55 protein-coding genes and 1 other RNA gene (1 of these 56 running past the window's edge) are annotated in these 53,302 nt (G+C 68.8%); 41 read left to right on the top strand and 15 right to left on the bottom strand.

All coding sequences use genetic code 11. From position 1 onward, the window contains the following. On the top strand, nucleotides 1-465 hold the final stretch of the coding sequence (locus BFN01_RS05420; protein ID WP_071642302.1) for an ATP-dependent 6-phosphofructokinase. 564 nt of this gene lie to the left of the window's left edge; only the last 465 of its 1,029 coding nucleotides appear in the window; the start codon falls outside the window, past its left edge; it ends in the stop codon at nucleotides 463-465. A 52-nt stretch (nucleotides 466-517) separates the two neighbouring features. Here the strand turns inward: BFN01_RS05420 and BFN01_RS05425 are convergent, their stop codons facing one another. Continuing rightward, the gene (locus BFN01_RS05425) at nucleotides 518-2,638 is read right to left on the bottom strand and encodes a S9 family peptidase (protein ID WP_256221036.1); all 2,121 of its coding nucleotides are present in this window, start codon (nucleotides 2,636-2,638) and stop codon (nucleotides 518-520) included. A 150-nt stretch (nucleotides 2,639-2,788) separates the two neighbouring features. Here BFN01_RS05425 and BFN01_RS05430 point away from each other — a divergent pair, with 150 nt between their 5' ends. The 4 genes from BFN01_RS05430 to BFN01_RS05445 all read left to right on the top strand — a co-directional run bounded on the left by BFN01_RS05430 (nucleotide 2,789) and on the right by BFN01_RS05445 (nucleotide 7,059). Next, entirely contained in the window at nucleotides 2,789-4,264 is a 1,476-nt protein-coding gene (locus BFN01_RS05430; protein ID WP_083428659.1) for an inorganic phosphate transporter, read from the top strand. Further along, on the top strand, nucleotides 4,261-4,590 hold the full coding sequence (locus tag BFN01_RS05435; RefSeq protein ID WP_071642304.1) for a peptidase: 330 nt from the start codon (nucleotides 4,261-4,263) through the stop codon (nucleotides 4,588-4,590). Before BFN01_RS05430 ends, BFN01_RS05435 begins: the two co-directional genes overlap by 4 nt. Before the next feature lie 38 nt (nucleotides 4,591-4,628). Continuing rightward, nucleotides 4,629-5,537, top strand: a complete 909-nt coding sequence (locus tag BFN01_RS05440; RefSeq protein WP_071642306.1) for a phosphodiesterase — start codon at nucleotides 4,629-4,631, stop codon at nucleotides 5,535-5,537. Between the two features lie 61 nt (nucleotides 5,538-5,598). Further along, on the top strand, nucleotides 5,599-7,059 hold the full coding sequence (locus BFN01_RS05445; protein WP_071642308.1) for an aspartate ammonia-lyase: 1,461 nt from the start codon (nucleotides 5,599-5,601) through the stop codon (nucleotides 7,057-7,059). A 67-nt stretch (nucleotides 7,060-7,126) separates the two neighbouring features. On the opposite strand, the gene BFN01_RS05450 is transcribed toward BFN01_RS05445, so the two are convergent. Next, nucleotides 7,127-7,996, bottom strand: coding sequence for a fumarylacetoacetate hydrolase family protein (locus tag BFN01_RS05450; protein ID WP_071642310.1), 870 nt, complete (start codon nucleotides 7,994-7,996; stop codon nucleotides 7,127-7,129). 59 nt (nucleotides 7,997-8,055) lie between these two features. On the opposite strand from BFN01_RS05450, the gene BFN01_RS05455 reads away from it, so the two are divergent. Next, on the top strand, nucleotides 8,056-9,258 hold the full coding sequence (locus tag BFN01_RS05455; protein ID WP_071642312.1) for a PrsW family intramembrane metalloprotease: 1,203 nt from the start codon (nucleotides 8,056-8,058) through the stop codon (nucleotides 9,256-9,258). A gap of 138 nt (nucleotides 9,259-9,396) precedes the next feature. Here the strand turns inward: BFN01_RS05455 and BFN01_RS05460 are convergent, their stop codons facing one another. Both BFN01_RS05460 and BFN01_RS05465 read right to left on the bottom strand, forming a co-directional pair. Further along, nucleotides 9,397-10,134, bottom strand: coding sequence for a cache domain-containing protein (locus BFN01_RS05460; protein ID WP_256221037.1), 738 nt, complete (start codon nucleotides 10,132-10,134; stop codon nucleotides 9,397-9,399). 32 nt (nucleotides 10,135-10,166) lie between these two features. Next, the gene (locus BFN01_RS05465) at nucleotides 10,167-10,958 is read right to left on the bottom strand and encodes a FadR/GntR family transcriptional regulator (RefSeq protein WP_071642314.1); all 792 of its coding nucleotides are present in this window, start codon (nucleotides 10,956-10,958) and stop codon (nucleotides 10,167-10,169) included. A 107-nt stretch (nucleotides 10,959-11,065) separates the two neighbouring features. Here BFN01_RS05465 and BFN01_RS05470 point away from each other — a divergent pair, with 107 nt between their 5' ends. From BFN01_RS05470 to BFN01_RS05495, 6 genes are all read left to right on the top strand, one after another. Beyond that, the gene (locus BFN01_RS05470) at nucleotides 11,066-12,133 is read left to right on the top strand and encodes an ABC transporter ATP-binding protein (protein ID WP_071642318.1); all 1,068 of its coding nucleotides are present in this window, start codon (nucleotides 11,066-11,068) and stop codon (nucleotides 12,131-12,133) included. Between the two features lie 48 nt (nucleotides 12,134-12,181). Further along, complete coding sequence (locus BFN01_RS05475; RefSeq protein ID WP_071642321.1) at nucleotides 12,182-13,363, top strand: extracellular solute-binding protein; 1,182 nt, start codon at nucleotides 12,182-12,184, stop codon at nucleotides 13,361-13,363. A 73-nt stretch (nucleotides 13,364-13,436) separates the two neighbouring features. Next, nucleotides 13,437-14,264 (top strand): ABC transporter permease, encoded by an 828-nt coding sequence (locus tag BFN01_RS05480; protein WP_071642324.1) that lies wholly within the window; start codon nucleotides 13,437-13,439, stop codon nucleotides 14,262-14,264. Nucleotides 14,265-14,271: 7 nt separating this feature from the next. After that, nucleotides 14,272-15,084: an ABC transporter permease gene (locus BFN01_RS05485; RefSeq protein ID WP_071642326.1), complete on the top strand. Its 813-nt coding sequence runs from the start codon at nucleotides 14,272-14,274 to the stop codon at nucleotides 15,082-15,084. Nucleotides 15,085-15,159: 75 nt separating this feature from the next. Continuing rightward, entirely contained in the window at nucleotides 15,160-15,528 is a 369-nt protein-coding gene (locus tag BFN01_RS05490) for an FKBP-type peptidyl-prolyl cis-trans isomerase (protein ID WP_071642328.1), read from the top strand. A gap of 144 nt (nucleotides 15,529-15,672) precedes the next feature. Beyond that, nucleotides 15,673-16,221, top strand: coding sequence for a YceI family protein (locus BFN01_RS05495; RefSeq protein ID WP_071642330.1), 549 nt, complete (start codon nucleotides 15,673-15,675; stop codon nucleotides 16,219-16,221). Nucleotides 16,222-16,264: 43 nt separating this feature from the next. On the opposite strand, the gene BFN01_RS05500 is transcribed toward BFN01_RS05495, so the two are convergent. Next, a complete protein-coding gene (locus BFN01_RS05500; protein ID WP_083428664.1) occupies nucleotides 16,265-17,491 on the bottom strand; it encodes an MFS transporter in 1,227 nt (408 codons plus the stop codon). Nucleotides 17,492-17,696: 205 nt separating this feature from the next. On the opposite strand from BFN01_RS05500, the gene rpsO reads away from it, so the two are divergent. Beyond that, nucleotides 17,697-17,966, top strand: coding sequence for a 30S ribosomal protein S15 (gene rpsO / locus BFN01_RS05505; RefSeq protein ID WP_071642334.1), 270 nt, complete (start codon nucleotides 17,697-17,699; stop codon nucleotides 17,964-17,966). A gap of 86 nt (nucleotides 17,967-18,052) precedes the next feature. Here the strand turns inward: rpsO and BFN01_RS05510 are convergent, their stop codons facing one another. Beyond that, nucleotides 18,053-19,051 carry an isopenicillin N synthase family oxygenase gene (locus tag BFN01_RS05510; protein WP_071642336.1) on the bottom strand — a complete coding sequence of 333 codons (999 nt, stop codon included), beginning with the start codon at nucleotides 19,049-19,051 and terminating at the stop codon, nucleotides 18,053-18,055. A 142-nt stretch (nucleotides 19,052-19,193) separates the two neighbouring features. Here BFN01_RS05510 and efeU point away from each other — a divergent pair, with 142 nt between their 5' ends. From efeU to efeB, 3 genes are read left to right on the top strand one after another with little or no spacing between them, the layout of a single operon-like run. Next, nucleotides 19,194-20,150, top strand: a complete 957-nt coding sequence (efeU, locus tag BFN01_RS05515) for an iron uptake transporter permease EfeU (RefSeq protein WP_071642338.1) — start codon at nucleotides 19,194-19,196, stop codon at nucleotides 20,148-20,150. Next, nucleotides 20,147-21,379, top strand: a complete 1,233-nt coding sequence (gene efeO, locus BFN01_RS05520; protein WP_071642341.1) for an iron uptake system protein EfeO — start codon at nucleotides 20,147-20,149, stop codon at nucleotides 21,377-21,379. The genes efeU and efeO overlap by 4 nt, the downstream gene beginning before the upstream one ends. A gap of 14 nt (nucleotides 21,380-21,393) precedes the next feature. Then, complete coding sequence (gene efeB / locus BFN01_RS05525) at nucleotides 21,394-22,641, top strand: iron uptake transporter deferrochelatase/peroxidase subunit (RefSeq protein WP_071642343.1); 1,248 nt, start codon at nucleotides 21,394-21,396, stop codon at nucleotides 22,639-22,641. A 7-nt stretch (nucleotides 22,642-22,648) separates the two neighbouring features. Here the strand turns inward: efeB and BFN01_RS05530 are convergent, their stop codons facing one another. Beyond that, on the bottom strand, nucleotides 22,649-23,782 hold the full coding sequence (locus BFN01_RS05530; RefSeq protein ID WP_083428660.1) for an acyltransferase family protein: 1,134 nt from the start codon (nucleotides 23,780-23,782) through the stop codon (nucleotides 22,649-22,651). A 136-nt stretch (nucleotides 23,783-23,918) separates the two neighbouring features. Here BFN01_RS05530 and BFN01_RS05535 point away from each other — a divergent pair, with 136 nt between their 5' ends. Beyond that, nucleotides 23,919-25,118 (top strand): LLM class flavin-dependent oxidoreductase, encoded by a 1,200-nt coding sequence (locus BFN01_RS05535; RefSeq protein ID WP_371260991.1) that lies wholly within the window; start codon nucleotides 23,919-23,921, stop codon nucleotides 25,116-25,118. 1 nt (nucleotide 25,119) lies between these two features. Continuing rightward, on the top strand, nucleotides 25,120-25,764 hold the full coding sequence (locus BFN01_RS05540; RefSeq protein ID WP_071642347.1) for an FMN reductase: 645 nt from the start codon (nucleotides 25,120-25,122) through the stop codon (nucleotides 25,762-25,764). A 49-nt stretch (nucleotides 25,765-25,813) separates the two neighbouring features. On the opposite strand, the gene BFN01_RS15430 is transcribed toward BFN01_RS05540, so the two are convergent. Further along, complete coding sequence (locus tag BFN01_RS15430) at nucleotides 25,814-25,987, bottom strand: DUF5302 domain-containing protein (RefSeq protein WP_177243808.1); 174 nt, start codon at nucleotides 25,985-25,987, stop codon at nucleotides 25,814-25,816. 334 nt (nucleotides 25,988-26,321) lie between these two features. On the opposite strand from BFN01_RS15430, the gene BFN01_RS05545 reads away from it, so the two are divergent. The 5 genes from BFN01_RS05545 to BFN01_RS15150 all read left to right on the top strand — a co-directional run bounded on the left by BFN01_RS05545 (nucleotide 26,322) and on the right by BFN01_RS15150 (nucleotide 31,785). Further along, the gene (locus BFN01_RS05545; protein ID WP_071642349.1) at nucleotides 26,322-28,589 is read left to right on the top strand and encodes a polyribonucleotide nucleotidyltransferase; all 2,268 of its coding nucleotides are present in this window, start codon (nucleotides 26,322-26,324) and stop codon (nucleotides 28,587-28,589) included. A gap of 183 nt (nucleotides 28,590-28,772) precedes the next feature. Then, entirely contained in the window at nucleotides 28,773-29,831 is a 1,059-nt protein-coding gene (locus BFN01_RS05550) for an aldo/keto reductase (RefSeq protein WP_256221038.1), read from the top strand. Nucleotides 29,832-29,934: 103 nt separating this feature from the next. Continuing rightward, complete coding sequence (locus BFN01_RS05555) at nucleotides 29,935-30,537, top strand: histidine phosphatase family protein (protein WP_071642352.1); 603 nt, start codon at nucleotides 29,935-29,937, stop codon at nucleotides 30,535-30,537. 61 nt (nucleotides 30,538-30,598) lie between these two features. Then, a complete protein-coding gene (dapB, locus tag BFN01_RS15145; RefSeq protein WP_071642354.1) occupies nucleotides 30,599-31,345 on the top strand; it encodes a 4-hydroxy-tetrahydrodipicolinate reductase in 747 nt (248 codons plus the stop codon). Then, complete coding sequence (locus BFN01_RS15150; protein WP_071642356.1) at nucleotides 31,342-31,785, top strand: hypothetical protein; 444 nt, start codon at nucleotides 31,342-31,344, stop codon at nucleotides 31,783-31,785. Before dapB ends, BFN01_RS15150 begins: the two co-directional genes overlap by 4 nt. Nucleotides 31,786-31,794: 9 nt before the next feature. Here BFN01_RS15150 and BFN01_RS05570 read toward each other — a convergent pair whose 3' ends face one another. From BFN01_RS05570 to BFN01_RS05580, 3 genes are all read right to left on the bottom strand, one after another. Beyond that, nucleotides 31,795-32,220, bottom strand: a complete 426-nt coding sequence (locus BFN01_RS05570; protein ID WP_071642358.1) for an OsmC family peroxiredoxin — start codon at nucleotides 32,218-32,220, stop codon at nucleotides 31,795-31,797. A gap of 86 nt (nucleotides 32,221-32,306) precedes the next feature. After that, nucleotides 32,307-32,882, bottom strand: coding sequence for a DUF4395 domain-containing protein (locus BFN01_RS05575; protein ID WP_071642360.1), 576 nt, complete (start codon nucleotides 32,880-32,882; stop codon nucleotides 32,307-32,309). After that, nucleotides 32,879-33,304 carry a thioredoxin family protein gene (locus BFN01_RS05580; RefSeq protein ID WP_071642362.1) on the bottom strand — a complete coding sequence of 142 codons (426 nt, stop codon included), beginning with the start codon at nucleotides 33,302-33,304 and terminating at the stop codon, nucleotides 32,879-32,881. Before BFN01_RS05580 ends, BFN01_RS05575 begins: the two co-directional genes overlap by 4 nt. A 68-nt stretch (nucleotides 33,305-33,372) precedes the next feature. On the opposite strand from BFN01_RS05580, the gene BFN01_RS05585 reads away from it, so the two are divergent. The 15 genes from BFN01_RS05585 (at nucleotide 33,373) to dapF (ending at nucleotide 48,256) form a co-directional block, all read left to right on the top strand. Next, on the top strand, nucleotides 33,373-34,182 hold the full coding sequence (locus tag BFN01_RS05585; RefSeq protein ID WP_071642364.1) for a thymidylate synthase: 810 nt from the start codon (nucleotides 33,373-33,375) through the stop codon (nucleotides 34,180-34,182). Between the two features lie 80 nt (nucleotides 34,183-34,262). Beyond that, nucleotides 34,263-34,676: a dihydrofolate reductase gene (locus tag BFN01_RS05590; protein ID WP_371260992.1), complete on the top strand. Its 414-nt coding sequence runs from the start codon at nucleotides 34,263-34,265 to the stop codon at nucleotides 34,674-34,676. Then, the gene (locus BFN01_RS05595; RefSeq protein WP_071642366.1) at nucleotides 34,676-35,437 is read left to right on the top strand and encodes an SDR family oxidoreductase; all 762 of its coding nucleotides are present in this window, start codon (nucleotides 34,676-34,678) and stop codon (nucleotides 35,435-35,437) included. The genes BFN01_RS05590 and BFN01_RS05595 overlap by 1 nt, the downstream gene beginning before the upstream one ends. Before the next feature lie 43 nt (nucleotides 35,438-35,480). Then, complete coding sequence (dapA, locus tag BFN01_RS05600; protein ID WP_071642370.1) at nucleotides 35,481-36,458, top strand: 4-hydroxy-tetrahydrodipicolinate synthase; 978 nt, start codon at nucleotides 35,481-35,483, stop codon at nucleotides 36,456-36,458. Nucleotides 36,459-36,518: 60 nt separating this feature from the next. Continuing rightward, complete coding sequence (locus BFN01_RS05605; protein WP_071642372.1) at nucleotides 36,519-38,195, top strand: ribonuclease J; 1,677 nt, start codon at nucleotides 36,519-36,521, stop codon at nucleotides 38,193-38,195. A gap of 60 nt (nucleotides 38,196-38,255) precedes the next feature. Next, nucleotides 38,256-41,024, top strand: coding sequence for a DNA translocase FtsK (locus BFN01_RS05610; RefSeq protein ID WP_071642374.1), 2,769 nt, complete (start codon nucleotides 38,256-38,258; stop codon nucleotides 41,022-41,024). Next, nucleotides 41,024-41,599 (top strand): CDP-diacylglycerol--glycerol-3-phosphate 3-phosphatidyltransferase, encoded by a 576-nt coding sequence (gene pgsA, locus BFN01_RS05615; protein WP_071642376.1) that lies wholly within the window; start codon nucleotides 41,024-41,026, stop codon nucleotides 41,597-41,599. Before BFN01_RS05610 ends, pgsA begins: the two co-directional genes overlap by 1 nt. Next, nucleotides 41,596-42,078: a CinA family protein gene (locus BFN01_RS05620; RefSeq protein ID WP_071642378.1), complete on the top strand. Its 483-nt coding sequence runs from the start codon at nucleotides 41,596-41,598 to the stop codon at nucleotides 42,076-42,078. The genes pgsA and BFN01_RS05620 overlap by 4 nt, the downstream gene beginning before the upstream one ends. 153 nt (nucleotides 42,079-42,231) lie before the next feature. Beyond that, nucleotides 42,232-42,540, top strand: coding sequence for a helix-turn-helix domain-containing protein (locus BFN01_RS05625; protein ID WP_071642381.1), 309 nt, complete (start codon nucleotides 42,232-42,234; stop codon nucleotides 42,538-42,540). Nucleotides 42,541-42,560: 20 nt separating this feature from the next. Then, nucleotides 42,561-42,782, top strand: a complete 222-nt coding sequence (locus tag BFN01_RS05630; RefSeq protein ID WP_071642383.1) for a DUF3046 domain-containing protein — start codon at nucleotides 42,561-42,563, stop codon at nucleotides 42,780-42,782. A gap of 247 nt (nucleotides 42,783-43,029) precedes the next feature. Continuing rightward, the gene (recA, locus tag BFN01_RS05635) at nucleotides 43,030-44,073 is read left to right on the top strand and encodes a recombinase RecA (protein WP_071642386.1); all 1,044 of its coding nucleotides are present in this window, start codon (nucleotides 43,030-43,032) and stop codon (nucleotides 44,071-44,073) included. 137 nt (nucleotides 44,074-44,210) lie between these two features. Beyond that, nucleotides 44,211-44,768 (top strand): regulatory protein RecX, encoded by a 558-nt coding sequence (locus BFN01_RS05640; RefSeq protein WP_256221039.1) that lies wholly within the window; start codon nucleotides 44,211-44,213, stop codon nucleotides 44,766-44,768. Between the two features lie 59 nt (nucleotides 44,769-44,827). Beyond that, nucleotides 44,828-46,381: a tRNA (N6-isopentenyl adenosine(37)-C2)-methylthiotransferase MiaB gene (miaB, locus tag BFN01_RS05645; RefSeq protein ID WP_071642390.1), complete on the top strand. Its 1,554-nt coding sequence runs from the start codon at nucleotides 44,828-44,830 to the stop codon at nucleotides 46,379-46,381. Continuing rightward, nucleotides 46,378-47,310 carry a tRNA (adenosine(37)-N6)-dimethylallyltransferase MiaA gene (gene miaA, locus BFN01_RS05650; protein ID WP_071642392.1) on the top strand — a complete coding sequence of 311 codons (933 nt, stop codon included), beginning with the start codon at nucleotides 46,378-46,380 and terminating at the stop codon, nucleotides 47,308-47,310. The genes miaB and miaA overlap by 4 nt, the downstream gene beginning before the upstream one ends. A 73-nt stretch (nucleotides 47,311-47,383) precedes the next feature. Further along, entirely contained in the window at nucleotides 47,384-48,256 is an 873-nt protein-coding gene (dapF, locus tag BFN01_RS05655) for a diaminopimelate epimerase (protein WP_071642394.1), read from the top strand. 10 nt (nucleotides 48,257-48,266) lie between these two features. Here the strand turns inward: dapF and BFN01_RS05660 are convergent, their stop codons facing one another. Beyond that, entirely contained in the window at nucleotides 48,267-48,914 is a 648-nt protein-coding gene (locus BFN01_RS05660; protein ID WP_071642396.1) for a class I SAM-dependent methyltransferase, read from the bottom strand. Between the two features lie 70 nt (nucleotides 48,915-48,984). Here BFN01_RS05660 and hflX point away from each other — a divergent pair, with 70 nt between their 5' ends. Beyond that, nucleotides 48,985-50,493: a GTPase HflX gene (hflX, locus tag BFN01_RS05665; protein WP_071642398.1), complete on the top strand. Its 1,509-nt coding sequence runs from the start codon at nucleotides 48,985-48,987 to the stop codon at nucleotides 50,491-50,493. Between the two features lie 44 nt (nucleotides 50,494-50,537). On the opposite strand, the gene BFN01_RS05670 is transcribed toward hflX, so the two are convergent. Beyond that, nucleotides 50,538-51,191 carry an SIMPL domain-containing protein gene (locus BFN01_RS05670; protein WP_071642400.1) on the bottom strand — a complete coding sequence of 218 codons (654 nt, stop codon included), beginning with the start codon at nucleotides 51,189-51,191 and terminating at the stop codon, nucleotides 50,538-50,540. A gap of 145 nt (nucleotides 51,192-51,336) precedes the next feature. Between BFN01_RS05670 and ssrA the strand changes: the two genes are divergently transcribed. Continuing rightward, nucleotides 51,337-51,706, top strand: a transfer-messenger RNA (tmRNA) gene (gene ssrA, locus BFN01_RS05675). A 47-nt stretch (nucleotides 51,707-51,753) separates the two neighbouring features. Here the strand turns inward: ssrA and BFN01_RS05680 are convergent. Further along, the gene (locus tag BFN01_RS05680; protein ID WP_071642402.1) at nucleotides 51,754-52,359 is read right to left on the bottom strand and encodes a TetR/AcrR family transcriptional regulator; all 606 of its coding nucleotides are present in this window, start codon (nucleotides 52,357-52,359) and stop codon (nucleotides 51,754-51,756) included. Between the two features lie 117 nt (nucleotides 52,360-52,476). Here BFN01_RS05680 and BFN01_RS05685 point away from each other — a divergent pair, with 117 nt between their 5' ends. Next, entirely contained in the window at nucleotides 52,477-52,674 is a 198-nt protein-coding gene (locus BFN01_RS05685) for a hypothetical protein (RefSeq protein WP_071642404.1), read from the top strand. Nucleotides 52,675-52,722: 48 nt separating this feature from the next. Here the strand turns inward: BFN01_RS05685 and BFN01_RS05690 are convergent, their stop codons facing one another. Then, nucleotides 52,723-52,995: a hypothetical protein gene (locus BFN01_RS05690; RefSeq protein WP_071642406.1), complete on the bottom strand. Its 273-nt coding sequence runs from the start codon at nucleotides 52,993-52,995 to the stop codon at nucleotides 52,723-52,725. Nucleotides 52,996-53,302: the final 307 nt, after the last annotated feature.

Genomic DNA, 53,302 nt, shown 5'->3' on the forward strand with positions numbered 1-53,302 from the left:
GTCATCTGCATCCCCGAGGTGCCGATGTCGATGGACGAGATCTGCTCGCTGGTCAGCAGCGCCGCCGCCCGCGGTCGCGCACCGCTCGTCGTCGTGTCGGAGGGCTTCACGCTCAAGGGCATGGACGAGGCGTACAGCGACAAGGGCCTCGACGCGTTCAACCGCCCCCGCCTGGGCGGGATCAGCGAGATCCTCGCCCCGGAGATCGAGCGGATCACCGGCATCGAGACGCGATCGACTGTGCTGGGGCACATCCAGCGCGGCGGATCCCCGTCGGGGTTCGACCGGGTCCTCGCGACCCGACTCGGCCTGCACGCCGCCGACGCCCTCGTCGACGGAGCCTGGGGGCAGATGGTGGCCATGCGCGGCACCGACATCGTCCGGGTGCCGTTCGCCGAGGCGCTGGGCGAGCTGAACACCGTGCCGCGCAGCCGCTACGACGAAGCGGCCGCGCTGTTCGGCTGAACCCTGCAGACGACGCTCGGGCACCCGGTCGGATGCCCGAGCGACCGGTCCGTCAGGCGGCCAGGCCGAGCACGTCCAGCATCCACGCGATCTCGAACGCGCGCTCGCGCCAGGAGTTGTAGCGTCCGCTGACGCCGCCGTGACCCGCCGACATCTCGCACTTCATTATCACGTCCTGCGCGCCCGCGTAACGCAGAGCCGCAACCCACTTGGCCGGCTCGACGTACAGCACGCGGGTGTCGTTGAGCGATGTCATCGCCAGGATCCGCGGATAGCCGAGACCCTCGCGGATGTTCTCGTACGGCGTGTACGACTTCATGTACGCGTACACCTCGGGGTCGTGAAGCGGGTCGCCCCACTCGTCCCACTCGACCACGGTGAGCGGCAGCGAGGGGTCGAGGATGGAGGTGAGCGCGTCGACGAAGGGCACGCCGGCGAGGATGCCGGCGAACAGGTCGGGGGCGAGGTTGGCGACGGCGCCCATGAGCAGTCCACCCGCGCTGCCGCCTTCGGCGACGAGCCGTTCGGGGGCGGTCACGCCGGTGTCGACGAGGTGCTGTGCGCACGCGACGAAGTCGGTGAAGGTGTTGCGCTTGTGCAGCTCCTTGCCCTGCTCGTACCAGTGTCGGCCCATCTCGCCGCCGCCGCGCACGTGAGCGACCGCGAAGATCACACCGCGATCGAGCATCGACAGGCGCATGGTCGAGAACCCCGGATCGATCGAGTGCTCGTACGATCCGTAGCCGTAGAGGTGGAGGGGGCGCGGCTCGACACCGGGCTCGCCGAACGAGCGCTTCCACACGAGCGAGATCGGCACCAGGGTGCCGTCGGGCGCCGTCGCCCAGACCCGCTGCTGACTGTAGTCGGCCGGGTCGTACCCGCCGAGGACGGCCATCTGCTTGCGCAGGTGCTTCTCGCCGGTCGCGACATCGAGGTCGAGCACCTGGGGCGGCGTCACGAACGATGTGTACGTCATGCGCAGGAAGGGCGAGTGCCACTCGGGGTTGGCGCTGAAGTAGGCGTCGAACAGGGGTTCGTCGAAGTCCACCTCGTCGAGCTCACCCGTCGCGAGATCCATGATCGCCGACCGCACCAGGCCCTCGCTGCGGTACTCGACGGTGGCGAAGTCGCGGAAGCAGTCCACGTCGATGATCCGCCTGCCCTGACGGTGCGGGATCAGCACCCGTCGCTCTCCCTGCGGCTCGGATGCCGCCACCGAGACGAGCTCGAAGTCCAGGGCGTCGGCGTTGTGCAGGATCAGCAGGCGATCCTGCCCGTCGACCACCGCGTGATCGACCGAGTACTCCACGCCGTCTCGGCGCGGCCACACGACCCGCGCCTGGGCGCTCAGCGGATCGGAGCTCAGTTCAGCGATGTCGATGAGCAGCTCCTCGCTGGTGATCTTCGAGCCCAGGCCGATCACGAGGTACCGGCGGCTGCGGGTGATGCCCGCGCCCATCCAGAATCGCTCGTCCGGCTCATGGAACAGCTGCACGTCGTCGTGCACCGGGGTTCCGATCCGGTGCAGCCACAGGGTGTCCGGGCGCCACGCCTCATCGCGGGTCGTGTAGAGCACGGCCGTGCCGTCCGGCGTGAAGAACGCCTGCCCGGTGTTCGGGATCACGTCGTCGAGCATCTCGCCGGATGCCAGGTCGCGCACATGCACGGTGTACAGCTCCGAGCCCTCGGCATCCACGGACCAGAGCAGTCGGGTGCCGTCATCGGAGGCATCGAAGGCGCCGAGGGAGAAGAACTCGTGTCCGGCTGCTTCGAGGTTGCCGTCCAGCAGCACCTCCTCACCCGGCACCGGCACTCCGGGCTCGAGCACCGGAGGCGTCCAGTCGTCGTCCTGTGCGGCGGTGCGGCAGTGGATGCCGTACTGCGCGCCTTCCTCCGTGCGGCTGTAGAACCACCAGTCGCCGCGTCGCGTGGGGACGGACAGGTCGGTCTCCTGCACCCGTGAGCGGACCTCCTCGAACAGGGTCTCGCGGAGCCCCGCGAGATGAGCGGTTCTCGCGTCGGTGTAGGCGTTCTCCGCCTCCAGGTGCGAGATCACTTCGGGATCGTCCTTGCCCCCGAGCCACTCGTAGGCGTCGTCGAAGCGGTCGCCGTGGTGGGAGCGCGTGGTGATGCGGCGGGCCGCCGCGGGCGGCTGGATGCGGGAATCGGTCACCCTGCCACGCTACCCGGCGAGTTGACCGCGACCGGGCAGGGTGGGAGGATTCATCCGGGTCCTTAACGGATGACAAACCCACGGTGAACTCTTCGTTCGTCACACGCCGATCTCTCGGCCCCTCCCTGGCAGTCCCAACGAAAGAGTCCGGTGGAAACCGCAGCCCTCATCGTCGTGCTGGTCATCGCGCTGGCGCTCTTCTTCGACTTCACCAACGGATTCCACGACACCGCGAACGCGATGGCCACACCCATCGCCACCGGTGCGCTGAAGCCGAAGACCGCGGTGCTCCTCGCCGCGGTGCTGAACCTCGTCGGAGCGTTCCTCTCGACCGAGGTCGCGAAGACCGTGTCCGGTGGCATCATCCGCGAGGACGCGATCAGCCAGATGGGAGCGCAGGTCTTCCTCCCGCTGATCTTCGCCGGACTCATCGGCGCGATCACCTGGAACATGCTCACCTGGCTGCTGGGTCTTCCGTCCAGCTCGTCGCACGCGCTGTTCGGCGGCCTCATCGGCGCGACCCTCGTCGGGGTCGGGGCCACGGGCATCGACTTCGGGATGGTGCTGTCGAAGATCATCCTCCCCGCCGTGATCGCCCCGCTCACCGCCGGCATCATCGCGTTCATCGCCACCAAGGTGGCCTACGGGGTGACGCGCCGGTACGACGGCAAGCCCGACGGACGCTCCGGGTTCCGCTGGGGCCAGATCTTCACCTCGTCACTGGTCGCGCTCTCGCACGGCACAAACGACGCGCAGAAGACGATGGGCGTGATCACCCTGGCGCTGATCACGATCGGCTGGCAGACCGGAGACCCGAACAGCTCCGACTACCACAACCCCGAGTTCTGGGTCATCGTCGCCTGCGCGTTCACGATCGCCCTCGGCACGTACCTCGGCGGATGGCGCATCATCCGCACCCTCGGCAAGGGCCTCACCGAGGTCAAGCCCGCACAGGGCTTCGCCGCCGAGAGCTCCACCGCGGCGACGATCCTCGCCTCCAGCGCCCTGGGCTTCGCGCTCTCCACGACGCAGGTCGCCTCGGGATCGGTGATCGGCTCCGGCCTCGGCCGGCGCGGCGCCTCGGTGCGCTGGGCCACGGCCGGTCGGATCGCGATCGGCTGGCTGCTCACGCTTCCTGCGGCGGGCGGTGTCGGCGCCCTCGCCGCCCTGCTGGTCATCTGGTTCGGCAACTGGGGTGTCGCGATCGACGCGGTGCTCGCGCTCGTGATCATCGTGGGCCTGTTCATGTACTCCCGTCGCAACGCGGTGACGTCCGCGAACGCCATGAGCGACGTCGCGGAGTCCGGACTCGCGGTGGACCACCCCGAGGTGCCGGCGCCCACGCGCCGTGCCAGCCGCATGGAGCTCGTGCGCGCCCTCGAGCGCGCCGAGCGCAAGGCCGATGAGGCCGAGCGTGCCGCGCGTCGGGCGAAGAAGCTCAAGAAGGCGGGCGCATCGCCTGCCGAGGTCAAGGCGGCGAAGCGCGCGGCCGACAAGGCCGCGCTGAAGTTCGCCGATGCCGAGAAGGCCGCCCAGGAGTGGGAGAGCGCGATCGCCAGCCGCAAGGCGCGGGCCAAGCTCGCCGAGTGGGATCTCGCCGTCGACGAGCAGGAGGACGCACGATGAGCATCGACTGGGGCGCCTTCGTCAGCGTGTTCCTCGCGGCGCTGCTGGGCGCGGGCACGATCGTCCTCTTCTACGCGCTGGGTCTGCGGATGCTCGTGCGGGCAGGGCGCGTCCCTGTGGTCACCCCCGCGGAGTTCACGGATGCCATCACCGTGCTCTCCGAGAAGGAGATCAGACGCGCCGCCAAGCAGGCCGCCAAGGCGGCGCGCAAGAGCCCGCTCAGCGAAGGACAGAAGACGCTCGCCTTCGCGGCCGCGATCGGCTGCTTCGTCGTGTGCGGCGCGGCCGTCCTCGGCGGCATCCTGCTCATCGTCGTCGGCCACTGACACGCGTCCGCCCGAGAGGGCGGTTCTAGGCTGGTGGCATGTCAGCCTCGTTCGCCTTCGGCAGCCACGCCCCGGCGTCGCACGTCATCGTGCACATCAGCGATCCGCACCTGCTCGCCGGCGGTGCGCGGCTGGGAGGCCGGTTCGACGTCGACGGCACCCTCCATCGCACGCTCGACGCCATCCGCGCGACGAGCAGCGATCCGGCGGCGATCGTCGTCACCGGCGACCTCGCCGATCTCGGCGAGCCCGACGCGTATCGCCGCCTGCGAGCCGCGGTCGAACCGCTCGCGGCCGACCTCGACTGCCCGGTCGTATGGGTGGCGGGCAACCACGACGAGCGCCCGGCGCTGCGGCAGCACCTGCTCGGTCTCCAGCCCAGCGAGCAGCCGATCACCGGGGCGTGGGACCTCGGCGGGCTGAGACTGGTGGCCCTGGACACGAGCGTTCCCGGCTGGCACCATGGCGACCTCGACGCCGCCCAGCTCTACTGGCTGCGCGACGTGCTGGATGAGCCCGCACCGCACGGCACGATCGTGGCCATGCATCATCCTCCGATTCCGAGCCACATCCCGCTGTTCGACATCCTCGAGCTGCGCCACCAGGACGAGCTCGCCGACGTGCTGCGGGGCAGCGACGTGCGTGCCGTCCTCGCCGGTCATCTGCACTATTCCTCGCATGGCCTGTTCGCGGGCATCCCGGTCAGCGTCGCGTCCGCCACGTGCTACACGATGAACGTCGCGCGTCCCGCCGTCGAGGTGAACGGGATGGATGGCGCGCAGTCGTTCCAGCTGGTGCACGTGTACCCCGACACGATCACGCACACCGTGGTGCCGGTGGCCGAGGCGCCAACCGGTGATCACTTCACCCGCGAGTGGGCGCAGCGCATGGCATCCCTCACGCCGGAGCAGCGACTCGAGGCGTTCTCCCGCAAGCCCCCGCGCTGAAGCGTCGTAGACTGGGGCCATCCCCCGAATCCCTGATCGCCACTACCCACAAGGATGTGACATGGCCTCGTCTGAGCCTGTTGTTACCCGCACAGAGACCGATTCGATCGGAAGCATCGAGATCCCGGGTGACGCCTACTACGGCGTGCACACGCTGCGTGCCGAGCAGAACTTCCCCATCACCAAGCGCCCCATCTCGGTGTATCCCGATCTGGTGCGCGCACTCGCGATGGTCAAGCAGGCCAGCGCTCGCGCGAACAAGGAGATCGGGGTCCTCGACGCCGAGAAGGCCGACCTGATCGACGCCGCGTCTCAGCGGGTCATCGACGGCGAGTTCCACGACCAGTTCATCGTCGGCGTGATCCAGGGCGGGGCCGGCACCTCGACCAACATGAACGCCAACGAGGTCATCACCAACGTCGCCCTCGAGATGGCGGGTCGGGAGAAGGGCGATTACGCCTTCCTCTCGCCGATCGACCACACCAACCGCAGCCAGTCCACGAACGACGTGTACCCGACCGCGGTGAAGATCGGCCTCTCGCTGAACCTCGTCTCGCTGCTCGACGAGCTCGACCTGCTGCGCACGTCCTTCCTCGGCAAGGCGAACGAGTTCCACGACGTGCTCAAGGTCGGCCGCACCCAGCTGCAGGATGCCGTGCCGATGACCCTCGGCCAGGAGTTCCACGGCTTCGCGACGACCCTGGGCGAGGATCACAGCCGCCTCACCGAGAACGCGTCGCTGCTGACCGAAATCAACATGGGGGCCACCGCGATCGGCACCGGGATCACCACCCATCCCGACTACGCGCCGACCGTGCTGAAGCACCTGCGCGAGATCAGCGGGCTCGACCTCAGCACCGCGACCGACCTCGTCGAGGCCACCAGCGACACCGGCGCGTTCATGTCGTTCTCGTCGTCGCTGAAGCGCAACGCGATCAAGCTCTCGAAGATCTGCAACGACCTGCGCCTGCTCTCGTCCGGCCCGCAGGCCGGTATCGGCGAGATCAACCTGCCGGCCATGCAGGCCGGCTCCAGCATCATGCCGGGCAAGGTCAACCCCGTCATCCCCGAAGCCGTCAACCAGGTCGCGTTCGCCGTCGCGGGTGCCGACGTCACGGTGACGATGGCGGTCGAGGGCGGCCAGCTGCAGCTCAACGCCTTCGAGCCGGTCATCGCGCACTCGATCTTCCAGTCGATCACGTGGATGCGTCAGGCGATGTGGACGCTGCGGGTGAACTGCGTCGACGGGATCACCGCGAACCGCGAGCGTCTCGGCGCGATGGTGGGCGCATCGGTCGGCGTCGTCACGGCGCTGACGCCGTTCATCGGCTACGCGGCATCCGCGGCGCTCGCCAAGACCGCACTGCTCACCAACCGCAACGTCGCCGACCTCGTCGTCGAGGCAGGGCTGATGTCGCGCGAAGAGGTCATGAAGCAGATCTCGCCGGCGCGCCTGTCCGGGCTCGAGACCGTCACCGCGGCGATTCCCGTGATCGCGGCGGAAGACCTCCCGCAGTCGTAGCGCCGGAGATCGAGAAGAGGCGGGTGCCCTGGGGCATCCGCCTCTTCTCGCGTTCGACCGACGCGGATCAGCCCAGGGTGCGGCAGTGCGTCGTGAGCTCGCCGATCCCGTCGACACCCACCGTGACCGTGGAGCCGTCCCGCAGGAAGATCTGCGGATCGCGCGAGTAGCCGGCGCCGCCGGGGCTGCCGGTGGAGATCAGGGTTCCCGGCTGCAGGGTGGCCGACGACGACAGGTGCGCGATCAGCGTCGCGACGCTGCGCACCATCTGCCCCGTGCTGGCGTCCTGCACGGTCTGCCCGTTGACGACGGCCCAGATGTGCAGGTCCTGCGGGTCGGGGATCTCATCAGCCGTGACGACCACGGGACCGGTCGGGGTGAAGCCGTCGAACGACTTGCATCGCGACCACTGCGCCTCCGCGAACTGGATGTCACGCGCTGTGATGTCGTTGACGACCGTGTAGCCCCAGACCGCGTCGAGCGCCTCGTCGACCGTGAGGTCTTTGGCGGGACGGCCGATGATCACGCCGAGCTCGGCCTCGTAGTCGACGGATTCGCTCAGGGCGCGCGGCCACGACGTCGTCTCGTCGTGCGCGCCGAGCGAGTTGGGCCACAGGGTGAACACCGTGGGGGCGGTGTCGGTCTTGAGGCCCAGCTCGCTCGAATGAGCGGCGTAGTTCAGGCCGACGGCGAGGATGACCGGCGGCGCGACGACGGCGGGGCCGAAGCGCATGCCCGACACCGGATGCCGTGGCGCATCGCCCGAGGCGAAGGCGGCTCGCAGCTGCGCGAGCAGCTCGTCGCCGCCCTCGATCAGCTGCTGCAGGGTCGGCGGAGCGGGGGAGAGGAGGTCGCTGACGAGGATGGCCTCCGCGCCGTCGATGACGGCGAGCTGCAGGTCCTCGGAATCGCGAGCGCGCAGATGGGCGAAACGCATGCCTCTACGCTACCCGTCGCGATGCCGCCCGTGGCAGAGGCGGCCTCTAGGCTTTGCTCATGAGCTTTGGAGCACGGCCCCCGGCCGCGCAGTCGTCGGACCCGTTCCCCACGCTGCTCGCCGGCCGTTCCCGGTACACGCCACCGGCGCCGTCCGCACCCGCACCCGCACCCGCCATGCCGGCCCTGCCGATGCCCGCGCGGTGCGGGCGGAGCGCGTCGGTGTGGGCGTTCGGCGTGCTCGCCTTCCTGATGATCGCGCTGATCGCGTACTTCGCGCTGTTCCTCGGCGTGGGGGCGTCGATCGTCGGGCTCGTCCTCGCGTTCGTGCCGCTCGCGATCGTGCTCACCGGCGTGCGGATGATCGATCGGTGGGAACCCGAGCCGAAGAACCTGGTCGTCTTCGCGCTCGCCTGGGGCGCCGTGGCGGCCGTCGGCATCACCCTGCTGGTCGATCTGGCGTTCGCGCTGGCTGTCGGGCAGCGCAACGAGTTCTTCGCCGCGGTCATCCAGGCGCCCGTGATCGAGGAGCTCGCGAAGGGCCTCGGGGTGCTGCTGGTGTTCGTCATCGGCCGTCGAGCCTTCGACGGGCCGGTCGACGGCGTGGTCTACGGAGCGCTGGTCGGTGCCGGGTTCGCGTTCACCGAGAACATCCAGTACTTCGGCACCAGCCTCACCTCCGGCGGTGCCGCTGACCTCACGGTCACGTTCATCCTCCGCGGGCTGGTCTCGCCGTTCGCGCACGCCATGTTCACCGCTCTGACCGGATTCGCCATCGGCCTGGCCGCACGTCGGGGTGCGAGCACAGCGTCCGCCGTGGGGTCGGGTGCGGTCGGCCTGGTCGGCGCCGTCGGCCTTCACGCGTACTGGAACGGCTCGTCTCTGCTGGGCGACTTCCTCGCGCTGTACATCACCACGCAGGTTCCGCTGTTCATCGGGTTCATCATCGCGATCCTCGCGCTGCGCCGGGAGGAGACGCGTCTGACGCGCCTGCGCCTGAGCGAGTACGCCGCCGCCGGATGGTTCACCCCGCAGGAGGTCGAGATGCTGGCGACCCCGGCGGGCCGGCGGACGGGCCTGCGCTGGGCATCCGGTCTGCGCGGCGACCGCCGAACGGTGATGCAGTCGTTCATCCACGATGCCGCGGCGCTCGCCGCCGTGCGGCAGCGGGCGATCACCGGTCGCGACCCGCTCGCCGCGGCGGACGAGCACGCGCTGCTGATGCGTACCAGGGATGCCAGGGCGCGTCTGCTCGCGTACTGACGGCTCCGCACCGGGCGAAGACAGACTCAGCGCCCGGTGCTGCGGCGATGCCTGCAAGACTCCCGGGCGCTGAGTTGATCTACAGACAGGGTGCCTCGACCTCGGTACGAAGTCAAGACCTCCGGATGGATCGCGACCTCAGACGCTCTCCACGATGACGTCGAGCGCGACGCCGTCGCAGGACAGTCGGGGAAGGTCGGCGAGCCTGCTGCCGCGCACCGAGTCACCCGTCGCGCAGCGCGGATCGGTGGAGACCACGACCCGGCCGACACCGTTGACGAGGGTCACCTGCTGGCCCAGCGAGGCGAAGCGCGGAATGATCTCTCGCTCGACCTCGGCGACGAGCAGGTCGAGCCCTGCCACACCCAGCAGGCGCCCGCCGTCACTGGCGGGAACGGCCACGGTGATCGTGTACTCGTCGCTGCACAGGTAGTCGACGTACGGGCCCGCCACGTGCGGTCCTCCCGTGCTCATCGGCACGCGGTACCACTCGAGTTCGCTGTAGTCGATGTACTCCTTGTTCACGGTCTGCGAGGCGAGCACCAGCTGCCGGCCGCCTTCGCCCTGCCACCAGGCGAGGTGGCTGCGGGCGTCGGCGAGAAGATCGATCGCCGCGATGAAGCCGGCGCCGTAGACCGGCACGGCGTCCAGCGCCAGGGTGCGCGCGGCATACGGCTCGACGATCGCGTCGAACCGGGGCCGGGTCAGCGAACCCTCGTCGAGCGCGACCGAGAGCTCCGCGGCACAGGAGGCGACCCAGCTGTCGAGCATGCGGATCGGAGCGCCGAAGTACTCCTCGACCATCCGGACCGCATCCGCAGGTTCGGCTGTCATGGGGGCGGGTGTGGTGGTGGCGGGTGTCGTGGGGGTGTTCATCGCGTCCTCCAGTGCACGTCGATGGGCGGGACTCATGAGGTGCTCGCGGGCGAGCTCTGCAGGTGGATGAGAGCGTCGATGACGCCGACGACCAGACCTTCGGTGCGCGCTCCCGCCGTGTCGGGATCGCCCTCCTCCACCGCTCTGATGATGGCGGCGAGCGTCGCCGACTGACTGCGCAGTCCCGCGCCGTCCGGTGCGGCGAGACGGAGGTAGGGCGAGAACTCGGCCTGCAGCTTCATCTGCTCGCGGGTCAGACGGGCCGACTGACTCAGCGAGACGAGCTCGACGAGCACATCATCGAGCAGGCGGCGCTGCTGGTCGACGTCGAGATCGTCGACCAGCTCGAGGCGACGGCGCACCCGGCCGGCTTCGCTGACATCCGCGCGCCGTGCGGCGAGGCGGACGGCGGCGGCCGTGATCGCACTGTAGTGCGCGCCCATGTCACGCAGCGCGAGCCGCGACATGCGCATGAGCGCATCGTGCGCGAAGGCGAGCGGATCGGCGTCGTCGACGACGAAGCTGCCTCCGTTGCGTCCACGACGCGTGACGATCAGCCCCTGGCCGCGCAGCGTGAGCAGAGCCTCCCGCACGGTGACCGGTGCGACACCGAAGCTGCGCGCGAGGTCGGATTCGGATGGGAGCCGCTCACCGGCCCGCAGGTGACCGCGGTGGATGGCGTCCACGAGCCGGCGCACGACGAGCTCCGCACGGCCTTCATCCCCGATCGACTGGAAGAGGGCGCCCTGCAGCCGGTGCGGGTGACGGCCCCGCTGACGATCCGGATCGGTGCGCGCACCGGCGGGGGAGGTCAGCGAGTCCATCTCTGGATTCTTCCACGTCGTCGATCCGCGGAGAAGAGTTGAAATATGACCTACGGTCTTATATGTTTAACCGACCTTCCGTATCGATGAGGATCGAGGAGCACGAGATGACGACTGCCGCGCTGGCCACCGATGCCGACAGCGACGCCGCAGCTCCCGGCAGCGTGTCACTGTCGGGCCTGACCAAGTCCTTCGGCGACTTCACCGCGGTGCGCGATCTCGATCTGCACGTCGCGCCGGGGGAGTTCCTCTCCATGCTCGGCCCGTCGGGATCCGGCAAGACCACCGTGCTGCGCATCATCGCCGGGTTCGAGGAGGCGACCTCCGGCACCGTCCGTCTCTCCGGCGTGGATGTCACTCGCACCCCGCCGCACGCCCGTGACGTCAACACGGTATTCCAGGACTACGCGCTCTTCCCCCACATGACCATCGCCGAGAACGTCGGCTACGGACTGCGCGTGAAGGGGACCAGCAGGAGCGGACGCGTCGAGCAGGTCGCCGAGTCGCTGCGGCGCGTGCGTCTCGACCACGTCGCCGACCGCCTGCCCCATCAGCTCTCGGGCGGCCAGCGCCAGCGCATCGCCCTGGCCCGCGCGCTGATCCTGCGGCCGCAGGTGTTGCTGCTCGACGAACCCCTCGGAGCCCTCGACAAGCAGCTGCGCGAGCAGATGCAGATCGAGCTGAAGCAGATCCAGCGGGAGGTCGGCATCACCTTCGTCTTCGTCACGCACGATCAGGAGGAGGCGCTGACGCTGAGCGATCGCGTCGCCGTGTTCAACAACGGTCGCATCGAGCAGGTCGGCACCGCCCGCGAGGTCTACGAGGAGCCGCAGACGGAGTTCGTCGCGCGCTTCCTCGGGCTGTCGAACCTCATCGGCGCTCAGCTCGCGCAGGAGCTCACCGGCACCCGCCGCACCATGAGCATCCGTCCGGAGCGGGTGCGGATGCTCGGTGCTTCCGACGCGCTCGCCGACGGCGACGTGGGGCTGACCGGCACGATCGCCGAGATCGTCTACACCGGACCGGCCACCCGCTACCTGATCACCTCCGATGCCGGCGTCGACATCATCGCCGAGCGACCGAACGCCCATCACATCGCCGGTCTGGACGTACCGCGGCGAGGCGATCGGGTGCGTGCCGCCTGGAACCCGGCGCACGCAGCACGACTTCCCTGAGCACCACCCTGTTCCCACCCGCGCACCGCGATCACAAAGGAGAGATCCATGCGAAAGAAGATCCTGGCCGTCTCGGCCCTCACCACAGCCGCAGCCCTGGCGCTGTCTGGCTGCTCGAGCACCACGGAATCGACGGACGGCTCCGGCGGCCTGTCGATCGACGTCCCCGATGTTCCGATGATGGACAAGCTCGGCGAGAACGAGAAGGAGGTGAACATCATCGCCTGGTCGGGCTTCGTGGAGCCCGCGTGGACCGACGCGTTCACCGAGGAGACCGGATGCACGGTCAACCGACGCGTCGCCGGAACGAGCGACGAGATGGTGCAGCTGATGCGCACGGGCGACTACGACCTCGTCTCGGCGTCGGGCGACGCGAGTCTGCGCCTGATCGCCGGCGGCGACGTGCAGCCGCTGAACCTCGAGCACATCCCGAACTTCGGCGACGACATCGTGGAGGGCATGAAGGGTCAGATCTACGACACCATCAACGGCAAGTCCTATGGCATTCCGATCGGTCGCGGCGCGAACATCCTGCAGTACAACAGCGAGATCGTCAGCGAAGAGCCCACCAGCTGGGACGTGGCGTGGGAGAAGGACAGCCCGTACGCCGGCAAGGTCATCGCGTACGACGCCCCGATCTACATCGCCGACGCCGCCGTGTACCTGATGGCGCACGAACCCGACCTGGGCATCGAGAACCCGTATGCGCTCGATGAGAAGCAGCTCAAGGCCGCTGTCGACCTCCTCAAGCAGCAGAACGGCATCGTCTCGGAGTACTGGTCGGACCCCGCGGCTCAGATCACCTCGTTCGCCGGTGGCACCACCGTGCTCGGCACCTCGTGGGAGGTGCTGCGCAAGCTCACCGAGGATGACAAGTACAAGAGCGTGCTGCCCGAGGAGGGCTCGACCGGATGGTCGGACGCCTGGATGCTGGCCGCGAAGTCGAAGAACCCGAACTGCGCGTACGCGTGGATGGACTACGCCTCCTCGCCCGAGGTCAACGGCGCCATCGCGATGAACTTCGGCATGGCGCCCGCCAACGCCGCCTTCTGCGACACCAGCGAAGAGGCGAAGGCGCACTGCGAGTACTACAACGCCACGAACGAGGAGTACTTCAAGAAGGTGTGGTTCTGGACCACCCCGATCGAGCAGTGCATCGACGGCCGCACGGACGTGAAGTGCACGAACTTCCAGCAGTGGACGGACGCCTGGACCAGCGTCAAGGGCTGACCCGGCCCGCCCGGGGCGGGGGAGACGACTCCTCCGCCCCGGATCGCACCCTCTCGACTCCGACAGGAACGACATGAAGCGCCGCGCACGCATCGCCGGTCTGCTGGCCCTGCCGATGGCCTGGCTGATCGGCATCTACATCTTCTCGCTCGTCATGCTCCTGGTGACGGCGTTCTGGATCACCGATCCATTCACCTCGAAGGTGAAGCCGGGCTTCACCTTCGGCAACTTCCAGCAGCTCGTCGCGAATCCGGCATACGCCTCCACGGCTCTGCGCACCCTGGGGATCGCGCTCGCCGTCACCGCTCTCGCGATCCTCATCTCGGTCCCGCTGGGCATCTTCATGGCGAAGGTCGCCTCGCCCTGGCTGCGAGCCGTGCTGGCCGTCTCGATCACCCTGCCCCTCTGGGCCGGCTACCTGGTGAAGGTCATCGCGATGCGCATCACCTTCACCGAGCAGGGATTCTTCAACTGGATGCTCGCTCCGCTCGGCATCAGGGGGCCCGGCTTCACCGTCTTCACCGTCGTGCTGACTCTCACCTACCTCTGGCTGCCGTACATGGCCGTGCCGGTGTACACGGCCATCCGCCAGCTGCCGGCCAACCTGTTCGACGCCTCCGCCGATCTGGGGGCAGGGTCGTGGCGCACGATCCGCACGGTCGTGCTGCCGCTGATCAAGCCGGCCATCATCGCCGGCTCGGTGTTCACCTTCTCGCTCAGCCTCGGCGACTACCTCGTGGCGAAGTTCGTCGGCGGCGACACGCAGATGATCGGAAGCGTCATCGCCTCGAACATCAACCTCAACCCGCCCCTGGCGGCGGCGTTCTCGGTCGTCCCGATCGCGTTCGTCGTCATCTACCTGGTGAGCGTGCAGCGCACCGGCGCTCTGGAAAGGATGTGAGCCGACCATGCTGAGACTGTCGCGCACCTCCAAGATCGTGCTCGGTGCCATCGTCGCGATCATCCTCGCGTTCATGTACGTCCCGCTCATGCTCGTCGTGCTGAACTCGTTCAACTCGGCCCGCATCGCCAGCTGGCCGGTCACGGGGTTCAGCCTCGAATGGTGGGGCAGGGCGTTCACCAGCCAGCCCGTCCGCGACGCGGTGCTCAACTCCGTGCTGGTGGCCACCGGCGCCACGGCGATCGCCCTCGTCCTCGGGACGCTGGTGGCCTTTGCGCTGCAGCGCTACCGGTTCTTCGGGCAGCGCTCGGTGAACCTGCTCGTCGTGCTGCCGATCGCGCTGCCCGGCATCGTCACCGGTGTCGCCCTGAACAACACCTACAACCAGATGCTCGAGCCGATCGGCATCCAGGTCGGCTTCTGGGGGATGATCATCGCACACGGCACCTTCTGCATCGTGATGGTGTTCAACAACGTGCTGGCGCGACTGCGGCGCATGAACCCGAGTCTCGAGGAGGCATCTCAGGATCTCGGCGCGACGCCGTGGCAGACCTTCCGGATGGTGACCTTCCCCCAGTTCCGCAGCGCCCTGGTGGCCGGGGCGATCCTCGCCTTCGCGCTGAGCTTCGACGAGGTGTACGTCACGATCTTCACCGCCCCGCCCGGAGTCGACACGCTGCCGCTGTGGATCATGAATCAGATGGCGCGGCCGAACGAGGCGAACGTGGTGAACGTCGTCGCGACCGTCGTGATCCTGGCATCCTTCATCCCGGTGTGGGTGTCTCAGCGCCTCTCCCGCGACATCACCGACCGGGACTGACGCGGCGGATCGCATTACGCGGTCAGCGGACGCACCGCATTGACCGGGGCACGCGCGCCGAGGTTGGATGGAGTCATGACTGAACGCACGAAGCCCGAGTTCGACGCCCCCACCGGACCCGCCCCCGCAGAGCTCGTCATCCGCGACATCGTCGAGGGCGACGGCGCCGAGGCGCGCCCCGGCGACACCGTCACCGTGCACTACGCCGGTGTCGAGTACGACTCCGGTGAGGAGTTCGACTCCTCGTGGGGTCGCGGCGAGACCATTCAGTTCCCCCTGCGGGGGCTCATCCAGGGCTGGCAGGACGGCATCCCGGGCATGAAGGTCGGCGGGCGCCGTGAGCTGGTCATCCCGCCGCACCTCGCGTACGGCCCGGCCGGATCCGGCCACTTCCTCTCCGGGAAGACCCTGATCTTCATCATCGACCTCGTCGCCGTCGGCTGAGTCGATCCAATCCGAAGAACCCCCATCCACCTCGGTGGATGGGGGTTCTTCATGTGATGGGCCCAACCGGGAATATATGCAGACGCATGTAAGTTATCCTCGGTACGGCGTGAGTGCGCCGACGAACCTCAAGGAGAAACACACATGTCGATCGAGATCCCCGGCTACCGTCCCGGCACTTGGGTCCTGGACCCCAGCCACAGCGAGGTCACCTTCAGCGTGCGCCACATGATGATCTCGAAGGTGCGCGGCTCCTTCGCCATCAAGAACGCCACGCTCACCGCTCCCGAGAACCCGCTCGAGGCCGCCGTCGAGGCGAGCGTCGACGTGGCCTCCGTCGACACCAAGGACGAGGGACGCGACACCCACCTGCGCTCGGCGGACTTCTTCGACGTCGAGAACTTCCCGACCATGGAGTTCGTCTCCACCGGAGCACGCGTCGAGGACGGCGACTTCTTCGTCGACGGCGACCTCACCATCCGCGGCATCACCAAGCCGGTCAGCTTCGAGTTCGACTTCGGCGGCTTCGGCACCGACCCGTGGGGCAACTACAAGGCGGGCGCCTCGGCGACGACCGTCATCAACCGCGAGGACTTCGGCCTCACCTGGAACGCTGCCCTTGAGACCGGTGGTGTGCTCGTCGGCAAGGACATCACGATCAACCTCGACCTGCAGGGCGCCCTGCAGGCCTGAATCCGACCGCGTTCCCGGGCCCGGGGGCCGAGCCGCCGACGGCTCAGGCCTCCGGGCTCAGTGCGTCGTACGCGCGGAAGCGCGGGGTGAGCCGCGCGATCGTCACGGCCAGGCCGATCACGAGCATTCCGCCCAGCAGCGGTGGGAGCCACAGTGCGGTGAGTGTGGCCAGAGTGCCGGCGTACAGCGCCCCGAGCCGGGGGCCGCCGGCGACGACGATGATGAACACACCCTGCAGACGTCCGCGCATCGCGTCGGGCACCGCCGCCTGCATCATCGTGTTGCGGTAGATCGAGCTGATGTTGTCGGCCGCTCCCGAGAGGGCGAGCGCGACGCAGGCGACGGCGATGAGCGGGACGGCGGGGGAGTGCTCGGATGCCGGCGGCAGGAACACCCCGATGAGCAGAATCGCCCCGAACAGCGCGACCGTGGCGCCGTAGGCCTGCACCGCCCTGGCGATGCCGACGCCGTGCCAGCGGTACTGCACGATCCTGCCCGAGAACAGGCTCGATGCGAAGGTGCCGACCGCGACCGACGCCGTCAGCAGTCCCGTCGTCACGGCGCCGCCGCCGAGCAGCACCGTGCCGAGGGCCGGGTAGAGGGCGAGCGGGTTGCCGAAGGTCATCGCGGCGATGTCGAGCAGGTACTGCGCGCGGATGTTGCCCGCCCGGCGCAGGAAGCGCCATCCGTCGACGATGGATGCCAGCCCCGGGCGGACGATCATGCCCTCGGGCAGCAGCGTCGGCAGCGTCCACAGCCCGAGGAACATGCACAGCATGAGGACGACATCGATCGTGTACGTCCACCCGAAGCCGGTGAGGGCGACGAGCACACCCGCCACAGCGGGGCCGACCATCACGGTCAGGCCGAAGGCGACGCCGTTCAGCGCCGATGCCGCCGCGAGTTGGTTCAGCGGGATCAGGCGCGGCACGATCGCCGTGCGGGTCGCCGTGCCCACCGAGTTGGCCGCCGCGATGACCATGCTGAGCCCGTACAGCCACCAGATCGTCTCCGCGCCCGTCCACGTCAGCCCCGTGAGCAGTGCCGTCGCCACGAAGGCGATGGTCGCAGCGATCAGAGCCACGCGCCGCCGGTCGAAGGCGTCGGCCAGCATCCCGCCGTAGAGCCCGGCGAGGACCATCGGCACGAGGCCGGCGACCGCGATCATCGAGACCGCGAAGGTGCTGGCGGTCAGCTCGAACACGTGCAGCATCACGGTCACGATCGTGAGCTGGCCGCCGATCCCGGCGAGGGCCGAGCCGATCCACATGCGCGCGAAGGCCGGGCTGGATCTCAGCGGGCTGAGATCGATCAGATGGGCGCGGGAGAACGGCACCCGTCGAGGTTACCGGTGCGCATCCGGCCGTCCGGATGCTGGTAGACTGTCGAGGTTGCCGTTTGATCGGCCGCGGATAAAGAGAGCCCACGCATTCGGCGTCGGGCACCGCGCAGCAAGCAGAGAGGGGATCGAATCTATGGCACTGGAAGCAGACGTCAAGAAGGCGATCATCGAAGAGTACGCGACGCACCCCGGTGACACCGGATCCCCCGAGGTGCAGGTCGCAATGCTGACGCAGCGCATCAAGGACCTCACCGAGCACCTCAAGGCACACAAGCACGACCACCACTCGCGCCGTGGCCTGTTCCTGCTCGTCGGTCAGCGCCGTCGCCTGCTGGGTTACCTGCAGGACGTCGACATCAACCGCTACCGCTCGCTCATCGAGCGTCTCGGTCTTCGTCGATAAGGCATATCGACCAGCGTTCAATCGCGCAGAACATTCTTGGAGAGCCGCCCCACGGTGTGGGGCGGCTCTCGTCGTACGCCCCCGCGTCACGCCCCGATCAGGTCGGCGTGATGGATCGCGGCGACGTCGGGGTGCGCGCGCAGGCGCGACTTCAGCGCGTTCTCGCCGTACAGGCTGTGGATGGGATTGGCGGGATCCTGCGTCACCCCGCGCGCGTGCGCGGCGAGATCGGCCGGCAGATCGATCAGCGGCAGCTTGGTGTCGAGAGCGGGGTTGAAGAAGAACGGGATCGAGAGCCGGTCGTGGGGCGCTCGCGGTGAGACGACGCGGTGATTCGTCGCCTTGAGGTACCCGTTCGTGGCGTACTCGAGCAGCTCGCCGATGTTCACCACGAAGGCGCCGTCGACGGGCGGCGCGTCCACCCACTCGCCGTCGCGCTCGACCTGAAGCCCGCCCCGCCCCGGCTCCACCCACAGCAGGGTGAGCACGCCGCTGTCCTTGTGGGCGCCGACGCCCTGCTGCGGCTCGGGATCGGTCGTGCCCGGATAGCGGACGATCTTGATGAGCGTCGACGGCTCGCCGAAGTGGTCGTCGAAGTACGACTCGTCCGCGCCCAGCGCGAGCGCCCACGCGCGCAGCAGCTTCCGCGCGATGCCGGACAGCGCGGCGTGCCACTCGCCGACCACGGCGCGCAGCTCGGGCTGCGCCTCCGGCCAGAGGTTCGGTCCGATCAGGCGGTTGAACGCCGGGCCGCCCACGACGGCAGCCCGTTCCGGGCCGATGTCGATCTGCTCGCGCCAGTCGACGGCGCCCTTCGTCCGCTCTCCGCCGACGCGCGTGTACCCGCGGAAGTGCGGACTCTTCACGTTCTCGATGGCGAGCTTGTCGGCATCGGGAAGGGCGAAGAAGTCCCTCGCGGCGCGGTGCAGCCGCTGCTCGAGATCGGCAGGGATGCCCGTGCCGGTGAGGTAGAAGAAGCCGACGTCCCTCGTCGCCGCGCGCAGGTCGGCGCGGAACCGCGCGGCCGCGTCGTCGCCGGCGTCCAGCTGGGACAGGTCGAGGATGGGAAGGGAGAGATCGCTCATGCGTCGACGGTAGGACCCGATCCGGTCGTGCGCACGTATGTTGCCTTCTCTTACCGGTCGACGCGCGATCGGCCGGTAAGCCGGATGCTAAAGTTGCTTAGGTAAGGCACTCCTTACCGATCCGCCGGCAGAATCGAATCCCGTGTTCGCAGCGCTCCTCATCGGCCTCCGCGAAGGCCTCGAAGCCGCTCTCGTCGTAGGCATCCTCGTCGCGTACATCCGCCGACTCGGCCGTGCCGACGTGCTGGGACGGATGTGTGTCGGCATCGGTCTCGCCATCGCCCTGGCGCTCGGGATCGGCGCCGTGCTCACCTTCGGTGCCTACGCGCTCACCACCGAGGCGCAGGAGATCATCGGCGGCTCGCTCTCGCTCGTGGCGGTGGGCATGGTCACCTGGATGATCTTCTGGATGCAGAAGGCCGGCCGGACGATGAAGTCGACCCTGCAGGGCGGCGTCGATCGCGCCCTCGCGCACGGCAGCCTCTGGGCGCTCGTCACCGTCGGGTTCGTGTCGGTGGCGCGCGAGGGGATCGAGACGACCCTGCTGCTGTGGTCGATGGTGCAGTCGTTCGGCGACGCGCCGCAGTCTCTGCTCGGCGCGCTGCTCGGTCTGCTCATCGCCGTCGTCGTCGGCTGGCTGCTCGCGCGCGGTGCCGTGCGGCTCGATCTCCGGCGGTTCTTCGCCTGGACGGGCGGCTTCCTCGTCATCGTCGCCGCCGGTGTGCTGGCCTACGCCGTGATGGACCTGCAGGAGGCCGGCGTGCTCGGCGGCCCCTTCACCGCCGTCGCCCCGACCGATGCGGTGACCGGCGCTGTGCTCACCGGGCTCGCCGGCTTCCCGTTCGGCTGGGCGTTCGACGTCACGTCCGTGATCGCACCGGGTGGCGCCTGGGCGACCATCCTGCAGGCGACGGTCGGTTTCATGCCGCACATGACCTGGCTGCAGGTCATCGCGTGGGCGCTGTACATGGCCGTCGTCGGCACCTTCTTCGTTCGCGGGCTGACCCGCTCGCGTGCTGCTCGACCTGTCCCGGCTGCCGCCTCGGCACCGCAGGCCGAGCGCGCAGACCTCGTCACCAACTCTTCTGGAGCAGCATGACCCTCCCCTCCCGCACGCTGAGCGCGCTCGCGCTCGGCGCCGTCGCCGTGACAGCACTCAGCGGCTGCGTGGCCAAGCAGGCAGCCGATCCGGCGGCGTCGTTCACGGTGTCCTCGACCGACAGCGAATGTGCGGTCTCGTCCGGCACGGCCAAGAGCGGCACGCTCACGTTCGACGTGACCAACGCGGGAGACCAGGTCACCGAGTTCTACCTGCTGGCCGAAGACGGCCTGCGCATCGTCGGCGAGGTCGAGAACATCGCCCCGGCCGCGTCGCGCACCCTCACGGTCGTCGCGCAGCCCGGAGACTACTTCACCGTCTGCAAGCCGGGGATGATCGGCGACGGCGTGGGGAAGGCCGCGTTCACGGTGACAGGCGACAAGGTGAGCATCGACGGACCGGACGCCCAGCAGAAGCAGCAGGCGGTCGACCTGTACGCCGCGTTCGTGAAGGACCAGGTCGGCGCCCTCGTCCCCGACGTCGCAGAGCTGGTGGCGGCGTACACCGCCGGCGACGACGAGAAGGCGCGTGAGCTCTTCCCGCCGGCGCGGGCATCCTACGAGCGCATCGAGCCCGTCGCCGAGGCGCTGGGCGATCTCGACCCGCGCATCGACTACCGAGAGGTGGATGCGCTCGCCGAGGGGCTGGAGTGGACCGGTTTCCACCGCATCGAGAAGGATCTGTGGGTTCCTGCGCGGGACGCACTCAACTCCGACGGCGAGACGCCCGCCTGGCAGGACTGGGCCCCGTCGACGCCCGAGGAGCGCGGCGAGTACGGCGATCTGCTGATCGCCGACGTGCAGGAGCTGTTCGACTACGTGCACTCGGACGAGTTCACCACGGCGCTGGCCGATCAGGGCATCGCGGGCATCTCGAACGGCGCCGTCGCGCTGCTCGACGAGGTCGCGACGGGGAAGATCACCGGCGAGGAGGACTGGTGGTCGCACACCGACCTCTACGACTTCGCCGCCAACGTCGAGGGGTCGAAGATGGCCTTCTCGCTGGTGCAGGACCTCGCGGCATCCAAGGGTGCCGATGGCGAGAGCCTCGTCGACGAGATCGCCGCGGGCTACGCGGACCTCGAGAGCGGCCTCGCCCAGCACGGATCCCTGGAGAGCGGCTTCGTGCCGTTCACGGAACTCACCGATGATCACAAGCGCGAGCTCATCGATCTCATCAACGCCCTGGCCGAGCCGCTGTCGCGGTTGACCGCCACCACCCTGTCCTGACGGGGAGCACACGCATGCCGCATGACGACGATCAGCCCCGCGCGGGCCTCAGCCGGCGAGGCCTGCTGGGCTTGGCCGCGGGCGGGGGAGCCGCTCTCGCGCTGGCCGGCGGCGGCGTCGGGTTCGCTCTCGGCGCCTCGCGGACCGAACCGGACGCCCAGGGCGCGCACGCGTTCTTCGGTGCGCATCAGGCGGGTATCACCACCGAGGTCCAGGAGCACCTGCACTTCGCGGCTTTCGACATGATGCCGCGCAGCGACCGCCGCGATCTGATCGAGCTGCTCGAGGACTGGAGCTACGCCGCGTCGCGGCTCACGCAGGGGCTCGAGGTGAGCGCGTCGGGTGCCGTCGGCGGCGGGCCCGATGCTCCTCCGGACGACACGGGAGAGGCGCTGGGGCTGCACGCCGCGAACCTCACGATCACCTTCGGGTTCGGGCCGAGCCTGTTCCTGAACGAGGACGGCGACCGATACGGCATCGCCGACCGACGTCCGGCCAAGCTCGAGCGACTGCCCGCGTTCCTCGGCGACGATCTGGATCCGGCACAGTCCGACGGCGACCTGTGCATCCAGGTCTGCGCGGACGATCCTCAGGTGGCCGTGCACGCGATCCGCAATCTGAGCAGGATCGCCTTCGGGCGCGCCAAGCTGCGCTGGTCGCAGCTCGGCTTCGGCAAGACATCCCGCACGAGCGCACAGCAGCAGACGCCTCGCAACCTCTTCGGCTTCAAGGACGGCACCGCGAACATCCTCGCCGACGATCAGGACGCGCTCGCGTCCCATGTGTGGGCCGGCGACGGGGATCCGGGCTGGATGGCTGGCGGGTCGTATCTCGTCGCGCGCAAGATCGCGATGCTCATCGAGACGTGGGACCGTGTGCGCCTCGGCGAGCAGGAGCGGATCTTCGGGCGCGACAAGGTGGAGGGCGCACCGCTCAGCGGCGGCACCGAGATGACGCCGCCGAAGCTCAGCGGTCTCGATCCGCACAGCCACGTGCGACTGGCGCACCCGGACGCGAACGGCGGGGCGCGGATCCTGCGCCGCGGCTTCAACTACGTCGGCGGCAACAACGCGCTGGGCCGCCTCGACGCCGGGCTGTTCTTCCTCTCGTATCAGCGCGATCCCGCGCAGTTCATCACGCTGCAGAAGCGGATGTCGACGGATCTGCTCATCGAGTACATCCGCCACGTCGGGTCGGGCGTGTGGGCCGTACCGCCGGGAGCGACCTCCGGATCGTACGTGGGCGCGGCGCTGTTCGCCTGAGCCCGGCTCAGCGACTGCGTCGGGAGCCCGTCGGATCGCTGCGGTGGTCACTCCCCGATGACAGCTCGGAGTCGCGGAACATCCAGCGCGGGCGCGGTTCGACCAGCGGACGGAACAGCGAGCGCACAGGCTTCGAGGAGAGCGCGAACGCGATGCCGACCGACAGCGCGATGATCAGCGGCAGCCAGATCCAGGTGGGGTTCAGGCCGCGCAGCACCCCGGATTCGCGGAACGGGTAGAGCACGAACGAGTGCAGCAGGTACACGTACATCGTGTACTGTCCGAGCGTCGTCCAGCGCTGCTGTCGTCGCGGCAGCAGAGCGAAGAAGCACGCGCTGAGCACGACGGCGAGCAGGATGAGGCCGAGGCGGATGGCACCGGCCCACCACTGATCGCCGGCGAGGTCGGCGTACGAGTCGTCGTAGAACAGCCAGTGCCTGAGGTCGATCGCCTCCCAGACATTCAGCCACAGCCAGCACGCCGCACCCCATGCGACCAGCACGGCGGCAGCGCCGGCTCGCACCCACCACGGGCGGTACTCGATGAGGTGCAGCCGACGCACCACGTCGCGCTCCCTGAGCCACCAGCCCAGGGTGAAGAAGAACATCAGGCCCAGCGTGCGCGAGAGTGAGAACGTGCTGTCGACGTTTGTCACGTACCCGACGCCGATCGAGATCACCAGGGCCCAGGCGAGCGGCCACCGCAGCAGGGCGAGGTAGGGGAGCACCAGGCGGAAGATGCCCAGGGCGAGCAGGAACCACAGCGTCCACGAGGGCTGGGTGAGATTCGGATCGGCTTTTCCCTCGACCAGCCACTTGGTGAGCGTCCACAGGCCTTCGAAGATCACGTACGGTACGAGGATGTCGGTGATGACGCGAGCCATCTGGCGCTTCGTGGGGCTTCCCGCCTTCGAGAAGTAGCCGGAGATGATGGCGAAGGCCGGCATGTGGAACGCGTACACCCACAGGTAGAAGGCGTACGAGACGTCGGAATCGTAGATGAGCCGCTGGGTGCCGTGCCCGATGACGACCAGGACGATGCACGCGAATCGCGCGGTGTCCCAGAACGGCACCCGTCGACGAGGCCGTGCGGCGGTGCCGGTGGACGCGGTCGCGGGCGGATGCTGCTCGGCACTGCTCATGGCACGAGGTTAGCGCCTGCGGGTATGCGGGAATAAAGTGGCTGCCTCGGCGTTCCATCAAGTACATTCAAATGAATAGAACGGATGTACCCGTGCATCCGGAAGCGGAGTGAGAACAGTGAACGAGCAGAACGCGGTGCAGTTCGGCATCATGTCGGTCAGCGACATCACGCAGGATCCGACGACCGGCGTGACCCCGAGTGAGGCCGAGCGCATCAAGGCGACCGCCGCGATCGCCAGGCACGCCGAGGAGGTGGGTCTGGACGTCTTCGCCATCGGCGAGCACCACAACCCGCCGTTCTGGTCGTCGAGCCCGACGACGTTCCTCGCGCACGTCGCGGCGCAGACCGAACGGCTGATCGTGTCGACCTCGACGACCCTGATCACCACGAACGACCCGGTGCGCCTCGCCGAGGAGTACGCCATGCTGCAGCACGTCACGGACGGGCGCATGGACCTCATGCTCGGCCGCGGCAACACCGGCCCGGTGTATCCGTGGTTCGGCAAGGACATCCGCCAGGGGCTGCCGCTCGCGATCGAGAACTACGCCCTGCTGCGCAAGCTGTGGGACGAGGACGTCGTCGACTGGGAGGGGAAGTTCCGCACCTCTCTGCAGGGCTTCACCGCCACCCCGCGCCCGCTCGACGGCGTGGCGCCGTTCGTCTGGCACGGATCCATCCGCACCCCCGAGATCGCCGAGCAGGCCGCGTACTACGGCGACGGATTCTTCGCGAACAACATCTTCTGGCCCAAGGAGCACTACCAGCGCCTCATCGAGCTGTACCGGCAGCGGTACGCACACTACGGCCACGGCACGCCGGAGCAGGCGATCGTCGGCATCGGGGGACAGGTGTTCATGGCCGCGAACTCCCAGGACGCGGTCACGCAGTTCCGCCCCTACTTCGACAACGCGCCGGTCTACGGCCACGGCCCCAGCATGGAGGACTTCACCGAGATGACGCCGCTGACGGTCGGGTCGCCCCAGCAGGTCATCGACCGCTACGCGTCGATGCGCGACACGTTCGGTGACTTCCAGCGTCAGCTGTTCCTCATCGATCACGCCGGTCTGCCGCTGAAGACGGTGCTCGAGCAGCTCGACATCCTGGGCGGCGAGGTGGTGCCGGTGCTGCGTCGCGAGCTCGCGAAGAACCGTCCGGAGAGTGTGCCGGATGCGCCCACGCACGCCGCTCGGGTGCGCGCGGTGTACGGCGACGGGCCCTCGCGACAGGCGCGTCCGTCCGCCAACCGCGGAGACAACCTCACCGCCGGATCCCCGTATCAGGACGCCCCTGCACCCGTCGGTGCGGCGTTCGGCCTCGGCCGGAAGGGGGCCTGAGATGAGCGAGCGCCGCATCGCCGTCGTCTCGGCCGGCCTGTCGAACCCCTCGTCGACGCGGATGCTCGCCGACCGCCTGGCCGCCGAGACCGCGCGGGCCCTGCGCGAGCGGGACATCGATGTGAAGGTCGACGTCATCGAGCTGCGCGACCTCGCGCACGACATCACGAACAACCTGCTGACCGGCTTCGCGCCGCCGGCGCTGGAGACCGCGATCAACACGGTCGTCTCCGCCGATGCGCTGATCGCGGTGACGCCGATCTTCTCGACGAGCTACTCCGGCCTCTTCAAGTCGTTCATCGACGTCCTCGACCCGGACGCCCTGACCGGCATGCCCGTGCTCATCGGTGCGAACGCCGGAACCGCACGGCACTCGCTGGCGATCGACTACGCGATCCGACCGCTGTTCGCGTATCTGCATGCCGAAGCCGTGTCGACCGGCGTGTTCGCCGCGTCGAGCGACTGGGGCGGCGCCGGCGACGAGGTGGCACCTCTCGCCAAGCGCGTCGAGAAGGGCGCACGCGAGCTCGCCGAGGCGATCGCCAGACGAGGAGTCGCCGAGGTGGCCGACCCGTACGATCCCGCGACCTACCTGGGCGAGGGGCGTTCGTTCGGGCACATGCTCGGCGGGCTCGCGGGGGAGTGAACGACGATGGCCGCGGCATCCCTGCCGCGGCCATCACCGCGGAAGCAGCTCAGCCGCTCTTGCGGCGGAACTCGCGCTTCATCTGCGGCGCGTGAGTGCCATGAACGGCGGAGTCGCCGTCCAGGTGCGCCTCTCCGCCCCGGCTCTGCGCGTTCTTCTTGTCGAGCGCTTCCCTGAACTTGCGCTTCATCTCATCGGATGAGACTGCCTTGTCTTCGCTCATGATCGTCAGCCTAGGCGAAGACGGCGCACTCCGGCGGCGAGCCCTTCCGCATCGCGCCGCGAGAACACGGCCTGGACGCCCTGACTGATAGGATCGATCGTGGTGCACTCTGCGCCGCACAACTTCACATCGATTCACGGAGCGGTCGGCTGAGAAGCTGGTCCCCTGTGGTGGGTTCCTCGTCGCGCACGGCGCCGGGTGATCTTCTACTGGTGGCCAGCGCAGGCGAGATCGGCGGGGATCCCCGCGCGCTTATATCTGCCCGCATCCGCTCCTTCGCGAGAACTCGCGCGCCACACGGGCGAGCGAGCCTAAACAAAGAAGGAGAGACCTCTTGGAAGGTCCCGAAATCACCGCCACCGAAGCCGTTCTCGACAACGGCCGATTCGGCACCCGCACCGTCCGCTTCGAGACCGGACGCCTCGCCCAGCAGGCTCAGGGCTCGGTCGCGGCCTACCTCGACGACGAGACCATGCTCCTGTCGGCCACCAGCGCGGGCAAGCACCCGCGTGAGGGCTTCGACTTCTTCCCGCTGACGGTCGACGTCGAGGAGCGCTCCTACGCCGCGGGCAAGATCCCCGGCTCGTTCTTCCGCCGCGAGGGCCGCCCCTCCACCGAGGCGATCCTCGTCTGCCGTCTGATCGACCGTCCGCTGCGCCCGTCGTTCGTCGACGGCCTGCGCAACGAGGTGCAGATCGTCATCACCGTGCTGTCGATCGCTCCCGGCGAGTACTACGACGCGCTGGCCATCAACGCCGCCTCCGCCTCGACGCAGATCTCGGGTCTGCCGTTCTCCGGCCCGATCGCCGGTGTGCGCCTCGCCTTCATCCCCGGTCAGGGCGAGCACGCCGACCAGTGGGTCGCGTTCCCCAACGCCGAGCAGGTCTCCGAGGCCGTGTTCGACCTGATCGTCGCCGGCCGCGTGGTCACCAAGGCCGACGGCACCGAGGACGTCGCGATCATGATGGTCGAGGCCGAGGCCACCGAAGGCAGCTGGAACCTGATCAAGGCCGGCGCGACCAAGCCCAACGAGGATGTCGTCGCCGAGGGCCTCGAGGCCGCGAAGCCGTTCATCGCCCAGCTCGTGAAGGCTCAGGCCGAGCTCGCCGCCACGGCATCCAAGGAGCCCGGCGTCTACCCCGTCTTCCCGGCGTACAGCCAGGAGGTCTACGACTTCGTGGCCGGTCGCGCCTACGACGAGCTCACCGGCGTCTACCAGATCGCCGACAAGCAGGAGCGCCAGAACGCCGACGACGCGATCAAGGACCGCGTCAAGGCGGAGCTCATCGACGCGACCGAGGCCGGCCAGCTGCCCGCGGCTGCCCCGCTGGAGTTCTCCGCGGCGTACAAGTCCGTCACCAAGAAGATCGTCCGCGGACGCATCCTCACCGACGGCGTGCGCATCGACGGCCGCGGCCTCGCCGACATCCGCCCGCTCGACGCAGAGGTGCAGGTCATCCCGCGCGTGCACGGCTCGGCGATCTTCCAGCGCGGTGAGACCCAGATCATGGGCGTCACCACGCTGAACATGCTCAAGATGGAGCAGCAGATCGACTCGCTCTCGCCCACCACGAGCAAGCGCTACATGCACCACTACAACTTCCCGCCCTACTCGACCGGCGAGACCGGCCGCGTCGGGTCGCCGAAGCGTCGCGAGATCGGGCACGGCTTCCTCGCCGAGCGTGCGCTCGTGCCGGTGCTGCCCAGCCGCGAGGAGTTCCCCTACGCGATCCGTCAGGTCTCCGAGGCGCTGAGCTCCAACGGCTCCACCTCGATGGGATCGGTCTGCGCGTCCACCCTGTCGCTGCTGAACGCCGGTGTGCCGCTGCGCGCGCCGGTCGCCGGCATCGCGATGGGCCTCGTGTCCGACGAGGTCGACGGTGAGACCCGCTACGCCGCTCTCACCGACATCCTCGGCGCCGAGGACGCCCTGGGCGACATGGACTTCAAGGTCGCGGGCACGAGCGAGTTCGTCACGGCGATCCAGCTCGACACCAAGCTCGACGGCATCCCGTCGTCCGTGCTCGCGGGTGCGCTGACGCAGGCGCGCGACGCGCGTCTGACGATCCTCAACGTGCTGAACGCCGCGATCGACGCTCCCGACGAGATGGCGCCGACCGCGCCGCGCGTCATCAGCGTGCAGATCCCGGTCGACAAGATCGGTGAGCTGATCGGGCCGAAGGGCAAGACGATCAACGCGATCCAGGACGAGACCGGGGCTCAGATCTCCATCGAGGAGGACGGCACCGTCTACATCGGCGCGACCGACGGCCCGTCGGCCGAGGCCGCCCGCGCCCAGGTGAACGCGATCGCCAACCCCACCAACCCGGAGGTCGGCGAGCAGTTCCTCGGCACCGTCGTGAAGATCGCCACCTTCGGCGCCTTCGTCTCGCTGCTGCCGGGCAAGGACGGTCTGCTGCACGTCACCGAGGTGCGCAAGCTCGCCGGCGGAAAGCGTGTCGAGAACGTCGACGACGTCCTCTCGGTCGGCCAGAAGCTGCTCGTGCGCATCACCAAGATCGACGACCGCGGCAAGCTGTCGCTCGAGCCGGTCACAGACGACGCGCCCGCGGAGGGCGAGTCGGAGACCGCTGAGGCGTGAGCCGTGCGGATGCCCGCTGAGCGGCATCCATGACCGAGGAACCCGGGATCGTGCGCCCACCGCCGCGATCCCGGGTTTCTTCGTATCCGATGTGATCGAACCGTTACGAGAACTTCGCGCCGGTGATGCTGTCGTGACCTGAACCCTGCGCGCGCTCGCCTACCCTCGAAGTACGCACCGGAGGTGCGCAGCTACGGGGGTGGCGATGTGAATCTCTTCGGCACAGGGACGGCCGGCACGGCGGGCGCGCCGACCAGCACCGCGCCCGGCCTCGACTCGCATCCCTCCGCGCCGATTCCCGTGGTGGGGCCCGGTGTGGGGGAGGGCATCCGGGTGCCTCTCGGCGAGACCGGACTCTCGATCTTCCCGCTCATGCTCGGCGCCGCCGAGTTCGGCTGGAGCATCGATCAGCACACCAGCAGCGCGATCCTCGACCGCTACGTCGAGTTCGGCGGCAACGCGGTGCACACCGCCGACGGGTTCTCCGGCGGTCGAAGCGAGCACATCATCGGGCAGTGGCTTCGAGCCCGCGGCCTGCGCGACCGCATCAGCCTGGGTGTCCGCATCGGATCCCACGCCGACAACCCGGGTCTCGGCTCGGTGAACCTCGTGCGCGCGGTCGAGGGCTCGCTCACGCGACTCGCCGTCGACTGCATCGATGTGGTGTACCTGGATGCCACGCTCGACAGCAGCTCGGTGCTGGAGGACACCCTCGCCACGGTGGAGTGGCTGCGCGACGCGGGGAAGATCCGCTCGGTGGGCGCGTTCCGCTTTCCCGCGGAGCGCCTCGTCGAGGCGAGGATTCTCGCCTCCGCCGGATATCCGCGCATCGAGGTGGTCGACGAGCCGTACAACCTCGTGCGGCGGCGCGGATTCGAGGGCGATCTGCGCCTGGTCGCCGGCGCTCAGAACCTCGCCGTCACGCCTTCGCACGCGCTCGAGCATGGATTCCTCTCCGGTCAGCACCGCAGCAAGTCCGCGGCCGTGGGCGTCCGCGGCGAGCAGATGAAGGGCAACCTCAACCGCCGTGGCATCCGCGTGCTGCGGGTGCTCGACCGCGTCGCCGCCGAGCTGTCGGTTCCCGTCGCGGCCGTGTCGATCGCCTGGCTGCTCGCGCAGCGCACGGTGGTGGCGCCGATCGTGAACGCATTCGCCCCCCAGCACGTCGAGGAGCTCATGCAGGGAGCAGGCGTCTCCCTGCTGCGCTCGCAGGTCGCCGAGCTCACCCGCGCCGGTGACTGAACGCGCAGTCCGCGCGGATCGCGCCGCGCCTGGGCGGCGTGTCGGCGGGGTGACCTAAGCTGGAATCGCCCCTCCGAGGGGGAAGGGCTGAAGTGAGCGGGCAGTGACGCACTACATATATCTGGTCAGACACGGTGAGCATCAAGACGCCGAGCACGGCGTCGATGACGGACCCCTTTCGCCCCGAGGGCAGCGTCAGGCGGAGCTGATCGCCGATCGCCTGTCCGGTCTGCCGCTCGATGCCGTCTGGCATTCCCCGCTGCTGCGTGCCGCCGAGACGGCACGCGCGATCGCGGCGCGGCTGCCGTCGGTCGACCCGGTGCCGTCGGCTCTGCTCTTCGACTGCGTTCCCAGCGGCATGAACGAGGACGTGCCATCGGTGTACGAGCCGTTCTTCGGGTCTGTCAGCGATGCCGAGATCGAGGCGGGCTCGGCGCAGATGGCCGATGCGGTCGGCGAGTTCCTGCGGCGCCGCAACGGCGACGTGCACGAGGTGCTGATCACCCACAACTTCGTCATCTCGTGGTTCGTGCGCGAGGTGCTCGGTGCCCCGGACTGGCGGTGGATGACCCTCAACCAGGCGCACTGCGGGCTCACCGTGATCGCCCAGAAGCAGGGGCGGCCATGGACGCTGCTCAGCCACAACGACCTCGGCCATCTGCCGATGGAGCTGCGCACCGGGCTGCCCGAGGGCGCCCTCGTCTGACTCGCCGACGCCCCGGGTCATCACGACAGATCAGCGCGGCGGTCGAATCTAGACTGGGATCATGACGACACAGGTCGCCCTCGTCGGCGGTACAGGCTCCCTCGGACGCATCATCCACGGGGTGATCGACCAGCTCGACGGTTTCGAGGTGCGCTCCGTGCTCGGGTCGGGCAGCGACCTGGCCGAGATGGACGGCGCCGACCTCGTCATCGACGCCTCGATCCCCGCGGTGAGCATCGACGTGGTCCGAGCGGCAGTGCAGCGCGGCATCAACGTGCTCGTCGGCACCTCAGGATGGTCGCAGGAGCGCATCGCGCCGGTGCGCTCACTGGTCGACGCCGCCGGCACCGGTGCGGTGTTCATCCCGAACTTCTCCCTGGGCTCCGCGCTGGGGTCGGCCCTGGCAGCCGCAGCCGCCCCGTTCTTCGCCTCCGCGGAGATCATCGAGGCGCATCACGATCGCAAGATCGACTCGCCCAGCGGCACCGCGGTGCGCACCGCCGAGCTGATGACCGCCGCGCGCGAGGCGCAGGGCCCGTTCCAGGCGCCGCACGTCGACCAGCGGGCCCGCGGACAGCAGGTCGCCGGCGTGCCCGTGCACTCGCTGCGTCGCCCGGGTGTCATCGCCAGGCAGGAGGCCATCCTGTCGGGCCCGGGAGAGACACTGACGATCGTGCACGACACGGTCGACTCCGCGGCGGCCTACGCCCCGGGGATCCGGCTCGCGGTTCCGTTCGCGCGCGACGCGCGGGGGGTCGTCGTCGGGCTGGAGAACATCGTCGACATCGGCATCAGGGCCCGCGCGTGAGCTCACGCATCGGGGTGGCCGTGATGGGCGCGGCGCTGCTGCTCTACGTCGTGGTCGCGGGCTGGCTGGCGGTGATGTTCCTCCGCGTGGCGACGCCGGTGGCGATCGGGATGGCCATCGCGTTGATCGTGATCGCCCCGATCGGAGCGTGGGCGCTGGTGCGCGAGCTCCTCTTCGGCTTCGCTGCGGATCGGCTGGGACGCACGCTCGACGCAGAGGGCGGCATGCCCGAGGCTCCGGAGCGCCTGACACCGAGCGGTCGCCTGATGCGCGAGGACATCGAGCCGCTGATCGGGCAGTACGGCGCGGCTGTGCAGTCGGAGCCGGGCGACTGGCGCGCCCGATACCGCCTGGGTGTGGTGCAGGATGCCGCCGGGCGGCGGAAGGATGCCAGAGCCAGCATCCGCGAGGCGATCAGGCTCTCGCGGACGCGGCTCTGACGACGGGGATCAGGCGAGGCTGGCCTCGAGGGTGATCTCGATGCCGGCGAGTGCCTGCGAGACCGGGCATCCGGTCTTGGCGCCCTCGGCGATCTCCTGGAACTTCTCCGGGGTGAGTCCGGGAACGCTCGCGTTCACGTTCAGGTGGCTGCCGGTGATGCCGGTGCCGGGCTTGAACGTGACCGATGCCGACGTGTTCACACGCTCAGGCGGGGTGCCGTTCTCGGCGAGCGCGTGCGAGAGCGCCATGCTGAAGCACGAGGCGTGCGCTGCGGCGATGAGCTCCTCCGGGGTCGTGGTCGACTCGGATCCTTCGCTGCGCGACTTCCAGTCGATCGGGAAGGTGCCGAGGTTCGAGCTCGAGAAGGCCACGGTGCCCGAGCCCTCCATCAGGGATCCGGTCCAGGTGGTCGCGGCTTCGCTGGTGACGGTCATTGTTCCTCCGAGAATCGCTCGTCGCATCGCACGCGGGTTCGCGTCGCCCGGCCAGCCTATCCAGACGGGGGCTGCGTCGGAACAGATCAGGTGGCTGCGCCGCTGCGAGCGAACAGACCCGCACGCTGCAGCAGCAGATAGATCTGGCAGCCCAGGCAGAAGCCGAACGCCGCGTTGAGGAATGCGGCGACGAACGCCGCCGCCGTCGTGATCGGGAGGGCGAGAGGCACACCCGCCAGGTGCAGCACCAGCCCCGTTCCGACGACGAACAGGCCCACGCCCTGGGCGAAGCGTGGCGGACGCGGATCCTCGAGGTCGGCAGGAGGGGCCAGACGGGGGCGGACGGCCGTGCGGAACAGCACCGCCCAGGGCGAGGTCGACGGAGAGGCGAGCCCCCACACGAACAGCGCCGCAGCGATCGCCGCGACGACGAAGCCGGGGTCGGATGCCCGCTGGCCGACGGATGCCGTGCCGATCGCCCACTGATCACCGGGGAAGACCGACGATGACAGCGGCTGGTAGGCGAACCACCCGAACGTGGCCTGCGCGCTCGACGCGGCCACGCCGGTCAACGCCAGGACGGTTGCGATGAGGAGCAGGGCGGAGGTGATCCATGCGGCGAAGCGCGGAGCCCGCGGGTCGATTCCGGCGGGTGCGGTCATGCGGTCTCCTGGAGGGCGGGCAGCTCGTCGAGAGCGCCGATGATGTCGTCGCGGCGCGGCACACCGACGAAGCGGGCCACGACGCGGGCCTGCGCGTCGACGAGCAGGGTCGTGGGGGTGCTGAGGATGCGGTTCTCGGCAGCCAGGTCGGCGCGGCGGGTGAGGTCGACATCGTGCACGTCGATCGCATCGCGCTCGGCGAGCACGTCATGCAGCATCCGGCGCACCTGCGGGCAGCGAGCGCAGGTCTCGGTGCTGAAGAGGACGAGGGTCGCGCGGCCCGGCTCGAGGCCGAGGCGGTTCACGTCCAGGCGGCCCGCTGCGCGACGACGGCGCCCGTCTCCCGCGCGCCAGACGAGCCCGATGACGACCGTCACGAGCAGCAGGGCTCCCACCATCAGCAGGGCGGTCGTCAGAGGCATACGTCGAGGCTACGTCGAACGACACCGTCGCAGCCGAGTGTGACATCCCGTGACGTATCGTTGCTGGCATGAGTGCAGTCGTGCCGACACCCTACGAAGATCTGCTGCGTGACGTGCTGGAATCCGGCACCCACAAGGACGATCGCACCGGCACGGGCACCACCAGCGTCTTCGGTCGGCAGATCCGGTTCGACCTCGCGCAGGGATTCCCTCTGATCACCACCAAGCGCGTGCACTTCAAGTCGATCGCCTACGAGCTGCTGTGGTTCCTGCGCGGCGACTCGAACGTGCGCTGGCTGCAGGAGAACGGCGTGAGCATCTGGGACGAGTGGGCCGACCAGTCCGGCGACCTCGGCCCGGTGTACGGAGTGCAGTGGCGCTCCTGGCCGACGCCTGACGGCGGCAGCATCGACCAGCTGTCGCAGGTCATCGACCAGATCAGGGCGACCCCGGACTCGCGCCGGCTCATCGTCTCGGCGTGGAACCCCGCCGACATCCCCGACATGGCGCTCGCTCCGTGCCACGCCCTGTTCCAGTTCTACGTCGCCGACGGCAGGCTGTCGTGCCAGCTCTACCAGCGCAGCGCCGACCTGTTCCTCGGGGTCCCGTTCAACATCGCCTCGTACGCGCTGCTGACCCTCATGGTCGCGCAGCAGACCGGTCTCGAGCCCGGCGACTTCGTCTGGACCGGCGGCGACTGCCACATCTACGACAACCACGTCGAGCAGGTGCGCGAGCAGCTGTCCAGGGAACCGTACCCGTACCCCGCGCTGAGGTTCGCGCGCAGGCCGGAGTCGATCCTCGACTACCGCTACGAGGACTTCGTCGTCGAGGGCTATCAGCACCACCCGGCGATCCGTGCGGCGGTGGCGGTGTGAGCGCCGTGCCCACCCGGGGAACCTGGACGGGACTCATCTGGGCGCAGGCAAGAGGCGGCGTGATCGGCGCCGACGGAGGGATGCCCTGGCACGTGGCGGAGGATCTCGCGCACTTCAAGGAGACCACCTCCGGCACGCCCGTGATCATGGGCCGGCGCACCTGGGACTCCCTGCCCGAGCGCTTCCGCCCCCTGCCGGACCGCGAGAACATCGTCGTCACGCGCAGTCAGGACTGGAGCGCGGAGGGCGCGCGCCGGGCAGCCGGCATCGCGGAGGCCGTGCGCGGTCAGGAGCGGGTGTGGATCATCGGGGGAGCGGAGATCTTCCGACAGGTGATCGGCGACGCCGACCGCCTCGAGGTCACCGAGCTCGACATCGAGGTCGACGGCGACGCGTACGCGCCGTCGGTCGACGGCTGGCGTCTGATCGACGAGGGGGAGTGGCAGACGTCCCGCACCGGCATCCGATACCGCTTCCTCGGATACGAGCACTGATGCCCACCGCACTCATCACCGGAGCCAGCGCCGGACTCGGCGCGGAGTTCGCGCGCCAGCTCGCCGCGCGTCATGCCGACCTCGTGCTCGTCGCGCGCAGCGCAGACGCCCTCGAGACGCTGGCGGCGCAGCTGCGCGACGAGCACGGCGTGCACGTCGAGGTGATGGTCGCCGACCTGGCGATCGACACCGAGGTGCAGCGCGTGGCGGACCGCGTCGCCGATTCCGCCGCGCCCGTCGACCTGCTCGTCAACAACGCCGGTTTCGGCCTGCCCCTGCACTTCGCGGACAACCCGATCGACGACGAGGTGCGGCACCTGCGTGTGCACGTCGAGGCGTCGATGCGCCTCATGCACGCCGCCATCCGCGCCATGCGCGGCCGAGGCGGGCGGATCATCAACGTGGCGTCCGTGGCCGGCTTCATCTCCCGTTCCACCTACTCCGCGTGCAAGTCGTGGCTGATCGAGTTCAGCCGGTGGGCGAACGACGAGTACGGGCGCGACGGCGTCAGCGTGACGGCGCTGTGCCCCGGATTCACGCACACGAGCTTCCATGAGCGGATGGGACTGACCCCGGGGCAGGAGGGCGTGCCCGCCATCATGTGGCTCGATGCGCCGCGCGTCGTGCGCGCCGGACTGCGGGATGCCGCGCTCGGACGACCCGTGTCGATCCCGTCGCTGCGGTACAAGCTCATCGTCGCGCTCGCGCGCCTGCTGCCCAGCCGGCTGACCTCGGGCGTCGCGCGTCGAGGCCGCGTCTGACGCGCGGTCCCGATGCCAGGCACTGAAACGCTACGCTGAGAGGATGACGCACGCGGATAATCCCTTCGGACAGGTGCTCGTCGCGCTGGTCACCCCGATGACCGCCGACGGAGAGGTCGACTGGCCCGCCACCGAGAAGCACATGGACCGCGTCATCAGCGACGGTGCCGACGGCATCGTCGTCACCGGCACGACCGGTGAGACCTCCACCCTCACCGACGACGAGAAGATCCGTCTCGTCGAGGTGGGCAAGGACGTCTCGGCCGGACGCGCGAAGATCATCACCGGCGGCGGATCCAACGAGACCGCGCACGCCATCGAGCTGTACAAGGCCAGCGAGAAGGCCGGCGCCGACGGCATCATGATCGTCACCCCGTACTACAACAAGCCGACGCAGGCGGGCATCCTGACCCACTTCCGGCTCGTGGCCGACGCCACCGACCTCCCGGTCATCCTCTACGACATCCCCGGTCGCACCGGCGTGCCCATCAAGTACGAGACCATCCTGCGCCTCGCCAAGCACCCCAACATCCTCGCGGTGAAAGACGCCAAGGGCGACTTCAGCGAGGTCAGCCGCGTGCTGAACCAGACCGACCTGATGTACTTCTCCGGCGACGACTCGAACGTGCTCCCGCACCTGTCGATCGGGGCAACCGGCATGATCGGGGTCACCGCCAACATCACCTCCGCGCCGTACCGCACGATCGTCGACGCGGTGAACCGCGGCGACCTCGCCACCGCGACCGCCGAGCACAAGCGGCTCGAGCCGCTGGTGCGGGCCGCGATGACGCACGTGCCGGGCACGGTCTCGGCCAAGTACATCCTGCACGGGCTCGGCCGCATCAACAGCCCGCGCGTGCGTCTGCCCCTCGTCGGACCGGAGGAGTGGGAGGCGGCTCTCATCGAGGACGAGCTCGCCCTCGTCACGGACGTCGCCGGCGCGGACTTCTCGAACTTCCGTCCCGACCGCAACGCGGCCGCGGGCGGCGCACTGCCCAAGGTGCACGGCACCACACGATGAGCGCGGTTTCGCGCTGACGACGACATGACCGGGCCTCGTCTGCCCGCCTGAGGAGACCGAATGTCCTTCCCCCTCGCCGAACCCGAGCCGCTCGCCCCCGGAACGCTGCGGGTCACCCCGCTGGGCGGTCTGGGCGAGGTCGGGCGCAACATGACCACGTTCGAGTACGAGGGCAAGATCCTCATCGTCGACTGCGGTGTGCTCTTCCCCGAGGAGCACCAGCCCGGCGTCGATCTGATCCTGCCCGACTTCGAGCCGATCAAGCACCGGCTCGACGATGTGGTCGGCGTGGTGCTCACGCACGGCCACGAAGACCACATCGGCGCGGTGCCGTACCTGCTGCGCCTGAAGCAGGACATCCCGCTGATCGGGTCGGGGCTCACGCTGGCGCTCGTCGAGGCGAAGCTCAAGGAGCACCGGATCAAGCCCTTCACCCTCACCGTCAAGGAGGGTCAGGAGGAGAAGGTCGGACCGTTCGACCTCGAGTTTATCGCGGTCAACCACTCGATCCCGGATGCCCTGGCTGTCGCCATCCGCACCCCGGCCGGACTGGCCCTCGCCACCGGCGACTTCAAGATGGACCAGCTGCCCCTCGACGGGCGGATCACCGACCTGCGCGCCTTCGCGCGTCTGGGCGAGGAGGGCGTCGACCTGTTCCTCGTCGACTCCACCAACGCCGACGTGCCCGGCTTCACGCCCACCGAGCGGTCGATCGGACCTGTGCTCGAGCAGGTCATCGGCAAGGCACGACGTCGGGTCATCGTCGCCAGCTTCTCCAGCCACGTGCACCGCGTGCAGCAGGTCATCGACGCCGCGCACGCCCACGGGCGTCGCGTGGCGTTCCTCGGCCGCAGCATGGTGCGCAACATGACCATCGCCGAGCAGCTGGGCTATCTCAAGGTGCCCGCGAACGTGTTGATCGACTACAAGAAGGCCCGCGATCTGCCCGACGACAAGATCGTGTACATGTCGACCGGGTCGCAGGGCGAGCCCATGGCGGTGCTGAGTCGCATGGCCAACCTCGACCACGCGATCGAGCCGGGTGACGGCGACACCGTCATCCTCGCCTCGAGCCTCATCCCCGGCAACGAGAACGCGGTGTACCGCGTGATCGACGGGCTCACGAAGCTCGGCGCCGACGTGGTGCACAAGGCCAACGCCAAGGTGCACGTCTCCGGCCATGCCGCCGCAGGCGAGCTGATCTACTGCTACAACATCCTGAAGCCGAAGAACGTGCTCCCGGTGCACGGCGAGTACCGTCACCTCATCGCCAACGCCAAGCTGGCCCAGGCCACCGGTGTGCCTGAGGAGCGCACGATCGTCGGAGGCAACGGCACCATCATCGACCTGCGCGACGGTGAGGCTCGGGTCGCCGGTCAGCTCGACATCGGCTTCGTGTACGTCGACGGGTCGACCGTGGGAGGCATCACCGACGCCGACCTCAAGGACCGCCGCATCCTCGGCGAAGAGGGTTTCGTCTCGATCATCGTCGTCGTGGACTCCTCGACCGGGCGCATCGTGTCCGGCCCCGAGATCCACGCGCGCGGCGTCGCCGAGGACGACCGGGTCTTCGACGACATCACGCCGAAGATCGTCGCCGCGCTCGAAGAGGCCGCCCGCAACGGGGTGCGCGACAACCACGCGCTCTCGCAGATCATCCGCCGTACGATCGGACGCTGGGTGAACCAGAAGCTGCGCCGTCGCCCGATGATCGTGCCGCTCGTGATCGAGGCCTGATACCGCGCAAAGCCGCGTCACTGCGGGCGGTTGTCCGCGGTCGGCCGTACCGTGGAACACATGGCCAGGAGCACCACCAAGTCCGAGCGCGCGTCCGAGAGCGCGAGCTCGTCTCGCCCGAAGCGGCAGACGCCCGCTCGATCGAGCGCGAAAGCCGCTCCGGCCCCGAAGAAGTACATCGACGAGGCCGAGCGGCCGCCACTCGGCGTGCGCATGTGGCTCGGGCTCGCGCACGGCGTCGGTGGACTGTTCCGCGCCTTCGGCCCGGAGAATCTCGAGAAGGACCAGCGACGCGACGGCTTCCCGCTGCTGCTCGTGCTGTTCGCGATCGTCGGCGGTGTCGTCGAGTGGTTCTTCATCGGCAACGTCGTCGCGCAGAACATCAGCGCGTTCACCTGGGGTCTGCTGGTCGGCCGGGTGGCGTTCGTGCTTCCCGTGCTGCTGCTGCTCCTCGCGGGGTGGCTGTTCCGGCATCCCTCGTCGGTGCATGACAACGGGCGGATCGGGATCGGGTTCGGACTCTTAGTGCTCTCGCTCGCCGGCATCCTGCACGTCGCATCTGGCGTCGTCGGCGCGACCGGCACGATCGTCCGGCCGCAGCCGCGCGACGGGATGCCGGAGCTCAGCGCCGCCGGGGGCCTCTTCGGATGGATGCTCGGCGAGCCGCTCGCCTTCCTGACCCCGGTCGTCGCGTACATCGTCCTCGCGATGCTGACGGCGCTCAGCATCCTGATCCTGACCAAGACGCCCCCGAACCGCATCGGCGAGCGACTGGGCGACCTGTACGCGTGGATGTTCGGCGCGGAGCGTCCGCTTCGCCCGACCGCTGAAGAGGCGGCCGCAGCCGACGACGACGCCGCCGAGAAGGACGATGCGCTCCCGTGGTGGCGACGCAACAAGAGCGGGCGAGAGGAGACGCCGGACGACGACGTCGACTCCCAGGCCATCACGGCGCTCTTCGACGAGCCGGCGCAGAAGACGGCGTACGACCAGGCGGTCATCGTCGACGACGAGCCGACCGTGCACGCCGGAGCGGATGCGGCGACCGAGGTGCTCTCCGACGTCAGCGCCCTCACCGGGCTGCTCGGCGAGCAGAACACCACCGCACTGCTCGACGACTCGGGCTCCACGGGAGAGCTGCCCGGCCTGGACGGCTTCGGAACGGAGGGCCCGGGGGAGAAGGGGATCCACGCGCCGGCTGCGCCCTACGTGCTCCCCTCGACCGCCGTCCTGAAGTCCGGACCGCCGCCGGTGGTGCGCTCGGATGCCACCGACCGCACGATCGAGCAGATCACCAGCGTGCTCGAGCAGTTCAAGGTCGATGCGAAGGTCACCGGGTTCTCGCGCGGCCCGACGGTCACGCAGTACGAGGTCGAGGTCGGCCACGGCGTCAAGGTCGAGAAGATCCTGCAGCTGAGCAACAACTTCGCCTACGCGGTCGCATCGAACGACGTGCGGATCCTGTCGCCCATCCCGGGCAAGAGCGCGATCGGCATCGAGATCCCCAACGTCGACAAGGAGACCGTCGCGCTCGGCGACGTGCTGCGCTCGACCGCGGCGCAGAAGAGCACGCACCCCCTGACGATCGGCGTCGGCAAGGACGTGGGCGGCAACATCGTCGTGGCGAACCTGGCCAAGATGCCGCATCTCCTCGTCGCAGGATCGACCGGGTCGGGAAAGTCCAGCTTCGTCAACTCGATGATCACCAGCCTGCTCATGCGCGCCAGGCCCGCCGATGTGCGCATGGTGCTGATCGACCCCAAGCGCGTCGAGCTGACCAACTACGCGGGCGTCCCGCACCTGATCACCCCCATCATCACGAACCCGAAGAAGGCCGCCGAGGCGCTGCAGTGGGTCGTGAAGGAGATGGACATGCGCTACGACGACCTGGCGTCGTTCGGCTACCGTCACATCGACGACTTCAACAAGGCCGTCCGCGCGGGCGAGGTGCAGGTGCCGCCGGGCAGCGAGCGCGTGCTCAAGCCGTACCCGTACCTGCTGGTCGTCGTCGACGAGCTCGCCGATCTGATGATGGTCGCCCCTCGAGACGTCGAGGACTCGATCGTGCGCATCACTCAGCTGGCGCGAGCATCGGGCATCCACCTCGTGCTCGCCACGCAGCGCCCCAGCGTCGACGTGGTCACGGGTCTGATCAAGGCGAACGTGCCCTCACGTCTGGCGTTCGCCGTGACGAGCGTCACCGACAGCCGCGTCATCCTCGACGCTCCCGGCGCCGACAAGCTGATCGGTCAGGGTGACGCCCTGTTCTCGCCGATGGGGTCGTCGAAGCCCTTCCGGCTGCAGGGCGCCTGGGTGGACGAGGCCGAGATCTCCGCGGTCGTCAAGCACGTCACGCAGCAGGCCAGACCGGAGTACCGTCCCGACGTGCAGGAGTCGGCGGAGGCACGCAAGAAGGAGGTCGACGAGGACATCGGCGACGATCTCGAGCTGCTGCTCGCCGCGGCCGAGCTGATCGTGTCGTCGCAGTTCGGGTCGACCTCGATGCTGCAGCGCAAGCTGCGCGTCGGCTTCGCCAAGGCCGGTCGGCTCATGGATCTGCTCGAGTCGCGCGAGATCGTCGGGCCCTCCGAGGGCTCGAAGGCCCGCGACGTGCTGGTGACCTCCGAGCAGCTGCCCGGCGTGCTCGCGAAGCTGCGCGGAGAGGATGCACCGGCGCCGGCCGCGCCTGCCACCGCGTCTGCGAGCGCATCCGCCGGCGGCGATCCGTACGGGCGGGACCCGGTGGCCGAGCAGTTCGAGGGCCTGCCCGTGGTCGAGAGCGATGACGACGGCGACGAAGACGCCTGGGGACTGACGGGACGCGACTGATGACCATTCCACGGCAGCTTCCCAACGCGATCACGATCGCCCGCATCCCCCTCGCGGTCGTCTTCTTCATCCTCCTGCTGCTGGCCGGCACGTTCGGCGCCGACGACATCGTGCTTCGCTGGGTGGCTGCCGGCCTGTTCGTGCTCGCCATCTCGACCGACTGGATCGACGGCTACCTCGCACGCAGATACGACATCGTGAGCGATTTCGGGAAGCTGTGGGATCCGATCGCGGACAAGCTGCTCACCGGCGCGGGCTTCATCGGACTCGCCATTCTCGGCGAGGTCCCGTGGTGGATCATCATCGTCATCCTCGTGCGGGAATGGGCGATCACCATCCACCGCTTCACTCTCGTGCACGAGCACGTGGTCGCGGCGGCCTGGATGGGCAAGATCAAGACCGTCGTGCAGGGCGTCGCGCTGAGCTGGGCGCTGCTTCCGCTGCACGGTCTCGTCGGTCAGGCCGCCTGGGTGGTCGTCACGCAGGTGCTGATGATCCTGGCGCTCGTGCTCACCGTCGCGAGCGGGATCGACTATCTCGTCGCGCAGGTGCGCGGCCGCCGGAGGAGCGGATGACCCAGGCCGAGCTGCTGGTCGCCGCTCTTCGTCAGCGGGGCTGGACGCTGGGCGTGGCGGAGTCGCTCACCGGAGGTGCGGTCTGCTCTCAGGTCGTATCCGTTCCCGGTGCCTCGGCGACCCTGCTGGGCGGGGTCGTCGCGTACGCGACACCGGTCAAGCACACCCTGCTCGGGGTCGACGCCGCGCTGCTCGCCGAGCACGGGGCCGTCCATCCCGACGTGGCCGCGCAGATGGCCCAAGGCGTGCGGCGCGCCGTGGCCGTCGACGGGCGCCCGGCCGATGTCGGCATCGGGACGACGGGGATCGCCGGTCCCGACTCGCCCGATGGTCAGCCGGTCGGCACGGTGCACATCGGGATCGCCTCACCGGACGGCGTCCGCAGCATCCCGTACCGGTTCGAGGGAACGCGGGCTGAGATCCGCGAGCGGGCGACGGTCGCGGCACTGGCGGAAGCGCTGGCGGCGGTGCGGGAATAGCCCCGCGGCGGGCGAGGTTCTCCTCTACGTGACACGTCGCGTACTCACAACTCAAGCACAGCGAGAAACAGTAGATTCAACGACACCCGATCGGGTTAGACTGGCCGTCCCCTCGGAGCAGACTCCAGGTGACGCAAAGGAGAGGAGGTTCCGATGATCCTCGTCAGACAGGAAATCGGCGATGTGCTGCGGGACTTCCGCCTGCAGAAGGGTCGCACCCTGCGCCAGGTCGCGAGCAAGGCCTCCGTGGCCCTCGGCTACCTGAGCGAGGTCGAGCGCGGTCAGAAGGAGGCGTCGAGCGAGATCCTCGCCTCGGTCGCCGAAGCGCTGGATGTGCCCATCTCGACGATCATGCGCGAAGTGGGCGACCGCATCTCCGTTCTCGAGGGCCTCAGCCCCTTCCCGGATGTGGTTCCGGACGACCTCGTCGCCGAGGTCGAGCCCGAGCTGTCGCTGCACTGACGCCCCGGCGCACCCTCCCCATGCGACGCAGCGAGTTCCTCCGCGCGGTCGACGACGAGTTCGGCGGCCGCGCGGACTCGCTCGTGCACGACCTCATCCTCGGCTCGCTCGGGCGGACAGCACGTGAGGCACTGGATGCCGGTGTGCCGCCGCGCGACATCTGGGTCGCGCTGTGCGACGAGGCGGACGTACCACCCACGCGTCGGTACGGTGTGGGACGGCTCGAGCCGCGCGAGCGCTGAAACGAAACTCGGACAGCTCATTCCGGCGTGTCGTCGAAGATGTGTTCGACGGCCGCGTAATGTTCTGCGCAAGTGGTCCTGAGGTCATCTTCTCCACATCAGACGCTGTCGCCGACCGAATGTCGGTGGCCGCTCCTACGGTGAAGGATGTGGCACTGAGCCATGCGCCTTGTCGCAGAGTCACTCCATCCGGAACGGCCGCGACAGCCTACAGGCGGCAGAACTTCGAGATACAGAGGAGCACGTCATGCCATCCACCGACGACCGCGAGAAGGCCCTGGACTCCGCACTCGCGCACATCGAGCGTCAGTTCGGCAAGGGATCGATCATGCGACTGGGCAGCGACGAGCGCGCCCCCGTCGAGGTCATCCAGACCGGGTCGATCGCCCTCGACGTCGCCCTCGGCATCGGAGGTCTGCCCCGCGGACGCATCATCGAGATCTACGGACCCGAGTCGTCCGGTAAGACCACGCTGACGCTGCACGCGATCGCCAACGCCCAGCGTGCGGGGGGCATCGCCGCGTTCATCGACGCCGAGCACGCGCTCGACCCCGAGTACGCACGCAAGCTCGGCGTGGACATCGACCAGCTGCTCGTCTCGCAGCCTGACACGGGTGAGCAGGCGCTCGAGATCGCCGACATGCTGATCCGCTCCGGCGCGATCGACCTCGTCGTCATCGACTCCGTCGCCGCCCTCGTCCCCGAGGCGGAGATCAAGGGTGAGATGGGCGACTCGCACGTCGGTCTGCAGGCCCGACTCATGTCGCAGGCGCTGCGAAAGCTGACCGGTGGCCTGAACCAGACCAAGACCACCGCGATCTTCATCAACCAGCTGCGCGAGAAGATCGGCGTGTTCTTCGGCTCGCCCGAGACCACGGCCGGTGGTAAGGCGCTGAAGTTCTACGCCTCTGTCCGCCTCGACATCCGTCGCATCGAGACGCTGAAGGACGGCACCGAGGCGGTCGGAAACCGCACCCGCGTCAAGGTCGTCAAGAACAAGATGGCCCCGCCCTTCAAGCAGGCGGAGTTCGACATCCTCTACGGCATCGGCATCTCGCGAGAGGGCAGCCTCATCGACTTCGGCGTCGAGCACGGCATCGTCAAGAAGTCCGGCTCGTGGTACACCTACGACGGCGACCAGCTCGGTCAGGGCAAGGAGAACGCGCGCAACTTCCTGATCAAGAACGACGACATCGCCATGGCGATCGAGACGCAGATCAAGCAGAAGCTCGGCGTCGGCGTCAAGGCGGAGGCCACCGTCGACGAGCTCGCCGAGCGCCGCCCGGCGTGATGTCCTCGAACGACAGGATCGCTCCTGTCATCCCGCTGTTCGGCGGCACGCGGGGTGCCGGTCCCTCCACGGGCTCCGTGGAGGCCGCACCCCTGCAGCCAGAACCACGGGTCGACGATCCGAGTGATCAGCACGACGTGTCTGCGCCGAGCGAACCGGATGCCGATGAGATCCGTCAGCGCGCGGAGGCGGCGCTGGTGCGCCGACTGCGAGCCAAGCAGCTGTCGGTCTCGGAGGCGCGGTCGGTGCTGCGGGACAACGGCCTCGATCGGAACGCGGTCGAAGACGTCGTCGACGAGTTCCTGCGCAGGAGCTATCTCGACGATCACACGCTCGCGTCGCTGCTGGTGATCTCCGGATCGGAGCGCAAGGGGCAGGGGCGCATCGCCCTGGCTCGTTCGCTGGCGCAGCGCGGCATCGCGCGAGACATCATCGACGACGCACTCGCAGAGCTGCCCGACGACGATGCCGAGCGGGCACTGGACTTCGCCCGCAGCAAGGCATCCGGCATGAGCCGCCTCGACTACGACACGGCGCTGCGCCGACTGCACGGGCAGCTCGCCCGTCGCGGCTACGGCGGCTCGGTCGCGATGGACGCCGCCCGCACGGCCCTGGGCGAGGTCGGCGTGCGGCGCGCCTCGAGCAGGCCGTCCGCAGCGCACCCCTCGGGCGTGCGGTTCGTCGACTCCGAGTGAGTATCCACTCCACGAGCCGCTCGGCCATCTGGCCGGGCGGCTCGTAGAATGGACTCACCATGTCTTCTCTCTCTTCCGAACCGACGATCATCGCGCCCTCCGACGCGGCGATCACCGCCGACGGGCGCCGTCGCTCCTACGAGGTGCGCACCTTCGGCTGCCAGATGAACGTGCACGACTCCGAGCGGCTGTCGGGTTCGCTCGAGAGTGCCGGATACGCGCGGGCGGATGCCGGCGACGAGGCCGACATCGTCATCATCAACACCTGCGCCGTCCGCGACAACGCCGCCGGCAAGCTGTACGGCACCCTCGGCCACCTGAAGTCCCGAAAGGACAAGCACGAGGGGATGCAGATCGCCGTCGGCGGGTGCCTCGCGCAGATGGACCAGCAGGCCGTGCTCGACAAGGCGCCCTGGGTCGATGTCGTCTTCGGCACCCACAACATGGGATCGCTCCCCGGCCTGCTTGAGCGCGCACGTCACAACGGCGAGGCAGAGCTCGAGATCCTCGAGTCGCTGGAGGTCTTCCCCTCGACCCTGCCGACCAAACGGGACTCAGCGCACAGCGGGTGGGTCTCGATCTCGGTCGGCTGCAACAACACCTGCACGTTCTGCATCGTTCCGAGCCTGCGGGGCAAAGAGAAGGATCGCCGTCCTGGCGACATCCTGAGCGAGATCCGTCTGCTCGTCGAAGACGGGGCCATCGAGGTCACGCTGCTCGGTCAGAACGTCAACTCGTACGGTGTCGAGTTCGGCGACCGCCAGGCGTTCAGCAAGCTGCTGCGTGCGGCGGGCGAGATCGAGGGCCTCGAGCGCATCCGCTTCACCAGCCCGCACCCGGCCGCGTTCACCGACGACGTCATCGACGCCATGGCCGAGACGCCCAACGTGATGCCCCAGCTGCACATGCCGCTGCAGTCGGGCAGCGACAGCATCCTCAAGGCGATGCGCCGCTCGTACCGCAGCTCGCGTTATCTCGGCATCATCGAGCGCGTGCGCGAGCGTATTCCGCACGCCGCGATCACCACCGACATCATCGTCGGCTTCCCCGGCGAGACCGACGAAGACTTCGAAGACACGATGCGCGTCGTCGAGCAGTCCCGCTTCTCGGGCGCGTTCACCTTCCAGTACTCCATCCGCGAGGGCACGCCGGCCGCGACCATGCAGAACCAGGTGCCCAAGGCCGTCGTGCAGGAGCGCTACAACCGGCTGATCGCGCTGCAGGAGCGCATCTCGCTCGAGGAGAACCAGAAGCAGGTCGGCCGCGAGGTCGAGGTGCTCGTGTCGGTCGGCGAGGGCAAGAAAGACGCCGAGACCCACCGTCTCACCGGTCGTGCGGAAGACAATCGCCTCGTGCACTTCGAGGTGACACCAGGGTCGGAGCTGCCCCGGCCTGGCGATGCCGTCACGGTCAGGATCACGCACGGGGCGCCGTTCCACCTGCTGGCCGACGACCCGACGGGTGCGCCGCTGCGCATCCGCCGCACGCGAGGCGGAGATGCGTGGGATCGCGCACAGGCGGCGTCGTGCGGTGTTCCCGCGGCGGTCGGGGAGGCGGGTGCACCGCGCGCCGTCTCGCTCGGTCTGCCGACCCTGCGCCCCGTCGGATCTTGACCCTCGGGTCTGCTCGCGCTGGCGCCTCGCCCAGGCTCTGGGCGATCGTCGGCGCGACCGGAACGGGAAAGAGCGATCTGGCTCTCGACCTCGCCGAGCACCTGCGTGGTCTGGGCAATCCCGCCGAGATCGTCAACGCCGACGCCATGCAGCTGTACCGCGGCATGGACATCGGCACGGCGAAGCTGTCGACGCACGAGCGGCGAGGCATCCCGCATCATCTGCTCGATGCCCGGGAGGTGACAGACGAGGCCGCGGTCGCCTGGTATCAGCCGCTCGCCCGCGAGACGATAGCCGCGATCCACGCCCGGGGCGGCGACGCGATCCTCGTCGGCGGGTCGGGTCTGTACGTCTCCAGCGTGATCTTCGATTTCCGCTTCCCGCCGAGGGATGCCGCCGTCCGGGCGCGGCTGGAGGCGGAGCTCGATGAGAACGGCGCCGGAGCGCTCTTCGAACGGCTGCGCGAGGTCGATCCGGGCGCGGCCGCCAGGATCGACCCGAAGAACGGCCGCCGCATCGTGCGAGCGCTCGAGGTGATCGAGCAGGGTGGCGTCACGCATGGCGCGGTGCTCCCCGAGAAGCCGGAACTCTGGCATCCGTCGACGCGCGTCATCGGTCTGCACACCGCTCGCGACGTTCTCGTCGAGAGACTCGACCGGCGCGTCGAGCGGATGTGGCGCGACGGGATGCTCGATGAGGTCGAGCGCCTGCGCGTCAGCGGAATCGAGCGCGGCGTCACCGCGTCGCGAGCGATCGGCTATGCGCAGGCCCTCGCGCAGCTGCGCGGTGCCATGACGCAGGACGAGGCCATCGCCGAGACGCAGGCGCTGACGCGTCGGTACGCGCGCCGGCAGGTGTCGTGGTTCAAGCGCTATCCCGACATCGAGTGGGTCGAGCACCCGGTCGATGTGGCGGCGCTGACCGGCTGAGATGGCGCCTGACCGCAGCTTCCTGTGCGGTCGCTGCCGTGTCGCCGGTGCGCCGCCTCCCTAGACTGTTCGCATGGTCGCATTCACCAAGGGGCACGGCACCGGCAACGACTTCGTGATCATCGAGGACGTCGACGGCGGACTCGACCTCACACCCGCCCGGGTGCAGGCGCTCTGCGATCGGAACTTCGGCGTCGGCGGCGACGGCGTGCTGCGAGTGGTGCGCTCCCGTGCGCTGCCCGAGGGTGCGGCGGCTCTCGCCGAGGAGCCCGATGCCGAGTGGTTCATGGACTACCGCAACGCCGACGGCTCGATCGCCGAGATGTGCGGCAACGGCATCCGGGTCTTCGCGCACTATCTGCTGCGCGCCGGTCTCGCGACGATCGAGAGCGGGTCGACGCTGCCGATCGGCACGAGAGCGGGTGTACGGGATGTGATGCGCTCGGAGAACGGCTACCAGGTCGATCTCGGCTTGTGGAAGCTCTCCGGTGGCGAGCCGCTCGCCCGTGCCGCCGGTCTCTCCGTGCCCCGACCGGGGCTCGGCATCGACGTCGGCAACCCTCATGTGGTCGTCGCTCTGGCATCCGACGAGGAACTGGCCGGGCTCGACCTCGATCCCACTCCCGTGCTGGACCCCGCGCCTGTCGACGGCGCGAATGTCGAGTTCGTCGTCCCGGCGGAGCCCCTGGTGCGAGACGGCGTCGGGCACGTGCGCATGCGCGTGCACGAACGCGGCGTGGGCGAGACGCTCAGCTGCGGCACGGGGGTCGCGGCTACCGCCCTGGCGGTGCGCCACTGGGCGGGCTCCCGCGCACCGCACCACTGGCGCGTCGAGGTGCCGGGTGGAGTGCTGGGTGTGCGGATGTTCCCCGCCGAAGACGGGGAGCACGTCGCACTGTCCGGGCCCGCGCAACTGGTCTACCGCGGCGAGATCGACCTCGTCTGAGGCCGGTCGGTCATCCGGGCAGCGTGATCGGGGCTGTCGGCGGCGTGCCGTGCCGACGCACCTTCAGGATCCGATACCCCTTCCCGGTCGCTGCGCGCGTCACGCTGAAGCCGGGGGAGAAGACCGTCGACATCCACCGCTGCAGCGAGTCGGAGCCGAGGTTGCGCTGCACGACCAGCCACGCGTCGCTGCGCTCGTCGAGACGGGGGATCCAGCGCTCCAGCATGTCGTGCAGCTCGCTCTTGCCCACCCGGATCGGCGGGTTGGAGCGGATAGTGGTGAACACGACATCAGCGGGAACATCTTCCGGCTTCACGGCGTTGACGTTGGTGAGGCCGAGAGACTCGGCGTTGCGTCGGGTCAGATCCAGGGCCCGCTCGTTCACGTCGACAGCCCAGATGGTGGCGTTCGGCGATGAGAGGGCCATGGTGAGGCTGATCGGACCCCAACCGCACCCGAGGTCGAGGAAGTTGCCACTCGGCGGCAGAGGAGCCATGTTGGCGAACAGCACCGCGGTGCCCGTGTCGAGGCGGTCAGGGCTGAACACGCCGCCTGCGGTGGTCACCGCACGCTCACGGCCCGCGAGCGGGACGGTGATGGTTCGAAGGTTCTCGGCACTGGCCGGGGCCGCACTGAAGTAATGATCGGACGACGGCATGCAGTGAGCGTACCGGACGTCGCGGGCTAAGGTTAAGGCGCTTCTCAGAGAGGACAGAGTTCACCACCGGATGACGAACCCCAACGACGACAACAGCACACAGGATGCCCTGGATCGCGTGCTCGCGAACGCCGAGCCGCGTACTCAGGCACGCGTGTTCGGCACCGCCCAGGCGCTGCAGGATGCAGCATCCGCCGCCCACACCGACGCGGACGGCGAGCAGTGGGACCTTCAGGACAGGCACGCGCTGCGCCGCGTCGCCGGACTGTCCACCGAACTCGAGGACGTCACCGAGGTCGAATACCGGCAGCTGCGCCTGGAGAACGTCGTGCTCGTCGGCGTGTACCCGCAGGGCGCGCAGGAGGATGCCGAGAACTCGCTGCGCGAGCTCGCGGCCCTCGCCGAGACGGCCGGTGCGGTGGTGCTCGACGGACTGCTGCAGCGCAGGCCGCACCCCGACCCCGCGACCTACCTCGGTCGGGGCAAGGCGCAGGAGCTCAAGGAGATCGTCGCCGCCGTGGGCGCCGACACGGTGATCGCCGACACCGAGCTCGCCTCCAGCCAGCGACGCGCACTCGAGGACGTCGTGAAGGTGAAGGTCATCGACCGCACCACCGTGATCCTCGACATCTTCAGCCAGCACGCGAAGAGCCGCGAGGGCAAGGCGCAGGTCGAGCTGGCGCAGCTCGAGTACCTGCTCCCGCGCCTGCGAGGCTGGGGTGAGTCGATGAGCCGGCAGGCCGGTGGCCAGGTGGGCGCCGGCGGCGCGGGCATGGGATCGCGCGGACCGGGTGAGACGAAGATCGAGCTCGACCGCCGCCGCATCCGCACGCGTATGGCGCAGCTGCGCAAGCAGATCCGCGACTTCGCGCCGGCACGCGACGCCAAGCGCGCCGAGCGCAAGCGCAACACCATCCCGTCGGTCGCGATTGCCGGGTACACGAACGCCGGCAAGTCGAGCCTGCTGAACGCGCTGACCAGCGCGGGCGTGCTCGTCGAGAACGCCCTGTTCGCGACCCTCGATGCCACGGTGCGGCGTGCGGAATCGGCCGACGGCCGCGTGTACACGCTCGCCGACACTGTCGGCTTCGTGCGCAATCTGCCGCACCAGCTGGTCGAGGCTTTCCGTTCGACGCTGGAGGAGGTCGGCCAGGCCGACCTGCTCGTGCACGTCGTCGACGGTTCGCATCCCGACCCGTCGGCGCAGCTGCAGACGGTGCGCGACGTGATCGGCGACGTCGGCGGCCGCGACATCCCCGAGATCGTCGTGTTCAACAAGGCAGACCTGATCGACGACGACGAACGACTCGTGCTGCGCGGTCTCGCGCCCGACGCCCACTTCGTCTCCTCCCGCACGGGCGAGGGCATCGCCGAGCTGCGCGCCGAGATCGAGCGCCGACTCCCGATGCCCGCGATCGAGGTGCGCGCGCTCGTGCCGTACGACCGAGGGGATCTCGTCTCGGCGGTGCACGAGAGCGGGGTGCTCATCTCGGCCGAGCACGAGGAGAACGGCACCGCAGTGCACGCGCACGTGTCCGAGCGTCTGGCTGCCGAGCTGGCACCCTTCGCCATCAGCTGACGAGTGTGCTGCGGGCGGTGGATCCGCCCGCAGCGCAGCCGGTGTCAGGATGCCGAGAAGCGGCCTTCGACGGTGGCGGAGACGGTGATCTCCTCGCCCTGGAACTCCATCGCAGGTGACGCATCGAAGCCGCCGGCGGCGCGCATCGCGACCGGCATGAAGGTGGGAGTCTCGGCGGAGATCAGGCCTCGATCGGCGATCTCCACCGGGGTGAGCGTGCGCAGTCCGAGCGCTTCGGCATAGGCCTGCGCGCGCGACACGGCCACGCCGACAGCCTGAGTGGCGACCTCGCGCTCCACCTCGCGTTCGGTCTCGGGGGTGAGATGCCAGTCGACGCCGCCGAGTGCGATGCCGTCCTCACCGGCGAGCTCCGTGGCCCAGAGCGAGAGCTCCGAGATGTCGGCGAAGGTGGCGGTGAAGTCGATGCTCGCCCGATACACGGGTGCGAGCTTGCGGCCGTCGGCGTTCCACGGACGCTCGCCGTACACGCTCAGCCGCTGGCTCGTCCACGCGGTCACGCTGCCGGCCTGCTCCCGCGCGACGATGCCCTCGCGCACAGGTTCGGCGAGCGCGAGCACGCGGCGGACGACCTCTTCGCGCTCGGGGCCGTCGAGTGCCACGGTGAGCCTGATCGTGGCGCGCTCGGGTGCGACTCTCAGCTCGTGCTCGCCGCGGACGGTGATGATGACTTCGCTCATGCGAGCGACTGTACGGCACACGGGCGACAGGTCGGTCGCGGAATAGCATCCGGCGTCGATCCGTTGTAGTCTGTGATGCTCGGGAGCACCTGCTCCCGCTGATAATTCCACAGTGTGACAGCGGCTCCTTCGCAAGAAGGTCCACGGGGCTGATCGGTTTCGACGGCGCCTGTGTATCGACGAGAAGCGGGCCGAGGATGCAGGGTTATCTCGTGAACGCTCCCTGCAAAACCATAGTTGCCGAAACCAAGCGCAACGACTTCGCCCTCGCTGCCTAAGCGAGCCCGATAGTCCGTCAGACCGTAGCTGATCCCGCTACGGACCCTGGCGTCATCTAGGGATCTTGCTGCGTGACGGCGTCTGGACGTCACGTGGGACTCTTCCCAGACTGGGCTCGTCGACTTAGGTGTCTGTGACAAAGGTCGGAGCCGAGCAGAACGCTTTCACAGACTGCGCCCGGAGAAGACGTGGATGAGCAGCGTCGGACGGGGGTTCGATTCCCCCCAGCTCCACCAAGCCGCTGTCACTGTGGAACATCGGTCCTGGCGTGTCGTCTGCCGCGTCACGCTCGCGGACGCAGCCCGTCGAGCGCGACCGCCCGGATTTCGGTGCCCAGCAGCTCCGGGTCGACGGGGCCGTCCGGTCGGTACCATTCGACGACCGAGTTGATCATCCCGAAGATCAGGCGGGTGGCCACACCGGCATCCAGATCCGCTCTCACGAGTCCCTCCGCCTGGGCCTCCCGCACGAGACCGGTCACCGTGTGATCGAAGCGTCGGCGGCGCTCCAGGGCGGCCAGCTCGATGTCGCTGTTGCCGCGCAGACGCAGCAGCAGGGTCACCTGCGGCAGCCGTTCGGTCAGCACGCGCACGGCGCCGTCGACGATGGCGGTGAGCCGTGCGTCGGCGGTCGGATGCCCGAGCGCCGCCTGCAGAGCATCCTCCAGGCCGCCGAGGGCCTCGTCGAGGGCGATCTGGAGGATCTGCTCCTTCGAGTCGACGTGGTGGTACAGCGCGGACTTCGTCACCCCGAGCCGAGCGGTCAGATCTGCCACCGAGGTCGCGTCGTAGCCCTGCTCGTTGAACAGCTGAACGCCGACACGGATCACATCGGCGCGGTCGTGTCCTGGGCGCCCGCGGCGGGACGGGCGGCCGGTCGTCGCGGTCACGGTCGGCTCCTCGGCATGCCCCAACTCTAGCCGCGCGCGCTCGACGGATGCGGCCGCGGAGCTGCCCGTCAGACCGGTAAGCTGAGGGGGTAATCCGACGATCGGAAAGGCTTCGACATGGTCGACTTCATCGTGTTCCTCGTGCTGTTCCTGGGCGGCATGTGGCTTCTCGGCGCCTCTTGGGAGATGCCCGCATGGCAGGGCGTGGCCTTCAGCGCCGGCATCATCCTGGTCAGCCTCGCCATGGCCTACGTGATGCGCCAGCGCGGTTCGGCGACGCGTCGCACCGACAGCTGGGGTCAGCGCCAGAAGTGACGTCAGGCGCCGCCCGCGGGCGGCGCCTTCACCCCAGGGCCTGTTCGCTCATCCCTTCCAGTCGATGAGCAGCAGGCCCTGTTTCGTGTCGGCGAACTTCACCCATCCGTCGCCGAACTCGTAGGTCATGCCGAAGCCGTCCTCGTCGGTCGCGATGGCGTACGCGGGGTCCTCGGTGAAGTACACCAGATCGCCGTCGGTCGATCGCAGCCAGCCGTCCCGCTTCAGGTTCGACTGCGCGACGTCGGCGGTGCGCGCGTCGAGTGTTCCCCACCCGTACATCTGGCCGTGGTCGGACGCCGTGCTGAAGTCGGCCCACATGCACAGCAGACCGTCCTCGACGAGCGTCTCGCCGATGCGCAGCTCCTCCTGCTTCGAGGTCCATCCCTGGGAGGTCAGGGCCTCGACGGTTCCCGGGGTGATGATCGTCTTGCAGGTGGGTTCGGCGCCGGGCGTCGGCGTCTTGACGTCGACCGGAGCCGTGGTCGCGGCGGTCGTCGGCTCGGCGCTCGTCGACGGGCTAGAGGCTGGCTCTTATACACATCTGACGCTGCCGACGAACCCTAGGGGGTAGACACTGGTGGGCGCCGTATCAGTCGAAAAATAGACGAACAGGTAATCATCACCA

Source organism: Microbacterium sp. AR7-10 (assembly GCF_001878835.1).
Classification (GTDB): Bacteria; Actinomycetota; Actinomycetes; order Actinomycetales; family Microbacteriaceae; genus Microbacterium; species Microbacterium commune.

Coding starts and splice junctions, on each gene's coding strand:
- BFN01_RS05435 (WP_071642304.1), top strand. CDS start 4,261: ATGAGCATCGACTGGGGCGCCTTCGTCAGCGTGTTCCTCGCGGCGCTG.
- BFN01_RS05440 (WP_071642306.1), top strand. CDS start 4,629: ATGTCAGCCTCGTTCGCCTTCGGCAGCCACGCCCCGGCGTCGCACGTC.
- BFN01_RS05445 (WP_071642308.1), top strand. CDS start 5,599: ATGGCCTCGTCTGAGCCTGTTGTTACCCGCACAGAGACCGATTCGATC.
- BFN01_RS05450 (WP_071642310.1), bottom strand. CDS start 7,996: ATGCGTTTCGCCCATCTGCGCGCTCGCGATTCCGAGGACCTGCAGCTC.
- BFN01_RS05455 (WP_071642312.1), top strand. CDS start 8,056: ATGAGCTTTGGAGCACGGCCCCCGGCCGCGCAGTCGTCGGACCCGTTC.
- BFN01_RS05460 (WP_256221037.1), bottom strand. CDS start 10,134: ATGAACACCCCCACGACACCCGCCACCACCACACCCGCCCCCATGACA.
- BFN01_RS05465 (WP_071642314.1), bottom strand. CDS start 10,958: ATGGACTCGCTGACCTCCCCCGCCGGTGCGCGCACCGATCCGGATCGT.
- BFN01_RS05470 (WP_071642318.1), top strand. CDS start 11,066: ATGACGACTGCCGCGCTGGCCACCGATGCCGACAGCGACGCCGCAGCT.
- BFN01_RS05475 (WP_071642321.1), top strand. CDS start 12,182: ATGCGAAAGAAGATCCTGGCCGTCTCGGCCCTCACCACAGCCGCAGCC.
- BFN01_RS05480 (WP_071642324.1), top strand. CDS start 13,437: ATGAAGCGCCGCGCACGCATCGCCGGTCTGCTGGCCCTGCCGATGGCC.
- BFN01_RS05485 (WP_071642326.1), top strand. CDS start 14,272: ATGCTGAGACTGTCGCGCACCTCCAAGATCGTGCTCGGTGCCATCGTC.
- BFN01_RS05490 (WP_071642328.1), top strand. CDS start 15,160: ATGACTGAACGCACGAAGCCCGAGTTCGACGCCCCCACCGGACCCGCC.
- BFN01_RS05495 (WP_071642330.1), top strand. CDS start 15,673: ATGTCGATCGAGATCCCCGGCTACCGTCCCGGCACTTGGGTCCTGGAC.
- BFN01_RS05500 (WP_083428664.1), bottom strand. CDS start 17,491: ATGTGGATCGGCTCGGCCCTCGCCGGGATCGGCGGCCAGCTCACGATC.
- rpsO (WP_071642334.1), top strand. CDS start 17,697: ATGGCACTGGAAGCAGACGTCAAGAAGGCGATCATCGAAGAGTACGCG.
- BFN01_RS05510 (WP_071642336.1), bottom strand. CDS start 19,051: ATGAGCGATCTCTCCCTTCCCATCCTCGACCTGTCCCAGCTGGACGCC.
- efeO (WP_071642341.1), top strand. CDS start 20,147: ATGACCCTCCCCTCCCGCACGCTGAGCGCGCTCGCGCTCGGCGCCGTC.
- efeB (WP_071642343.1), top strand. CDS start 21,394: ATGCCGCATGACGACGATCAGCCCCGCGCGGGCCTCAGCCGGCGAGGC.
- BFN01_RS05530 (WP_083428660.1), bottom strand. CDS start 23,782: ATGAGCAGTGCCGAGCAGCATCCGCCCGCGACCGCGTCCACCGGCACC.
- BFN01_RS05540 (WP_071642347.1), top strand. CDS start 25,120: ATGAGCGAGCGCCGCATCGCCGTCGTCTCGGCCGGCCTGTCGAACCCC.
- BFN01_RS15430 (WP_177243808.1), bottom strand. CDS start 25,987: ATGAGCGAAGACAAGGCAGTCTCATCCGATGAGATGAAGCGCAAGTTC.
- dapB (WP_071642354.1), top strand. CDS start 30,599: ATGACGACACAGGTCGCCCTCGTCGGCGGTACAGGCTCCCTCGGACGC.
- BFN01_RS05570 (WP_071642358.1), bottom strand. CDS start 32,220: ATGACCGTCACCAGCGAAGCCGCGACCACCTGGACCGGATCCCTGATG.
- BFN01_RS05575 (WP_071642360.1), bottom strand. CDS start 32,882: ATGACCGCACCCGCCGGAATCGACCCGCGGGCTCCGCGCTTCGCCGCA.
- BFN01_RS05580 (WP_071642362.1), bottom strand. CDS start 33,304: ATGCCTCTGACGACCGCCCTGCTGATGGTGGGAGCCCTGCTGCTCGTG.
- BFN01_RS05585 (WP_071642364.1), top strand. CDS start 33,373: ATGAGTGCAGTCGTGCCGACACCCTACGAAGATCTGCTGCGTGACGTG.
- BFN01_RS05590 (WP_371260992.1), top strand. CDS start 34,263: ATGCCCTGGCACGTGGCGGAGGATCTCGCGCACTTCAAGGAGACCACC.
- BFN01_RS05595 (WP_071642366.1), top strand. CDS start 34,676: ATGCCCACCGCACTCATCACCGGAGCCAGCGCCGGACTCGGCGCGGAG.
- dapA (WP_071642370.1), top strand. CDS start 35,481: ATGACGCACGCGGATAATCCCTTCGGACAGGTGCTCGTCGCGCTGGTC.
- BFN01_RS05605 (WP_071642372.1), top strand. CDS start 36,519: ATGTCCTTCCCCCTCGCCGAACCCGAGCCGCTCGCCCCCGGAACGCTG.
- BFN01_RS05610 (WP_071642374.1), top strand. CDS start 38,256: ATGGCCAGGAGCACCACCAAGTCCGAGCGCGCGTCCGAGAGCGCGAGC.
- pgsA (WP_071642376.1), top strand. CDS start 41,024: ATGACCATTCCACGGCAGCTTCCCAACGCGATCACGATCGCCCGCATC.
- BFN01_RS05620 (WP_071642378.1), top strand. CDS start 41,596: ATGACCCAGGCCGAGCTGCTGGTCGCCGCTCTTCGTCAGCGGGGCTGG.
- BFN01_RS05625 (WP_071642381.1), top strand. CDS start 42,232: ATGATCCTCGTCAGACAGGAAATCGGCGATGTGCTGCGGGACTTCCGC.
- BFN01_RS05630 (WP_071642383.1), top strand. CDS start 42,561: ATGCGACGCAGCGAGTTCCTCCGCGCGGTCGACGACGAGTTCGGCGGC.
- recA (WP_071642386.1), top strand. CDS start 43,030: ATGCCATCCACCGACGACCGCGAGAAGGCCCTGGACTCCGCACTCGCG.
- miaB (WP_071642390.1), top strand. CDS start 44,828: ATGTCTTCTCTCTCTTCCGAACCGACGATCATCGCGCCCTCCGACGCG.
- dapF (WP_071642394.1), top strand. CDS start 47,384: ATGGTCGCATTCACCAAGGGGCACGGCACCGGCAACGACTTCGTGATC.
- BFN01_RS05660 (WP_071642396.1), bottom strand. CDS start 48,914: ATGCCGTCGTCCGATCATTACTTCAGTGCGGCCCCGGCCAGTGCCGAG.
- hflX (WP_071642398.1), top strand. CDS start 48,985: ATGACGAACCCCAACGACGACAACAGCACACAGGATGCCCTGGATCGC.
- BFN01_RS05670 (WP_071642400.1), bottom strand. CDS start 51,191: ATGAGCGAAGTCATCATCACCGTCCGCGGCGAGCACGAGCTGAGAGTC.
- BFN01_RS05685 (WP_071642404.1), top strand. CDS start 52,477: ATGGTCGACTTCATCGTGTTCCTCGTGCTGTTCCTGGGCGGCATGTGG.
- BFN01_RS05690 (WP_071642406.1), bottom strand. CDS start 52,995: ATGTGGGCCGACTTCAGCACGGCGTCCGACCACGGCCAGATGTACGGG.